We start from the raw sequence: 54839 nt of genomic DNA, 5'->3' as shown, positions 1-54839 counted from the left end.
TTTTGAAGTGCTGTAGTAGAAGTGTACTTATCAGTTGCTTCATCATAGTTTTCAGATGCGATTTCATTACGTACGAAAGCAGCTGCTTGACGACGTGCATGCAAATCACCACGTTTACCTAGAGTAATCATTTTTTCAACAGTTTTACGGATTTCTTTAGCACGAGCTTCAGTTGTCACGATTGATTCGTTGATCAAAAGGTCAGTTGTCAAATCGCGAAGCATTGCTTTACGTTGTGAGCTAGTGCGTCCTAGTTTACGGTAAGCCATGTATTCCTCCTTTATTTATCTTTTAATCCAAGACCCAAGTCAATGAGTTTGAGTTTCACTTCTTCCAAACTCTTGCGTCCAAGATTTCGTACTTTCATCATCTCTGCTTCAGATTTTTCTGTTAAATCATGCACAGTGTTGATACCGGCACGTTTCAAACAGTTGTATGAACGCACAGACAAGTCCAGTTCCTCAATCGTACGATCCAAAATACGATCGTCAGATTCAGTATCAGCTTCTTTCATCACCTCAGTTGACTTAGCAATCTCAGTAAGATTTGTAAACAAATCAAGATGTTCTGTCAAAATACGTGCTGAAAGCCCTAAAGCATCTTCAGGAATAATTGTTCCATTAGTCAAGATTTCAAGGGTTAATTTGTCAAATCCATCATTGCTACCTACACGAGCAGGCTCTACTTGATAGTTGACTTTTGTAACTGGTGTATAAATAGAATCTACAGCAAGTGTTCCAACTGGTGCATTATCTTTTTTGTTTTCATCAGCAGGTACATATCCACGACCACTGTTAACAGTCATTGTCGCTTTTAGAGAAGAACCTTCACCGATTGTAAAGAGATAATGATCTGGATTTACAATTTCAATATCACTATCAGTCAAAATGTCTCCAGCTGTAATTTCAGCAGGACCTTCAACGTCAAGTTCAATGATTTTTTCGTCTTCAACGTATGATTTCACTGCAATCCCTTTAATGTTCAGAATGATTTGCATCACGTCTTCACGAACACCTGGAACTGTGTCGAACTCATGCAAGACACCTTCAATGTTGATAGATGTCACTGCTGCTCCCGGTAGAGAAGCTAGTAGTACACGACGAAGAGAGTTACCAAGAGTTGTACCGTAACCACGTTCAAGTGGTTCGATTACAAACTTGCCATAATCTTTATTTTCATCAATTTTTGTTATATTTGGTTTTTCAAACTCAATCATTTAGTTACTCCCTCTTAAACGAAAAGCAGTGTAATGCGATGATTATACACGGCGACGTTTTGGAGGACGAGCACCATTGTGTGGCACTGGAGTCACATCACGAATTGCTGTTACTTCAAGACCAGCGGCAGCAAGCGCACGAATAGCTGACTCACGACCAGAACCTGGACCTTTTACAGTAACTTCAACTGATTTAAGACCGTGTTCTTGTGCAGATTTAGCAGCAGCTTCAGAAGCCATTTGAGCAGCGAATGGTGTAGATTTACGAGAACCTTTGAAACCAAGAGCACCAGCTGATGACCAAGCAATTGCATTACCATGCACATCAGTAATCATAACAATAGTGTTATTAAATGTAGCGTGAATATGAGCAATACCAGATTCGATATTCTTTTTCACACGACGTTTACGTGTTGGTTTAGCCAAGACTTTTACCTCCTATATTATTTTTTCTTACCAGCGATCGCAACAGCTTTACCTTTACGAGTGCGAGCGTTGTTTTTAGTGTTTTGTCCACGGACAGGAAGTCCACGACGGTGACGAATACCACGGTAAGAACCGATTTCCATCAAACGTTTGATGTTCAAGTTTACTTCACGACGAAGGTCACCTTCAACTTTGATTGCATCCACTTCACGACGGATAGCATCTTCTTGATCTGATGTAAGGTCACGTACACGAACATCTTCTGAGATTCCAGCAGCAGCCAAAATTTTCTTAGATGTTGCAAGTCCGATACCATAAACGTAAGTCAATGAGATTACTACGCGTTTGTCATTTGGAATGTCAACTCCAGCAATACGAGCCATGTTTTCTCCTTTCTATCTTATCCTTGACGTTGTTTGTGTTTTGGATTTGCTGGGCAAATTACCATAACACGACCATTACGACGAATTACTTTACAGTATTCGCAAATTGGTTTGACCGATGGTCTTACTTTCATTTCTTATCCCTCCAAGTTTTTCGATTATTTAAAGCGGTAAGTGATACGTCCACGTGTCAAGTCATATGGACTCATCTCGACAGTAACACGATCTCCCGCTAAAATACGAATATAGTTTTTACGAATTTTACCAGAAACTGTTGCTAAAATCTGATGTCCATTTTCAAGTTCAACCGTAAACATTGCGTTAGGCATTGTATCGACTACTTTGCCTTCAACTTCAATCACATCGTCTTTTGCCACGCAAAAGCACCTCCATAAATTTCGATTTGATGCCTCTAAACATAGAGACAACAATTATAAGTCAGACTATCTCAGTATAACATTTGTAACGATTTTTTGCAAGTGTGAAAAACGCTTTATTTCAAATTTGTCAATACTTTTTCGATGTCTTTGAACACATCATTGATATCTTGATTTCCTTCGATATCGTGGACCAAACCTTTGGCACGGTAGTGAGCAATGATTGGTTCACCTTGTGCGATATTAACATCCAACCGACGCTTAACTGTCTCAGGTTTGTCATCTTCGCGTTGGTAGTAATCTTCTTCTTTGTAGTCAACTGGTGGGTTGAAAACTTTGTGGAAGGTTTCACCTGTTTCGCGATGGATGATACGGCCGCTCAAACGTTCTAAGAGACAGTCTGGGTTCACTTCGATGTTAATCACACCTTCCAGTTCGATACCAAGTTCAGCCAATGTTTTGTCCAAGGCATGCGCTTGTTCAATCGTACGTGGGTAACCATCCAACAAGAAACCTGTTTCTTTGATGTCGTCCTGAGAAAGGCGTTCTTTAACAATTCCATTTGTAACTTCATCTGGAACCAACTCACCTTTGTCGATGTATGACTTGGCAAGTACACCCATTTCAGTTTGATTAGCCATAGCAGCACGGAACATATCTCCAGTTGAAATGTGTGCCACGTGGAATTGCTCCACAATTCTAGCTGCTTGCGTTCCCTTACCTGCTCCAGGTAAGCCCATAATCAAAAGATTCATGATAGGATCTCCTTATTTTGTATTTAAATAGACGCAGAAATTCGTTTCAACCCCTATTTAAAAACAAAATAGAAGAGGGGAGACGAAAGTCTCTTTGATAGGTAGACCTTCATACTCCACTCTCTAAGCAAAAGTAATCTTGCTTTTATTCTGTTTTGTCCATGAAACCAACATACTTACGTTTCAATAGATAACCTTCTAACTGTTTGATTCCTTCGATACCTGTCGAGATAATGATCAAAAGACTAGTTCCCCCAAAAGCAACAGCTTCTGAAAGGCCAAAGACATCTTTTGCCACAATCGGCAAGATTGAGATCACACCAAGGAAGATTGATCCGACTGTTGCAAGGCGACGAAGAAGTTTCGACATGAATTCTTCAGTCCCCTTACCAGGACGGACACCATGGATGTAGGCTCCACTCTTTTGCAAGTTTTCTGCTGCTTTCTCTGGATTGATCTGTACAAATGTATAGAAGAACGTAAAGAGAATGATGAGCAAGGCATACATAGCAACACCTGTCGGAGATGTTGTAGATAACATTTCCTGTGCTGTACGTACCCAAGCCCAATCATGACCTGTAGCACTCAAAAATTGAAGAATGGCTGCAGGTGCTGCTGTAATGGAACTTGCAAAGATAACTGGGATAACCCCCGCTGGGTTCACCTTCAATGGAAGGTATGAGCTTGATGGGGCTCCTTGAGCAACTTTTGTATATTGGATTGGAATTTTATATTCTGCCTGTTGAACATAGGTTGTAAAGTAAACAATCAACAAGACAGCGATAGTCAAAATAACGACAAAGATAATAGATGAAGTCAAACGGCTACTTGGGATATTGACGAAGTAGTCAACATAGATTCCTTTAATCATTTCAGGGATTGAAGCAACAATACCTGCAAAGATGATCATAGAAACACCGTTTCCGTATCCCTTATCTGTAATTTGTTCCCCGAGCCAAGTTACAATCATACTACCTGCTGTGAGGATAATACCAATAGTAACAAAAACTTGTGGAGTTAAAGCTGTCGTTAATAATTTCGCTCCAGATAGAGTATTAAATCCTGCTGTAATCCCGATAGATTGAACAAATGCAAGCACAAGTGCAATGTAACGAGTAGCCTGGTTTAGTTTTCTCCGTCCTACTTCCCCTTGTTTGCCCCATTCTACAAACTTCGGTAAAATATCCATTTGTAGCAATTGAACAACGATTGAAGCAGTGATATACGGACTTACTCCGAGTGCAAAAACGGAGAAGTTCTTCATGGCATTCCCTGAAACAAGACTGAGCATGTTCAAGAAAGATAAACCACTGAGAGCTTCTAAACTTTTTGCATTCACACCTGGAACAGTGATACTTGTCCCAATACGGAAAACAAGGATGATAAAAATCGTAAAGAGAATTTTTGATCGAACTTGTTTAACCTTGAGCGCTTCTTTTAGTAATTTAAAAAACATAGGTCACCTCTCTTAGATGACTTCTACAGAACCACCTTTAGCAGTGATAGCTTCCTCAGCTGATTTAGAGAATTTAGCTGCTTTCACAGTCAATTTCTTAGTCAACTCACCGTTACCAAGAATTTTAACTCCTGATTTTTCAGCTTTCACAATTCCTGCTTCGATAAGCACAACTGGAGTTACTTCTGCACCGTCTTCAAAGACGTTCAATTGGTCAAGGTTTACAATTGCGTATTCTTTAGCGTTGATGTTAGTGAATCCACGTTTTGGAAGACGACGGAACAATGGAGTTTGTCCTCCTTCAAAACCAAGGCGAACTCCGCCACCGCTACGAGCTTTTTGACCTTTTTGACCGCGACCAGATGTTTTACCGTTACCTGATGAAGTACCACGACCAACACGGTTACGTACTTTACGAGAACCTTCTGCAGGTTTCAATTCATGAAGTTTCATTATTATTTTCTCCTCTTTTGTAAAATGCTAGCGCCGATAAGAGAGAAAAGGTTGTCTCCCTTATCAACTCGCCTATACATGGTCATCTTAGATGACTATACCTAGTTTTAGGGGATGAGTATTGCCACATCCCCTAAAAATTCATTAGTTTACTTCTTCAACTGTTACCAAGTGAGATACTGCAGTGATCATACCACGGATAGCAGCGTTGTCTTCTTTGATAACAGAGCTGTTCAATTTGCCAAGTCCAAGTGCTACAACAGTTTTACGTTGTGATGGAATGCGTCCGATTGGAGACTTAGTCAAAGTAATTTTAATTTGAGCCATTTTATCCCCTTTCTTATGCCAAATCAGAAACTGAGATACCACGAAGGGCAGCAACTTCTTCAGCGCGTTTCAATTGTTTCAAACCTTCAACAGTTGCGCGAACAATGTTGATTGGAGTGTTAGAGCCAAGTGATTTAGATGTAATATCTGCCACACCTGCCAATTCCACAACGGCACGAACTGCACCACCAGCGGCAACTCCAGAACCTTCTACAGCAGGTTTCAACAATACTTTAGCTCCACCGAATTCTGAAAGAACTTCGTGAGGAATTGTTGTTCCAACCATAGGTACTTCAATCAAGTTTTTCTTAGCATCGTCTACTGCTTTACGGATTGCTTCTGGAACTTCTTGAGCTTTACCAGTACCAAATCCTACGCGACCATTGTGGTCACCAACAACAACAAGAGCTGCGAAACGGAGACGACGTCCACCTTTAACAACTTTTGTAACACGGTTGACAGCAACTACGCGTTCTTCAAATTCAACTGCATTGTCTTTAAATGCCATTTTCTAGTGTCCTCCTATTAGAATTTCAATCCGTTTTCACGAGCTGCATCAGCCAAAGCTTTCACACGTCCGTGATATAGATATCCACCGCGGTCGAACACCACTTCTGAAATACCTTTAGCACTTGCACGTTCTGCAACGAGTTTACCGACAGCAACGGCTTGTTCAGTTTTAGTTCCTTTTGAAACTTCTTTGTCAAGAGTTGAAGCACTTGCGAGCGTTACACCCGCTACGTCATCAATCACTTGAGCGTAGATGCCTGTATTAGAACGGAATACGTTCAAACGTGGGCGATCAGCAGTTCCAGAGAGTTTTCCGCGAACGCGACGGTGGCGTTTTTGGCGGAGTTTGTTTTTATCTGGTTTAGAAATCACAGTTTTCACCTCTTTAGTTTTAAATCGTGTGCTATGCACAAAGTTGGAAAATAGGTCGGTGGTTGAAGATCAACCACTCAACATTATTTACCTGTTTTACCTTCTTTAAGACGAACGTATTCGCCAACGTAACGGATACCTTTACCTTTATATGGTTCAGGTGAGCGAAGGCTACGTACGTAAGCAGCTGTTTGACCAACTACTTCTTTTGAAATTCCGCTGATAGCAATTGTTGTTGGGTTTGGAAGTTCAAAAGTAATTCCTTCTGGAGCTTCAACTTCGTCTGGATGAGATTTACCTACAGCCAAAACAAGTTTGTTTCCTTGAAGTTGTGCACGGTAACCAACCCCGCGCATTTCAAGTACTTTCTTGAATCCTTCTGATACACCAACAACCATGTTGTTCAAAAGGGCACGAGTAGTTCCATGGATTGTTTTCATTTCTTTTGAATCGTTTGGACGGTGAAGAGTTACTTCAGTACCTTCCACACGGATTTCAATATCTTTTGAGAACTCACGAGTAAGTTCTCCTTTAGGTCCTTTTACAGTTACTACGTTGTCATTGTTAGTGATTTCAACACCAGCAGGCAACACGATAACTTTATTACCAATACGTGACATGTTTATTTTCTCCTGTTAAATTGTCAGGCCACTACAGCCAGTTTTCACGGGGTTAAATCGATTTCTCGATTAAAGGAACATTTAGGTTTCAATTTCAAAGTGAATCTAGACATCGTCTCGCAGGCATAACTTTTGATTAGCCTAGAGGCGATAACGAAGAGTCACAAAGAAATTGAGAGCTAAATATTACCAAACGTAAGCGATAACTTCTCCACCAACATTCTTTTGGCGTGCTTCTTTATCAGTAAGCAAACCTTCAGAAGTTGAAAGGATAGCAATTCCAAGTCCGTTAAGAACTTTTGGAAGATCTTCACGTTTTTTGTAGACACGAAGTCCTGGTTTAGAAACACGTTTCAAGTTAGTGATAACTTTTTCACCGTTTGGTCCGTATTTAAGGAATACACGGATGATGCCTTGTTTGTCATCTTCGATGATTTCAACGTTCTTTACAAAACCTTCGCGTTTAAGGATTTCAGCAATCCCTTTTTTGATGTTTGATGCAGGTACTTCAAGTACTTCGTGTTTCGCTTGGTTAGCGTTACGAATACGAGTTAGGAAGTCTGCGATTGGGTCAGTCATAACCATTTTGTTTTTCTCCTCTTACTAGTAGTTTGCAAGTCGCACTTGCTAGTTAATACATGATACAAAGAGCGTGACAGCAAGAGCAAAAATAGGCAATTTGATGCAGGAGCGATGCTCCAAAACAAATTGGTCTTTTTTGCCAAAGCTGTAGCTCGTGTTCAAATTGGAAAGCCCAACTGAACCCGGGCTAAACTCTGTGTGAAAAAGATAAACTTTCCTAGAAACTTCAGTTTCTTCGTCAAGTTACCTATTTTCACTTGGAGTTTTTACGCCCTTGATATCTTAAATTACCAAGATGCTTTTGTTACACCAGGAATTTGTCCTTTGTAAGCTAATTCACGGAAGCAAACACGGCAAAGTTTAAATTTGCGGTAAACTGAATGTGGACGACCACATTTTTCACAACGAGTATAAGCTTGAGTAGAGAACTTCGCTGGACGTTTGTTCTTAGCAATCATTGATTTTTTAGCCATTAGATTTACCTCCTATATTATTTTGCAAAAGGCATTCCAAGGCCTGTAAGCAATGCACGTGACTCTTCGTCAGTGTTAGCAGTTGTTACGATAACAATGTCAAGACCACGAGTTTTGTCAACGTCATCAAAGTTGATTTCTGGGAAGATCAATTGTTCCTTCACACCAAGTGTGTAGTTCCCGCGTCCATCAAATGATTTTGTTGGAACACCGTGGAAGTCACGTACACGTGGAAGTGAAACTGAAACCAATTTGTCCAAGAATTCGTACATACGTTCACCACGAAGGGTAACTTTTGCACCGATCGCTACACCTTCACGAAGACGGAAGCCGGCGATTGATTTTTTAGCTTTAGTGATAAGTGGTTTTTGACCTGAGATAAGTGCCAATTCTTCAGCAGCTTTTTCAAGGCTTTTAGCGTTTGATACAGCTTCACCAACACCCATGTTCAAAACGATCTTATCTACTTTAGGCACAGCCATCACTGATGAGTAGTTGAATTGTTCTGTCAAAGCAGGAACTACTTCATTAAGATATTTTTCTTTTAAACGATTTGCCATTATACTTCTCCTTTCCTTCGTGATTAATCAAGCACTTCGCCTGATTTTTTGTTGTAGCGAACTTTTTTACCGTCTACAAATTTGTAACCAACACGACCAGCTACACCGTTTTTATCCAAAACTTGAACGTTTGATACGTGGATAGCTGCTTCTTTCTCGATGATACCACCTTGAGGAAGTTCGTTAGTTGGACGTTGGTGTTTCTTAACGATATTCACACCTTCAACGATAACTTTGTTTACTTTTGGAAGGGCAGTAAGGACAACAGCTTCTGTTCCCTTATCTTTACCAGCGATTACGCGAACTTTGTCGCCTTTTTTTACAAACATTAGGTTTCTCCTTGATTTTTCTTACGCCCATAAGGGCACCCTGGAGGTGAATCCAGGGGACTAGTTTGTTTGTTTTTGCTCTGCGAAAATCAAAGCAATCCTTCGTCAGTTTCAACTCACCTAACTTAAGTTATGCTTTCGTCTTACTTCCTAGACTTGTTTTAATTTTCTTTGAGCAACCAATTAAAGTACTTCTGGAGCAAGTGACACGATCTTCATGAAGCCACCTTCACGCAATTCACGTGCAACTGGGCCAAAGATACGTGTTCCGCGAGGAGTTTTGTCTTCACGGATGATAACTGCTGCGTTTTCGTCAAATTTGATGTATGAACCATCAGCACGACGAGCACCTGATTTAGTACGAACGATAACAGCTTTTACAACGTCACCTTTTTTAACCGCACCACCAGGAGTAGCTTGTTTTACAGATGCCACAATAACATCACCGATGTTTGCAAATTTACGTCCTGAACCACCAAGAACTTTGATAGTCAAGATTTCGCGAGCACCGCTGTTGTCTGCGACTTTCAAACGAGTTTCTGTTTGAATCATTTCAGTTTTCTCCTTTCAGGTTTGATTAGATGATGACCGCTTCTTCAACAACTTCTACAAGACGGAAACGTTTTGTAGCTGAAAGCGGACGAGTTTCCATGATACGTACGATATCGCCTTCTTTGGCAACATTGTTTTCATCATGTGCTTTGTATTTTTTAGAGTAGTTAATACGTTTACCATAGACTGGGTGGTTACGTTTTGTTTCAACTACAACTGTGATTGTCTTGTCCATTTTGTCAGATACAACACGTCCAACAAGAACTTTACGATTATTGCGTTCCATTGAAATTTCTCCTTCCCTAGTCTATTATTTCGCTTCAGATTGAACTGTTTTAATACGAGCGATTTGTTTTTTAACTTCTTTCAAGCGAGCTGTTTGTTCCAATTGACCAGTAGCAGCTTGGAAACGAAGTTCAAACAATTCTTTTTTCAATTCGTTTTCGCGCTTCGCGAGTTCTTCTTGAGAAAGACCACGAAGTTCTTTAACAAATTCTTTTACTTCATTAAGTTTCATGCCTTCTCCTTATTCTGCTTCACGTTTTACGAATTTACATTTAACTGGCAATTTGTGGCTTGCAAGACGAAGCGCTTCGCGAGCGATCTCTTCAGATACACCAGCAACTTCAAACATCACTTTACCACGTTTAACTGGTGCTACCCAACCTTCAGGTGCCCCTTTACCAGATCCCATACGCACACCGATAGCTTTAGCAGTGTATGATTTGTGTGGGAAGATTTTAATCCAAACTTTACCACCACGTTTCATGTAACGAGTCATGGCGATACGAGCAGCTTCGATTTGGCGGTTAGTGATCCAGTGGCTAGTTGTAGCTTGAAGACCGTATTCACCGAATGCTACTTCTTTTCCACCTTTTGCTTCACCGCGCATTTTTCCACGGAATTCACGACGGTGTTTAACACGTTTAGGTACTAACATTGGTTATTTACCTCCTTTAGTGTTTTTACGAGCTGGAAGAACTTCACCACGGTAGATCCATACTTTAACACCAAGTTTACCGTATGTAGTATCTGCTTCTTCCCAAGCGTAATCGATATCTGCACGAAGTGTGTGAAGTGGAACAGTTCCTTCAGAGTATCCTTCAGCACGGGCGATATCTGCACCGTTCAAACGACCTGATACTTGAGTTTTGATTCCTTTAGCTCCAGCACGCATTGCACGTTGGATTGCTTGTTTTTGTGCACGACGGAAAGCAACACGTTGCTCCAATTGACGAGCAATTCCTTCACCTACAAGGTGAGCATCCAAATCAGGTTGTTTGATTTCGATGATGTTGATGTGTACTTGTTTTCCAGTCAATTTGTTAAGTTTTGCACGGAGTGCATCAACGTTAGCACCACCTTTACCGATAACCATACCTGGTTTAGCAGTGTGAAGTGAAACGTTAACTTTGTTTACTGCGCGTTCGATTTCGATAGTTGAAACCGCTGCGTCAGCTAGTTCTTTTTGAACGAATTTACGGATTGCAAGATCTTCATGAAGGTAATCCGCGTATTCTTTTTCAGCATACCATTTGGCATCCCAATCACGGATGATGCCGACACGCATACCAATTGGATGTACTTTTTGACCCACGATGTTACCTCCTTATTTTTCTGCAACAGCCACAGTGATGTGAGCTGTACGTTTGTTGATTGGTGAAGCTGAACCTTTCGCACGTGGACGGAAACGTTTCATAGTTGGTCCTTCGTTTGCGAATGCTTCAGATACTACCAAGTTAGCTTTATCCAAACCAAAGTTGTTTTCAGCGTTAGCTACAGCTGAGTTCAAAACTTTCAAGATGATTTCAGCAGCTTTGTTTGGAGTGAATGTCAAGATTGCAATAGCATCGGCTACGCTTTTACCACGGATATTGTCAAGAACAAGACGTGATTTACGAGGTGAAACACGTACTGTACGAGCCATTGCTTTAGCTGAAGTAATTTCTGCCATTTATGTTCTCCTTATTTTCTACGTGTTTTCTTGTCGTCTGCAGCGTGACCTTTGTAAGTACGAGTTGGTGCAAATTCACCAAGTTTGTGACCTACCATGTCTTCTTGGATGTAAACAGGTACGTGTTTACGTCCGTCATAAACTGCGATAGTGTAACCAATGAAACTTGGGAAGATCGTTGAACGACGTGACCAAGTTTTGATAACTTTTTTCTTTTCGTCGTTAGCTTGAGCTTCAACTTTTTTCATCAAATGCTCATCGACGAAAGGTCCTTTTTTAAGACTGCGTCCCATTTTTATATTTTCTCCTTTAAATGTTGTACCACAGCGGCTTGCGCTCACAAGGAGCGCTACCGAGCTGGCGGATTATCTAGCGCTTATGCGACTAGTTTTAAATTATTTCTCGTTGCGACGACGAACGATAAGTTTGTCAGATTTCGCTTTCTTGTTACGAGTTTTAAGACCAAGAGCAGGTTTGCCCCATGGAGTAGACGGCGCTTTACGACCAACTGGTGCTTTACCTTCACCACCACCGTGGGGGTGATCGTTAGGGTTCATTACAGAACCACGAACTGTTGGGCGGATACCTTTCCAACGGCTACGTCCTGCTTTACCAAGGTTAACAAGTCCATGTTGTTCGTTTCCGACAACACCAACTGTAGCACGACAAGTTCCAAGAATCATACGAACTTCACCTGATTGAAGACGAACAAGAACGTATTTACCTTCTTGACCCAATACTTGAGCAGAAGCTCCAGCTGCACGCACCAATTCTCCACCACGACCTGGTTTCAACTCGATGTTGTGGATCAAAGTACCAACTGGGATGTTAGCAAGCGGAAGAGCGTTTCCGACTTTGATATCTGCTTCTGGACCTGAAACGATGCGTTGACCAACTTCAAGACCTTTTGGAGCGATGATGTATGCTTTCACACCGTCAGTGTAGTGTACAAGAGCGATGTTTGCAGAACGGTTTGGATCGTACTCGATTGTTTTAACAACAGCTTCAACGTTGTCTTTGTTACGTTTGAAGTCAACCAAACGGTAGAAACGTTTGTGTCCACCACCTTGGTGACGAACAGTGATACGACCGTTATTGTTACGACCAGCCTGTTTCTTCAAAGCAACAAGCAATGATTTTTCAGGAGTGCTTGTTGTGATTTCAGCGAAATCCAAAGAAGTCATATTACGGCGACCGTTTGTTGTTGGTTTATAAACACGAATTCCCACGATATTTCCTCCTTAGATTATTCAGCTTCAGCAGCAAACAACTCGATTGCTTTTGAATCAGCTGTAAGTGTGATGATAGCTTTTTTAGTTTTGTTAGTAAAACCAGTGTAACGTCCAACACGTTTAGCTTTTGGTTTTACGTTGATTGTGTTAACGTTGGCAACTTTAACACCTTCGAAAGCAGCTTCAACAGCTTGCTTGATCAAAAGTTTGTGTGCACGAGTGTCAACTTCAAATACATATTTTCCTGCTTCAAGTTGAGCCATTGAGCTTTCAGTGATGACAGGTTTTTTGATAACATCATACAAATTCATTATGCAAGAACCTCCTCGATTTTAGAGATAGCTGCTTGTGTGACAAGAAGTTTGTCGCTATTTGCGATGTCAAGAACACTTGCAGTTGTAGCAGTTGCAACTTTCACATTTGGAAGGTTACGGGCTGAAAGAGCTGCGAATTCATTTCCTTCTTCAAGGATAACAAGAACTTTAGAATCGATGCTCAATGCTGCAAGAACTTTTGCAAATTCAGCAGTTTTTGGAGCTGTAAATGAAAGAGCGTCTACAGCTACGAATTTGTTTTCAGCAACTTTTTCAGAATAAACTGATTTAAGAGCTAGGCGACGAACTTTTTGTGGAAGTTTGTAGCCGTATGAACGTGGAGTTGGTCCGAAGACAACGCCACCACCACGCCATTGTGGTGAGCGGATAGAACCTTGACGAGCACGTCCAGTTCCTTTTTGACGCCATGGTTTGCGTCCACCACCTGATACTGCAGAGCGGTTTTTAACAGCGTGTGTTCCTTGACGAAGGCTTGCGCGTTGACTGATGATCACATCAAACACAACTGATTCATTTGGTTCAATACCAAATACTGCATCGTTAAGAACAACTTGGCCAGCTTCTTTACCAGTTTGGTCAAATAATGTTACGTTTGCCATTGTGACTGATTTCCCCTTTCTTTATTATTTACCAGCTTTAACTGCTGATTTGATAGTGATAAGAGATTTCTTAGCACCTGGTACGTTACCTTTGATAAGGATAACGTTCTTTTCTGGAACAACTTGTACAACTTCAAGGTTTTGAATTGTTACGCGATCGCCACCCATACGTCCTGCAAGGTTTTTACCTTTGAATACGCGGTTAGGTGCAACAGGTCCCATAGAACCTGGACGACGGTGGTAACGAGAACCGTGAGCCATTGGTCCACGTGATTGTCCGTGGCGTTTGATAACACCTTGGAAACCTTTACCTTTAGAAGTACCAGTTACGTCAACAACGTCTCCAGCTGCGAATGTTTCAACTGTGATTTCAGCACCAACTTCCAAGCCTTCAACGTTTTTGAATTCACGAATGAAGCGCTTAGGAGCCGTGTTAGCTTTCGCTACATGTCCTTTAGCAGGTTTGTTGCTCAATACTTCGCGTTTGTCATCGAAACCAACTTGGATAGCGTTGTATCCGTCTGTTTCAACAGTTTTAACTTGAAGAACAACGTTTGGAGTTGCTTCAATAACTGTTACAGGGATCAATTCGCCAGCTTCAGTGAAGATTTGAGTCATTCCCACTTTTTTCCCTAAGATTCCTTTTGTCATGAGAAAATAGTTCCTTTTCTATATTTTTTATTCAAAAAGTTTTTAACGAGCGTTTTTCATGCTCAAGCCTAAGATACAAACGGCGTCAAACTCAAAGTGAAAATAGGAAACTGACGCAGTGTCTAACAGACACTAGGAAGTTTATCTTTTTCACACCGAGTTTAGCCCGTGTTCAATTAAATTGAAACACCAGCCTCTGCTCTTTTATATTTTAGATTAAAGTTTGATTTCTACGTTTACACCACTTGGAAGATCCAATTTCATCAACGCATCAACTGTTTTTTGAGTTGGGTTAACGATATCGATCAAACGTTTGTGTGTACGCATTTCGAATTGTTCGCGAGAGTCTTTATATTTGTGAGTCGCACGAATGATTGTGTAGAGGCTACGCTCAGTTGGAAGTGGGATTGGACCCGCAACTTGTGCACCTGTACGAGTAGCTGATTCTACGATTTTTGCAGCCGCTGTGTCAAGCGTACGGTGTTCGTAAGCTTTCAAACGGATACGGATTTTTTTGTTTGCCATCTTTTTCTCCTTTTCGTCTATTTAAGATAATAGGCTAGCTCCACAAGAAAACCGACGCGCGTTGCGTGGCAATGCAACCGAGCGTGTCGCAACCTCTTGCATCAAAGCTAAGGCTGTAATTTACAGCACCATAATAGAATAACACAAAGCCCCTGCGATTGCAAGGGATTTGTTAGGTTTTTTTCGTTTTTTTTACTAACCTAAGTTACTAGAGTATGTTCTGATCCTCTTTCGTAAATAAAACTTAATTTGACAATTTATCCATTTTTTGGGGTGGCGATAAAGATAGATACTGTCTGATCTGGATCATATTTTTCAAAATCAATACTATACTGACGTTGCAGTTCTCTTGCTTCTTCTGCCTGCCAAATTTGTTGCCAGGTATGGAGAAAACCTTTTGAATCACTTGTATCCACCTCAAATACTTGGTAGGTTTGTCCTGAAGTGTCAAAATCCCAGTCTTCTTTATCGGATAGACTACAGAGCGACAAGCTGTAATCCCCCTTGTAGTCGCTGACATAATCATGATAGACTGCATAAATCGGAAGCCCTTGGGCAAATGCCTCCTCTACTTCTTTCTGGTGCTCCTGCCATAGATGGCTAATTTTTTCCATCATGTTTGGATCTTGGAAATTATTTGTAGAGATACTACTGATTATTTTTAAAAACATTCCTTCGCTCCTTTTACTTTCACTTCTAAGGTGACTGATTAGCAATCAACCTCAGCTATAAACTTTCTAACTACCAAGAGAGGCTACTTCACGCAACAAAATGAAATAGCATTCTTTGCGCATAGGATATATCTTGCCATTCACTATCAACTCCCTTTTCTCAGAAAAGACGGTGCCTATAACAAACAAAACGTTCAATTTACCGGTCTCAACCAGAGCCGAAAAACAATGCAGGCTTCGACCAAGACCAGCCTTCCAATTCTTATTGATATAGTTTGGAAAGTTTTTAACGAGCATTTTTATGCTCAAGTCTAGGATATAAAGGGATTCAAACTCAAAGCAAAAATAGGAAACCGACGCGTGTTGTGTGGCAGTGTATCCAATCGTAGTCACAACCTCTTGCATCACAGCTAAAGATGTGATTTACAGCACCACGGTAGAATAACACAAAGCCCCTGCGATTGCAAGGGATTTGTGAGCTTTTTTTCGTTTTTTTGGGATGAAACTGTTTTCTCTTTTCATTTTTCCAAGATTGAGGATTTATATCTATAAAAAACCGTCTTTTCTTCTATATAATACGAGTCATTTTGACCTTGAATGTATCTTCTGATTGATCTACTAAAATGTCCGCTTTAGACTCGGTTTCTCTATAGTATCGCAGATACTGCTCCCGTCTCATCTGATGGCTAGCTAATACAAAAGATGCATCGCGATTTCTCATAGTCGTATCTCGAGCTAAGCGCCTCTTTAATTCGGTCTCCTCATCCGTGTAGAAACAGATGGTTTTGTCAAAGAGTTCCTTGGGTAGAAAACCCACGGACATCCCTTCAACAATAAGAATTGGCTTTGCTCCAGACAAGACCTCGCTAGCCTTCCACGGTTCATCGATTGTCAAGACATCCAAACCTGCCTGCAAGGCGAGAATATCTCTCTGTAAACTTGCCAGTTCATGCGCCACTGGGAGACAAGCTGTCACCTTTTGATCTGGCGCTTGCTTTGGTACTACCAGATGACGTTCTGATGTGATATAGGGATCTGTTTCTAGTAAATTTACTTTTGTAGAATCTAGGGCTTGATATAATTCCTGTGCAAAGGTAGACTTTCCTGATGCACCGTGATCGTAAATCCCCAGTGTTTTGACTTCCCCCGTTTCGATCTCTGAAACCAGTTTGTCTACTAACTCTTTTTTCTTCATTCTCTCTTCACCTGTTCATAGCTTTCTTTTCCGTCATTGAGCTTGTCCCAAATCACTACTTGCCCACTTTTGAGAGATTTTTGCACATCGATAATCCGTTGATTAGAGGAACCTCGGAACTGGAGCATGAGATTGCGCTTGCTTTTGTCATAACGACCATCGACAAGGATGTCAATTAGCGACAAGAGTTCCAGTTTGTCTGGAGTTTCCAGCATCATTTCCTCCCAAGTATAACCTGTCCAGGACCAGATGTCTTTATATGGCAATTCCTTCCGAATGCGTTTAACAAGTGGCAAGAGGATACCAGTATTGAGGAATGGCTCTCCTCCCAGTAAGGTCAAGCCTTGAACATAGGGCTGAGCAAGGTCTTCCATAATCTGTTCTTCTAACTCTGCTGTATAAGGAATGCCTGCATTAAAAGACCAAGTCGCAACATTATAACAACCCTCGCAGTGGAACATACAGCCTGCGACATAGAGGGAGTTGCGCACGCCTTCTCCATCTACAAAGTTAAAGGCCTTGTAGTCAATGATTCGTCCTTTACTAAGCTCCTCGCTTTTCCATTCACCAGGTTTTGGTGTATTCCATGTCATGCTGTCTACTCCAAGTCTATCCAATAGCGCTCCGTTCCGTTTCGAACATCCTCATAGACACCACCATTAGCTAAGATAACTGCTCGGCTTGCTGGATTTTCTGTGCTACAAGTCACTAAAGCTCGTTTAATATTCTTTCCCTTAGCAACTTGTAGACCTTTTCGGAGGGATTCTTTGGCATAACCCTTACCTCTTTCAGATGGACGAATGGAGTAGCCAATATGGCCCCCATTTTCTAGTAAGTAGTCATTTAATCGGAGACGAAGGTTGAGAAAGCCAAGAGCCTGGCCTGCTACGTCAAAACTAACCAGCTGGATAGCAGGAACCCAGTTTTCAGGAATATTGAGTCCCGCTTCCGCTTGAAGATTTTCTTCTAGCCACTCTTCATAAACAAAATTGTTGGCGTTCCAAAACCCACCATCGTGGGGTGATTGAGTCTGTTCAAACTCTGCCATCATCTCTAAAACTGTTTCTTTATCTGCCAATGTTGGTCTGCGTAGTATCATTTTTACCTCCAATTAAGAGAAAAGCGAGAGCGAACTCTCACTTTTATTTTTTCTTGTTCTTGTTTAAAAACTGTTCTCTGAGGTTGAGCAAGCGTTCTTTTTTACCTACTCCACCTTTCGAGTGTTTCTCGTGATAACGGGTCACTTGTGCGCGTCCCTTATCGTCTAATTGATATTTCCCCATTCCGTTTCCTTCTAATTTGTTACTTCATGTCCAGCTGTTTTGATAGTAGAGCCATTCATGTGTTTGACACGCGCAGCGATTTCCTTGTGGCGTCCGTTAACCATCGGACGTGCTTGAGGATTTCCCAGATAACCACACGTACGTTTGACCACATCTACTGTTTTAGGGTCGCTATTGCCACAGTTGGGACAAGCAAATCCTCTCTCAGTCGGTTCAAAATCTCCTTCAAAGTCGCACTTGTAGCAACGATCAATCGGAGTATTGGTCCCTAGATAGCCGACACGGTCATAGGCATAGTCCCAGACAGCTTCCAGGGCTTTAGGATTTTGTTGAAGAACTGGATACTCACAATAGTGGATAAAGCCACCTGACGCACCTGCTTCTGGATAAACTTTTTCAAAATCCAGTTTTTCAAACGGTGTTGGATTTTTACGGACATCATAGTGGAAAGAGTTGGTGTAGTATTCCTTGTCTGTAATATCAGGAATAGAGCCGAACTTCTCTGTATCCAAATGACAGAAGCGGTCTGTCAAGCTTTCAGACGGTGTTGAGTAGATAGAGAAATGGTAATCATATTGATCTGACCACTCTTCTACACGTCGTTTCATATCACGAATGATGTCAAGCGTAAATTCCTTGGCTTCTGGATTGCTTTCCCAGCTATTGCCAAAGAAGACCGTCGCCACTTCATACAAACCGATATAGCCTAGAGAAATGGTCGCACGGCGATTCTTAAAGAGTTGGTCAACACTTTCTTCTTTTCCGAGACGGCGGCCGAAGGCTCCATACTGATAAAGGATAGGGGCATTTGCTGGTGTTGCTTCCTTGGTTCGTTCGACACGATAAACCAGAGCATCCTCCGCAATGTTCATTCGCTCGTTGAAGATTTCCCAGAACTTGTTCAAGTCACCTTCAGACTCTAGGGCGATACGAGGCAGATTGACTGTCACAACACCTAGATTCATCCGACCTGAATTGACTTCTACACCATTTTCATCCTTCCAGCCTTGGAGGAAAGAACGGCAACCCATAGGCACCTTGAAAGAACCTGTCAGCTCGATAATCTTATCATAGGACAAGACATCTGGGTACATCCGCTTGGTTGCACACTCAAGAGCCAACTGTTTGATGTCGTAGTTAGGTGAATCTTCCTCTAAGTTGAGTCCTCTTTTTAGCGTAAAGATGAGTTTAGGGAAGATGGCTGTTCGATGTTCTGAACCAAGACCCTTGATACGAATGGTCAAAATAGCTTTTTGAATTTCACGCTCAAAACGACTAGTTCCTAAACCAAAACCAAGCGAAGTAAAAGGTGTTTGCCCATTTGAAGTGAAGAGGGTGTTGATTTCATACTCAAGAGATTGCATAGCATCGTAGATGTCCTTTTGCGTTTTCTTCCAAGCATAATCTTCCCGTTTGTCAGGTAAGACCCACTCTTCCGCATCCTTGAGGTGCTTTTGATAATTCTTCTCCGTATACGGAGCCAAGACTTCATCGATACGGTCAGCTGAGCAACCCCCGTACTGGCTAGAAGCAACATTGGCGATGATTTGTGAAATTTGAGCTGTCGCAGTCTGGATAGACTTGGGACTTTCTACCTCCGCATTGCCAATCTTAAAACCATTTTCCAACATACCTTTAAAATCAATCAAACAGCAGTTGGTCATAGGAGTATAGGGGCTGTAGTCCAAGTCATGATAGTGGATATCCCCTTTTTGGTGAGCATTGGCTACGTGCTTAGGAAGCATTTGCAGTCCGATTGATTTTCCAACAATCCCTGCTGTCAAATCACGCTGGGTATTAAAGACATCGCTGTCTTTATTGGCATTTTCATTGACAACTGCCTGATCTTTATTAAGAAGCTTATGAATGCTAAAGTTGATATCTGTCGCTTTTGAACGCTCAAAATCCCTTTGTGTCCGATAAGTGATATACTCCTCAGCTAGCGCATATTCTTTGGCTTCAAGGAGTTCATGTTCTACGATATTCTGAATTTCGTAAATCTTGACACCTTGAGGGAAGCGACTGTGAATTTCAGTGACGATTCTTTCAACCAGACCATTTAGGCGTTTTTCTACTAGAGGCGTAAGGTCCATAACCTTTTCCGCCGCCTTGTGGAGAGCCTTGTCAATCTTGTCTACATCAAACACCACACGTCTACCATCTCGTTTTTCAACGAACAAGGTGGGAACGGTTGCAAGCTTTTCTTCTAATACAATCATATCCATGCTCTTTTCTAAAATATTGTTGAATAGTTTATATTCAGTATTATACCACTCTAAAAATAAAAATCAATATCTTGTGTCAAAAATCCTAAAATTTTTAAAATTCCACAAGATATTGATTTTTTGTTATTTTGATTTATAAAGTTTGAACTCGCTAGTATCTGTCTGAACAAGCTCATATTTTTCACTGAGCCAGCTCTCTACATCCGACCACAAGGCAACTTTTTGATTGACCATAATCATCTTTGGTTGATTTTCTTTTAGATCATTCATCAGTTTAGTTTTATTTTCGTCGCTTGCGGTATAGAGTGTTGGTGTCACTAGAGAAGTCGGCGCCAAGCGTTCACTTGCACGATAGAAATCTGGACGATCATCCCAAGCATAGACACGATCCTCAGAACTCGTTTGCTGTTTGACCACACTAGCAAGACGTTCTCTCTCCTGATAAGTCGCCGGATGTGAAAGGTAGCGACTCAGGATAGGAAGTGCAATAAGGTAGGCAAGGGCAAGCAGTGGTAGATAGAAATTCCCTTTAATAAAAGAATCTTTTCTCTCACGTCTTCTACGACGACTCCCTCCCTCCGAAACATCTTCATTGATCCCTGTCAGAAGGAGCAAGACCAAGAAAGGAAGGAGAATAACGAGACGAGTACCGTTGACAGGTTCATTTGAGAGAATCAAGATTCCCAAAGAAACCAACAAGCCCAAGCTAGCAGCAATTGATAAGGCATATTGCTTGGCTGGTTTTGACTGGAACAAACCAGTAAAGAGCAAACCAAGGGAACCTAGCCCCACAGCAAGCAAGCCATAGAAAGCCGCATTTTCAAGTAAATGCGAATTTGAGAAAAGGCTAAGAGTATTTACTGGATATAAGGTCTGGCTAATGGCATCCCCAAAACTACCTGTCCACACTGTATAGTAGCCCAAAGGATAGAATAAGAGTGAGAATCCTAAGGCTGACGCAAAGAACTGATATAACCCGTGAACAAAGTGACCTTTACCTAGATTAAAGCCAATGATGCCTAGAGCCAGTACAGCCGCAAACAAGGTTGTAGGAAGCGGTGCAAGGAAGAAAGCGAGAGCAAGGCTCATCCCTACTCTTACAAATCCTTTGTCGTCATTTGGATAAGCTAAGTAGTTCGTAACAACACTCAATGAATAAAATAGGAAAGGCAAGGCTACTAAGAGAGCATAGCCACCACCAAAAGCGAGTCCTGCCACTAACAAATAGAATACAAATACCAGCTTCTTGGCTTCTTCTGCTTGACCAGTAAGAGCATCTGCAGATTTAAAAAGGAAAACACCTGCTCCAAACAAGGCCAACCACTCAACCAAAGCAAGCAGAATACTTCCTAGGGAAAGATAGGTTAGCAAGTAATAGAGCAATCCATTCGTTCCAAAGTAATCTGTATACATTTGACCATTTTGATGCAAGGCCCAACCGGTATAAAGATCCTGAGTTTGTTGCGGACTGACTAATCCAAAAATAAAAGGCAGGGCAACCGAAATGGCTGTGGCCACCAAACTCCAAAGCATGATACTAAAAAAGGGGATGGGAGTTCCTTCTCTCTTTTCTGGTACTGACCAGTCTTGGTAATGAGATCCTTCTTGTTTCTCATCTATTTTCCCGTATACGTTCATTCAATTTCTCCTCTAAGTTTATCTGTTTTAGTATATCAAAATCTTACAGGAATGTCAGCTTGGGATTGATATTTGCTGAATTTCTTATCCAATGTCGCAAAGCGTTCGATTTCACGAAAACGGTGAAACCTACTAATTCTAAACTCTTTAATAAAATCTTCATCTTCTAGATTAAGCATGGTTTTCTCCTTTACCTATCTATTCGTAAGAAGAAAAAATAAGATCCAGCCTTGGGCTAGATCTTGATGGATAGTTAGAGCATGGGTGCAAACAACTGGACAATTTCCTTAATAAGGCTTTGGTACCAACTTGTTTTGATGGTGTGGGGATAGATTTCTTGAGAAACCTTAAAAATTTCTTCGAAGTCCTTTTCAATATCGATGATGGACTGCGTTCTATAAAGCAAGACGGCATTTTCATAGTGATGAAGCAAGCTACGATAGTCAAAATTGATGGTTCCCACTGTTGCCGCTTCTCCATCGACAAGCATTTGCTTACTATGAAGAAATCCCGGACTGTACTCGTAAATGCGAACTCCAGCAGACAACAAGTCAGGATAAGCTCCGCGAGTAACCAATTGGATGACCTTCTTATCTGGGATACAAGGCGTCACGATTCGCACATCTACCCCTCTCAACGCTGCATTTTTGATACTTTCAGTGAGATCATAGTCCGCAATCAGATAGGGTGTCGTGATATAAACATAGTCTGTAGCTTGATTGATAAGATTTTGATAGACCGTTTTCCCAACCTGAGATCGGTAAATAGGTTTAGGGCCACTACTATAGGGAATACAGAGCCCCATCCCGTCTCTAGGTTGATTTTCAAGATGGTATTGGTCAAAGTCACTAATTTCTCCACGATTGATATACCAAGTGGATAAAAATAGTCTGGTAAAAGCCTTTACTGCTGGACCATCCAACCGAATACCGCTATCCTTCCAGTAACCAAAGCGTTCGATATGATTGATATACTCGTCTGCTAGATTGGCACCACCTGTATAGGCAATCTGCCCATCGATAATCATGATTTTACGGTGGTCACGGTTGTTATAGGCAACGGTCAAGCGCGGAATCACCTTGTTAAATTTATGGGCTTCAATCCCTCGACTACGAAGCTGGATGGTGTAATCCCCAGGTAAGGTTGCCATGCATCCAATATCGTCATAGAGAAGCTTAACTTCTACTCCTTGAGCAGCCTTTTCTTCCAAAATCTCTAAAATGCTGTTCCACATCAAACCTTCTTCGATGATATAGTACTCAAGAAAGATAAACTTCTCCGCTTTCCTGAGATCCTCTAGCATCTGATGCCACATACTTTCACCAGAGGCAAAAAATTGTGTATCCGTTCGATCATAGACATCGGCATTCGTGTCCATGCTGAGGAGAGATTTGATAACTCCGTAAGCCGACTTGTCCTGCTCCTTTAACTCCAAACGGAGAGCTCTGCTATTGTCCTCTCGGTCAACCATTGATTGGAGTTGTTTCAACTGCTTGATTTCTTTTTTAGATAGATGGCGTTCTCCAAACATGATATAGAGCAAGGGACCAAATACTGGAACAAAGGCTACTAAGAGCCATGTTACCTTGCTCTCAGGATTCATAGAACGATTAACAATTGATACAATGGTCGCCATACTCATCAAAATAACTAAGATAATCCAGAGAATCGGAGCCATCCGACCTAGATAGAGAAATAAACCAAAGATGATAAACAACTCCGCCAACATGATGGTAATACTAAAGCCATACTTGGACATGAGTAGCTGCATTTTTCTAGCTGTCATACATCCCCTTCCTTTTCTAACATTCTCCTAACTGCTTGATAAACTAATGTCTCTACTAGTATACCTCAGTTCAGGTGTAGATAGCAACCTTTTACCATTTTCTATGCAAACTATTCCAAGAGCTGCAAGATTCTTAAACTGCTCCTTCACTATATGACGTGCTACCCCTTTTTATATTTTTAACTAGGGGATTAAGAGGCTTAAAAAGAACTACCATAATGATAGTTCTTTCTAATATTATTTATATTTTGAGGAATAAGTCCCTTCCACTCTACTTGATTTTTAGAAGAGTTCTTTGTAGAGAGCAATGGTTTCTTCTAAAGTTGGCATGAATGGATTGCCTGGCGCACATGCATCGATCAAAGCATTCTTAGAAAGGTAGTCAAAGTCAAAGTCTTTTTCTTGGATACCAAGTTCAGTGAGTTTCTTCGGAATTCCTACCGTTTCAGACAACTTTTCAATCTCAGCGATAGCATAGGCTGCACATTCTTGGTCTGTTTTCCCTTCAATATGGAGTCCCAAAGCTTTGGCTACATTGTGGAAAGCTTCTGGCACCCGTTTGGCATTTTCACGTTCTACAACTGGGAGAAGCATGGCACAGCAAACGCCATGTGGTAAGTTATACACTGCACCGAGTTGGTGAGCCATAGAATGAACATAGCTCAAGCCAGCATTGTTAAAGCTCATACCGCCGAGGAAGATTGCATTAACCATCGTCTCACGCGCTTCAATATCTTGGCCATTTGCCACAGTACGAGGAAGATACTCCTTGATGAGTTCAATCGCTCCGATAGAGAGTTTCTTGGTCACATCATAAGCACCAGGTGTTACCAAGGCTTCAACAGCGTGGGTAAGAGCATCCATACCTGTTGCTGCTGTGAGCGCTTGCGGTTTTGATACCATAAGTTCTGGATCATTGACAGAAATCAGGGCAAGGCTGTTCTTGTCAACCATTACCATCTTGACCTTGCGTTCTTCGTCAGTAATCACATAGTTGATGGTGATTTCTGCTGAAGTTCCTGCAGTTGTATTGATCGCAACCACTGGCAACCCTTTTTTAGCAGACTTGTGGAGACCTTCGTAGTCCTGTGGTTTTCCACCATTTGTAGCGATGATAGAGATACAACTAGCTGCATCCTGAGGAGATCCTCCTCCAAGACTGATGATAAAGTCACATCCATGCTCTTTCAAAGCAGCAACTCCGTCTGTGACGTTCTTGCAAGTCGGATTTGGCTCCACATCGCTAAAAATCACATATTCAATCCCTTCAGCATCTAAGGGTTTTAGGATCTTAGGTAAAATATCACTTCCCTCGATGAACTTGTCTGTCACCAAAAGAGCCTTTTTATACCCCAGTTCCTTGATATACGGACCTACTTCATTTACAACGCCTTTACCAATAGGGTTAACTGCCGGAACGTAAAATGTAGCCATATGCTTTTCCTCCTGCGCCTTTGCGCTATTTGACTATTTACCTTAAGTATACGACCTTATCCTTCATTTTATAAATATTTATAAGCGTTTTATGCAAAAAACGGTAAAGAACTACTGGTCACGTTTTTAAACAAAAAAGCTCCAAAAAGATGGATTTCATCTCATTGGAACTTTTACTGAATAATTATTGCTTAGTTAATACCACTCGGTCAGATGGCTCTCGGTCCATATCATCGATAATCAATTGATTACCATTAACCATGTAAATTTTGACATCATCACCGATAATGAGTCGTTGATTTTCTGGTTCAAAGCTGACTTGCTTGATTTCCTTATCTCCATCTGGTTCAACCTCAGTCCATGTACCACTTTTACCTGTTACAACTAGAGTGATCTGGTCATTCTCATCTTTTCCAGTATAGGTACCATCGATGTTCGTAAGTTGAGCTACAGTAGTGTCCTGACTTGAGGACGCCTGTGGTTGGCTGGCACTTGTAGCAGCACTAGAAGATGACTCTTGTTGAGTAGAGGTTTGTTGAGTAGAGGTTTGTTGAGCAGATTGCTGGGTAGGTGCTTGTGTCTTAGATCCACAAGCTGCTAAAAGACTAAGAATTGCTAGGGAAGCAATAGAAAGTGTGAATGTTTTTGTTTTCATAGCGATTTCCTTTCTTTTGTGCCAACGTTTTGCTGGATCAGTTTCCAGATGTACCTCCTACCTCAAGTATAACAACTTAAGCCTAGAAGGTCAACTAATCCCATCGCTTCCTAGCAAACTCGCTCGGACTTCTGAGATAAAGTAGAGTGAGCCCGTCACGAAAAGCAGGTCCTGATCTTTGGCCTTTTCTTCAAATTCTCTGATAAAATCGCCATAGGAAAAAATCAAATCGTAACCCGCCACATCTTTCTCATCCAAGGAACCTTGGTAGTCAAAGCCCGTCACCTTAAGTTCCACCTGAGGCAACTGCTCAGATAGATAGCCCAACATTCCTTGATAATCTTTGCGTTTAAGAGCACCAAAAAGGATACGGACTTGATAGTCTTGTTGGATTTTCTCTTGGATAAACTCGACCAAACGGGTTAAGGCTGGAAGATTGTGAGCCCCGTCTAGGTAGATTTGCGGGCGAATCCGTTCCAATCGACCTGCCCAATGGGTCTCTTGCAAGGCCTGTCTGACAAGCTCTTCTTCAACCCCTTCACCTCTTGACACCATAAACAGAAGAAAGCTTTGTAAAGCCAAGGAGGCATTTTCTTGCTGGTAGGCGCCTTCCAAACCGATTTTAAGCTGGGAAAATCTTGCTAGGTTACTTGAAAAATCCCCAGCCTTAAAGGAGAAGTCTTGCCCACTTTGATAGAGGTCCACAGCTAACTCTCTTGCTCTTTTTTGACAGACAAACTCAGCTTTTGGAGCAAACTTGGCAATGACCGCCTTCTTTCCAACCTTGAAGATACCAGCTTTCTGCTCTGCTATTTCCTCCAGACTGTCACCCAAGGTCTCCTGATGATCTAGGCCAATGGAAGTAATAACTGCAATCTCTCCTGTTACGACATTAGTGGTATCAAGTAGACCACCTATCCCCACTTCTAGCAAAACCAAATCCACTTCTTGTTCCCTAAAATAGAGGAAAGCAATCAAGGTCAACAACTCAAAAAAGGACAACTGGTCATGAGTTTCCAAAAGAGTTTTTTCCATCTCCTTAACTTGCTCCGCCAAACGGATAAAATCTGAATCAGCTATGGCTTGCCCATTAATACAGATTCGATCATGGATACTGATGATATGAGGAGAGGTAAAAGTACCAACTTTTTTACCATGAGCAACAAACAACTCCCTCATAAAGGCAATAGTTGACCCTTTACCGTTAGTCCCTGTTACGTGGATAATAGGATAAGTCCTCTCTGGATTCCCCAGCAAATCCACAGCTCGCTGCATTCGTCCAAGACCAGATCTAAAGTTTAAACCAATCCGACTATGCAGCCATTCTTCTACTTCAAACATACATGTCTCCTTAACAAAAGTCCAATCAACTACCACATCAAAGTATGATTACAAATAAAAAGCGAGGTCGGGACTAAAATCCCGACCTCTTACCTGGTTAGCTAATCACTAGCTACTATGAATTTCAACGTGGGCTAAAAACGGCCCCCGGACTTACTGACGGTCTTTATTTTTAGCGTAAGGGTAAAAATGTTCCCCAAACGTTCCTGCGTTCCTAATTTCTGGCGCAGGGCTAAAAACATCCACTGGATGTTTTTACTCCTCCATAAAGCTGTTGAAGACTTCTTCAATCATGTTCCATTCGTCTTCTGAGTCTTCTGGAATTGGTTGCAATTCGCCTTCTGTTCCGTCTTCATTTTCGATGAATGAGTAAGCTTGGATTTCAACTTCACCATTTTCATCTTCTTCTGCGTTAACTGGCACTAGCAGAACATAGTTTTTACCAAATTCTTCTTTCCCATCAATGGTCAAAAGAATTTCAAACAAGGTTTCATTTCCTTGCTCATCTACTAGTGTAATCAATTCACGTTCTTCGTGGTCATGGTTGTGATCGTGTGACATAGTTTCTCCTCTGTCTTAAAATTTTCTATCTAAATAATTTTGCAAAATCAGCTGAGCAGCCAACTTATCAATAACTTTCTTGCGTTTGTTACGACTGATATCTGCTTGTTCAATCAACATACGCTCCGCAGCGACGGTCGTCAAACGCTCATCTTGATAGTCTACTGGTAAACCAAAAAGTTCCTCTAATTTTGCTCCGTAGGCTTGACTGGCTTCTACTCGCGGACCGCTGGTATTGTTCATATTTTTTGGCAAACCTACTACAAAGCGTTCTACCTTATAGCTGTCAACCAATTCCTTAATACGGTCAAAACCAAACTGGCCCTGATCCTCATTAATCTGGATGATTTCAAGTCCCTGAGCAGTGAAGCCCAAGGGATCGCTAATAGCCACCCCTACTGTTTTTGAACCAACGTCCAATCCCATAATTCTCATAGATTATAGATCGACTCCTTGTCCTTTAAGGTAGTAGCGTACCAATTCTTCAACAATTTCATCACGCTCATACTTACGGATTTGATTTCGTGCATTGTTGTAACGAGGAACGTAGGCAGGGTCTCCACTCAATACATAACCGACGATCTGGTTAATCGGATTATAGCCCTTGTCATTCAAAGAAGCATAGACATCTGTCAACGTTTCGCTAATTTCTTTCTTATTGGAATCATCCAATTTAAACCGTACAGTTTCTTCAGTAAATCCCATTCTAACACCCTCTTTCCTTAGAATATTACTATTATAGCATATTTCCTTACGTTCTACAAATAAATCAGTTTGTTTATTTGGATTTTCTTACTGTTCTGTCGCCCCATTTGCCACTCTATCTGCAATATATTGGCTAGGTTCGTTTTTTAAGAGATTTTCAAGACCGATATTTTTTAAATATTCTAGCTGAGATGCTTTTTTGACATCCAATACTTGAAAATCATAAGTCGTTGTAGTCTGGATTTCTGTCTCGCTGAGTAGCTTGGTTTCCAGTGTAAATCCTGCTAGTTTACGTGCCTCTTGGATGGTCTCATCCTTTTCTTCCGCTTCTAGAAGCGCTTTTTGCGTCTCCTCTAGGCCATTTTCAGAGATAAAGGTCTTGAGTTCATCCCCGACAGGTCGTTTTTGCTGGATGGTCAAGGTCAAAAACTGATTACCTTTATAGGTAATGGTCTGAATCTGTTGCGTTCCATTTTCTGACTTCGGCATCAACAGGGTCTTGGTGACAACTGTATTCTTTTCGGCATTGTCCAAAACGGGAAGGTTGGATTGGAGAGGTTCAGATGCTGTTGTGGAAGCAGCAGGAGTTTCCTTTTTTTGCCCACATCCCGCAAGCAAAAAGAGGAGAGCAAAACTAGCAATTAGTAACTTTTTCATAATTCCTCACTTGATTTTAAAACAAAAGAGCAAACAAGGCCAGGAGTCACTCCCAGCCTTGATGTTTTATAGAGCTGCACGTAGACGTGCTTCTGCATTTTCTACATTACGGACAGAGCGTGGCAAGAAGGCACGGATATCATCTTCTTTATAGCCGACTTGCAGGCGCTTCTCATCAACGAGAATCGGACTCTTTAAGATCCGTGGTGTTTCCATGATTAAGTTGAGCACTTCATTGACACTCAAATCCTCGATGTCAACTCCAAGTGCCTTAGCGTAGCGGTTTTTTGACGAAACGATACTGGCAATTCCATTATCTGTTTTCGTGAGAATATCTAATAACTCTTCTCTTGTAATTCCTTCTTTACCGAGATTTTGTTCTTTATAACTTAACTGGTGGGCATTGAGCCAGGTTTTCGCTTTTTTACAGCTAGTACAACTTGAGACTGTATAAATTTTGATCATGTACCTACCCCTTTCGCTACATGTTACTATCAGTTTAGTCTATTATACCATAAAAAACATCCGACTTGCGACCTATTTTTAAAAAAAATTAACTTTTTTCGCGATTTTCGTACTTTTTTCTTGACAAAATCAAGTTATAACCAACTTTTAAATTTTTTGATATACAATCGTTTTACAACTGTAACACTTATCATATAGAGAACGATAATCAAAAGCAAAAAGAGGAAATAAATTGGTTCCAAAGGGGTTAAATGAAGCAGGCTAGCAATTGAAGAGTAGGGAAGGAAGGTCACAAAACTAGCTGCTAGCAAGGTTGTTCCAAGAACAAACCATGATGGACGACTTTGTAAGAAAGGAAGTTTTGCTGAACGAAGCATATGGATAACCATGGTTTGGGACCACATGGATTCAATGAACCAACCTGTCTGGAACAAAATGATAAAGCCCGTTGCCGACTCTGCTCCGTGAGCATAAGCTTGACCTGTCGCCATTGGGACAATAACAAAATAGAGCAAGATAAAGGTCAAAATATCAAAGGCAGAAGAAATCGGACCCATCCAAATCATAAAACGAGTAATAGACTTGGCTTCCCACTTATGAGGATGCTTCAAAAAGTCTTCATCCACATTATCAAATGGCAAGGCAATACAAGAAAGGTCGTAGACAAGGTTTAACACAATCAAGTGAATCGGAGCCATAGGGAGGAAAGGTAAAAAGATACCAGACACTAAGAGTGAAAGAATATTCCCGAAATTAGAGCTGACCGTCATCTTGATGTATTTGGTCATGTTGGCATAGACCTTACGCCCTTCAACCAGCCCTTTTTCAAGCACCATCAAATCCTTATCTAGCAAAATGACATCAGCTGTCTCTTTGGCAATATCTACTGCTGTATCAACAGAAATCCCCACATCGGCTACTTTCATAGAAGGGGCATCATTGATCCCATCTCCCATATAGCCAACACAATGTCCATTCGATTTGATTTGTAAAATGATTCGTGCTTTTTGATCCGGAGAGAGTTTGGCAAAGACAGTCACATGTTCGACTGCTTGGGCCAACTCTTCGTCCGTCATGGCGTCAATATCAGAACCCAACAAGATTTGATCAACGTCTAGACCAACTTTTTCGCAAACTGCTTGAGTTACCTTCTCATTGTCTCCCGTCAAGATCTTTGTTTGAACACCGTGTTCTAACAAAGCTTGGATAGCAGGTGCTGCAGATGGTTTTGGTGGATCTAGAAAGGCAAGATAGCCTGTTAGAATCATCTCTTTTTCATCTTCAACGGAGTAAGCAAAACCTTCTTTTAGGCCTGTTTTATAGGCAACTCCCAAGACTCGCAATCCCTGTTGATTAAGTTGATCTACTTCTTTTAAGATTTCCACTCGGATATCATCCGTCAAAGGACTAATCTGACCTTGATATTCCACATGGGTTGAAATCGCAAGCATTTCCTCTAGAGCACCCTTGGTTACCAAACTAACAACTTCGTTCTCATCCTTGACGATGACACTCATCCGTCTGCGTTCAAAATCAAAGGGCAATTCATCTATTTTTTGGAAGCTAGTATCCAAATTTTGTAGAATAGCGTGTTCTTTAGCTTCTTTTTCAGTTCTACTGATAATGGCACGGTCCATCAAGTTTTTCAATCCCGTTTGAAAATAGGAATTGAGGTAGGCCCGTCTCAACACAGACAAGTCCAAATCTCCATGTATATCCAAAGGATATTCAAGGACAATTTCGTCTTGGGTAAGGGTTCCGGTTTTATCCGTGCATAGGATATCAATAGCACCTAGGTCCTGTATGGCATTGAGTTTTTTGATGACGACTTTTTCCTTGGCCATGATAATGGAGCCTTTTGCTAAACTGGCCGTGATGATCATAGGAAGCATCTCAGGTGTCAATCCAACACCAACACTCAAAGCAAATACGCCTGCTTCCAGCCAGTCGCCATCTGTCAAGCCATTGGAGAGAAACACGATGGGAACCATGACTAACATCAAACGGATCAAGAGCCAAGAGATGCTGTTCATCTCCCGTTCAAAAGAGGTCGGTTCGTCATAGGTATTGAGAGTCTGCTCGATTTCTCCCATCATGGTGTCATCACCGACCGCTAGAATCAAAGCCTTAGCACTTCCTGATATCACATTGGTTCCCATAAAAGCGAGCGCTTCTGCTTCTAGCAGACTATCAAAATTTGACTGACTCATTTTTGACAAGGCTAGTTTTTCAACCGAGTCACTTTCACCTGTCAAACCAGACTGTTGAACAAAGAAATCACGTGATTCAATTAAAATGAGGTCTGCTGGAATCATATCCCCAGCACTTAATTTGACTATATCTCCAACGACCAAATCTTCAATTGCGACCTCTAAACTCTGGCCTTCGCGGATAACTGTGGCTGTATTCACAATCATTTTTGATAGATTGGTCGCAGCCTTGTCACTCCGCAGTTCCTGGACAAAGCGTATGCCACCAGAGATTAGAACGAGAACGACGATGATGATAGAAGTCGTCGGATCTTCTTGTCCAGGCTTCGCCAACCAGACATTGGTCACCATGGAAATCATAGCGATGACCAGCAGGATGATTGTAAATGGATTGATAATAGATTCGTAAATCTTTTTGAGGATACTGTCTTCTTGACCCTTGGTGATGGTGTTTTCGCCATATAGGTCACGATTTTTCTCCACCTGCTCCTCAGTCAAGCCTGTTAGACTTGTCTTATAAAAAGATAAAGTTTCTTTTAAAGGTGTATGAATAGCTGTTGCTAATCTTTCTTTTGTAGTTTTCATTGGTTTCTCCTATCTGTATGAATGATATGTTTCATACACAGAGACCAATCACTTTATAAGGGCAGAACGACACAAATCAGCGATTGGCTGTGTATGTGCGGTTCTGGATGATCGTCAATTTGCATCGTTTGTCTCCTTTCCTTGTTCTAAAACAGTAGAAAATCCCACCATAAAATGGCAGGATTAAAAAACTAACTATCTGTTTTTTCGTTCAAGCTTTAACTCCATAGGGCGATGTAATGAGCTTAGTCTTGGCCTTCGCGACCAGGACTGTTGACCAACGAGTAGTGTCTCCACTGCTTTGCGGTAGTCATCCGTATCCCTATGGTAGCCTCACCTACCGTTTTCGTCTATCAGTATAAACCTTTAAAATATAAAAGTCAATGATTTATCTTAATTTTCTTAAATAACAATTAATTCCTTCGGCGCTAGAGTCAACAATTCACAACCGTTATCTGTAATCAGGATATCATCTTCGATACGAACCCCGTATTTACCTTCAATATAGATACCCGGTTCATCAGTCAAGACCATACCAGCCTTGATTGGCTCTTCTGACTTGCCAAAGTAAGGAATTTCATGGATATCCAGACCAATCCCATGTCCAATCCCGTGGCTGAAGTAAGGACCGTAGCCTGCATCGTTGATAATTTGACGAGGAATCCTGTCAAAATCGATCCGACTGAGACCAGCCTTAGCCGCTTCTATCAGAGCTTGATTGCTACGCAGGACAATATCATAAATCTCCCGCTCCTCATCTGTCACCTGTCCCACATGAACAGTCCGCGTCATATCGCTGACATAGTGATTGTAGTAGCAACCAAAGTCCATGGTCAGGGTTTCACCATTTTGAATGACCTTGTCACTAGCCACTCCATGTGGCATAGCAGAGCGGTAGCCCGAAGCGATGATGAAGTCAAAAGAGGCACCTGAAGCACCTAGCTGGCGCATACGGGCATCTAAAAAGTTCATAACGGCTAGCTCAGTCGTCTCACCGGGCTTGATAAAATCCAGTACATCTAGGAAGGCTTGATCCGAAATCTGGCAGGCCCTACGAATGGTTGCGATTTCTTGCTCATCCTTGATCATCCGCAGATTTTCAATAAAACCAGTCATTGGAACCAGCTCATGACCAGCAAACACACTTTCCAGCATCTTGAAGTAAGCATAGGAAATTTCGTCATCAAAGCCAATTTTTTCCAGCTTGTCGTCCGCTATAATTTTAGCAATTTCACCAACCGCATCTCGCGTTTCCACAATATCAAAGCCCTCAACCACGCCCTTGGCAATCAGGGTATAGCGCGCATCCGTCAGGAAAATCCGACGCGACTTGCTAATGAAAACTGTCGCCTCTGTCCCGCTGAAACCAGTCAGATAGTAGATATTCTTCAGATTGGTTACTAGGACAGCATCACACTCTGTCTGAGCCAATGCTGCTTCAAATTTTTCAACTCTTGATAACATGAGAAAACCTCCGTAAAATGATTCAATTTATTATAGCAAAAAAATACCGAAAATAATACAATCTATATAGCTAGGATTAGATAAAATTGACATTTGAAAGCGCTTAATGTATAATTTCTGTTAAACAAGAAAGAACGAGGTATCGATATGAATAAAACAGAATTGCTGTTACAAAGACTAGATGAGATTGGTCAGTCTCTAAAAGATTCGAACCAAGCACTAGCTTTGCTGGCACTTGGTTCTTGCGGAACAGAAAGAGAACGATTGGATCAGTACTCAGATTTAGACTTCTTTGTTATTGTAAAAGATGGCTACAAGCAGACCTATATCCAAGACCTAACCTGGTTAAGTAAGCTAGAACCAATTGCATTTCACTACCAAAATACAGTGGACGGACATAAAGTTCTATTTGAAGATGATGTTTTTTGTGAATTTGCTGTCTTTGAAGCTCACGAACTAGTAAACATTCCCTTCTCTGAAGGCAAGATTATCTGGAAGGAGGTCGGTTTTGATGAAACAATCTGTCAGCCACAAAGACTGCCATCAAAAGATAACAGAGACCGTGAATGGCTGTTGGGAGAAATTTTATGTAATCTATATTTAGGGCTAGGTCGCTATCAGCGAGGCGAAAAATTAGCTGCTTATGATTTAATACAAAACAGAGCCGTCAAGCTTTGGACTGAACTAATCAGTTTGGAAACAACTTCTAAATCTAATTTTATAGATATCTTTAATACCAACAGACGATTTGAAGAAGGTTATCCAAAGGAAGCCAAGCAATTGCCTCACTTTTTGCAAGGTTACGAACGCATTTCTGAGTCTGCTCAAGCACTCCTAGAATATCTGGATAAACACTATTCTCTTAACCCATTTATAAAAGAAAAAATTCGTGATTTATTATAAAAAAGACTCTGCCTAAAAAAGCAGAGCCTTTTAAATCTTATTTTAACTTTCCTTTCAAATACTGGCCTGTGTAGCTGGCTTCATTGGCCGCTACTTCTTCTGGGGTTCCTGTTGCGATGATAGTTCCACCACCAACACCGCCTTCAGGTCCCAAGTCGATGATATGGTCTGCTGTTTTAATAACATCTAGATTGTGCTCGATAACGAGGACTGTATTGCCATCGTCTACAAAGCGAGCCAAGACTTTAAGCAAGCGAGCGATATCCTCAGTATGAAGTCCTGTCGTTGGCTCATCCAGAATGTAGAAGGACTTACCTGTCGAGCGTTTGTGGAGTTCACTAGCCAGCTTCATACGCTGGGCTTCTCCTCCAGAAAGCGTGGTAGCTGGTTGACCTAGCGTTACATAGCCCAGTCCTACATCCTTGATGGTCTGGAGTTTGCGTTGAATCTTAGGAATGTGTTGGAAGAATTCCACCGCATCGTTGACGGTCATATCTAAAACTTGCGAGATATTCTTTTCCTTGTAGTGAACTTCTAGGGTTTCACTGTTGTAGCGGGTTCCGTGGCAAACTTCACAAGCAACGTAAACATCTGGCAAGAAGTGCATCTCAATCTTGATAATCCCGTCACCTGAGCAGGCTTCGCAACGACCACCCTTGACGTTGAAACTGAAACGGCCCTTCTTATAGCCTCGAATCTTAGCTTCATTTGTCTGGGCAAAGAGGTCACGTATATCGTCAAAAACTCCCGTATAGGTGGCAGGATTGGACCTTGGTGTCCGTCCGATTGGACTCTGGTCAATATCAATCAGACGATCGACATGCTCAATCCCCGTAATCGTTTTAAACTTACCAGGTTTGTCTGAATTGCGGTTGAGCTTCTGGGCAATGGCTTTTTTGAGGATGCTGTTGATCAAGGTCGACTTTCCTGAGCCTGACACCCCTGTCACTGCGATGAATTTTCCTAATGGGAAGCGGGCCGTGACATTTTGTAAGTTGTTCTCACGCGCTCCTGTCACTTCGATAAAGCGACCATTTCCGGCACGGCGCTCTTCTGGTACTGGAATGGCACGTTTACCTGACAAGTACTGGCCTGTAATAGACTTACTGTTACGGGCCACCTGCTTGGGTGTTCCTGCAGCAACAATCTCGCCACCAAAAACACCGGCACCTGGACCAACGTCAATCAGATAATCCGCCTCACGCATAGTATCTTCGTCATGTTCCACTACGATAAGAGTATTGCCCAAATCACGCATTTTTTTCAAGCTAGCAATCAGGCGGTCATTATCCCTCTGGTGGAGTCCAATCGACGGCTCATCCAGGATATAAAGAACACCTGATAAGTTGGAACCAATCTGAGTCGCCAAGCGAATTCGCTGACTCTCCCCACCTGACAGGGTTCCTGCCGAACGTGACAGCGTCAAATAGTTAAGTCCCACGTTATTGAGGAAGGTCAAGCGATCCTTGATTTCCTTGAGAATGGGACGAGCAATAATGGCTTCATTTTCAGACAAGGTCAACTGGCTCACCAACTCCAAATGGTCTGCGATAGACAAATCTGAGATTTCACCGATATGTGGCCCTTGCTCACCACCCACACGAACAGACAAGGCCTGATCGTTGAGACGATAGCCGTGACAAGTTCCGCAGGTCAGCTCATTCATGTAGAGACGCATCTGGGTACGGGTGTAGTCACTATTAGTTTCATGGTAACGGCGCTTGATATTATTGACAACTCCCTCAAAAGGAACGTCGATATCGCGCACACCGCCAAATTCATTTTCATAGTGGAAATGGAATTCCTTGCCATCTGAGCCATAGAGAATCAAGTTTTTATCTTCTTCTGACAAGTCCTCAAAAGGCTTATCCATATCCACTCCAAAGGCTGTCATGGCCTGCTCTAGCATATTTGGATAGTAGTTGGATGAGATAGGATTCCAAGGTGCTAATGCTCCCTCACGCAAAGTTTTGCTGGTATCAGGAACCACCAAGTCAACATCCACCTCCAGCTTGATGCCCAAACCATCACACTCACTACACGAGCCAAACGGGGCATTGAAGGAGAAGAGACGAGGCTCTAACTCTGGTACTGTAAAACCACAAACTGGACAGGCATAATGCTCAGAAAAGAGCAACTCAGAATCGTCCATAGTGTCGATAATGACATAACCTTCTGCGATACGAAGGGCAGCCTCAATGGAATCAAAGAGACGGCTACGAATGCCCTCCTTGATGACAATACGGTCGACCACGACATCGATATTGTGTTGCTTGCTCTTCGACAACTCTGGCACTTCGGTCACATCATAAACTTCCCCATCCACACGGACGCGGACATAACCGTCTTTCTGAATCTTTTCAATGACGCTCTTGTGTTGCCCTTTTTTCTTACGAATGACAGGAGCTAAGATTTGCAGACGTTGGCGTTCTGGCAATTCCAAAACCTTATCCACAATTTGCTCCACAGAAGAAGCCTTGATAGCCCCATGCCCGTTGATACAGTAAGGCGTCCCCACACGTGCGTAGAGGAGACGCAAATAATCATTGATTTCAGTCGTCGTTCCAACGGTCGAGCGCGGGTTTTTGCTAGTCGTTTTTTGGTCGATGGAAATAGCTGGGCTGAGACCATCAATAGCATCCACATCTGGTTTTTCCATATTGCCCAAAAACTGGCGAGCGTAGGCTGACAAACTTTCCACATAACGACGTTGGCCCTCAGCATAGAGGGTATCAAAGGCCAGACTGGATTTCCCAGAACCTGACAAACCAGTCACAACAACCAGCTTGTCTCTTGGAATCTCCACATCAATATTTTTTAAGTTATGGGCACGCGCCCCATGAATCACAATTTTATCTTGCATCTTTGTTCTTTCTAGTCCATTATTGCTTTCCATTATACCAAAAAATGTGAAATTCTATTACCCAAAAAGCTGTTTTTATAGTATAATAGTACGGTGCAAAAAATGAATCACTGAATAGTAGGAAAGGATAGGGGATATGAAACAAGTTTTTCTCTCAACAACAACTGAATTTAAAGAGATCGACACGCTTGAACCGGGTACTTGGATCAACCTCGTCAATCCTACACAAAATGAATCACTGGAAATCGCTAACGCCTTCGACATTGACATTGCCGACCTTCGAGCACCGCTCGATGCGGAAGAAATGTCCCGTATTACCATCGAAGACGAGTATACTTTGATCATCGTGGACGTTCCCATCACAGAGGAAAGAAACAATCGTACCTACTACGTTACGATTCCGCTGGGGATTATCATCACCGAGGAAACCATTATCACCACCTGCTTGGAATCCCTCCCCGTTCTCGATGTCTTTATCAACCGTAGACTGCGCAACTTTTACACCTTCATGCGTTCACGCTTTATCTTCCAGATTCTCTACCGCAACGCCGAACTTTACCTTACGGCCCTTCGTTCGATCGACCGTAAGAGTGAACAAATCGAAAGTCAACTTCACAAGTCTACTCGAAACGAAGAGCTGATCGAGCTCATGGAATTGGAAAAGACCATCGTCTATTTCAAGGCCTCACTGAAGACGAACGAGCGCGTGATTAAGAAATTGACCAGCGCAACTAGCAATATCAAGAAATACCTAGAAGACGAAGACCTACTCGAAGACACTCTGATTGAAACCCAACAGGCCATCGAGATGGCAGATATCTATGGAAACGTCCTTCACTCTATGACAGAGACCTTTGCCTCTATCATTTCCAATAACCAGAACAACATCATGAAGACCCTGGCTCTCGTGACCATCGTTATGTCTGTCCCAACCATGATCTTCTCAGCCTACGGGATGAACTTCAAGGATAATGAAATCCCTCTGAACGGCGAGCCTCACGCCTTCTGGTTAATCGTCTTTATCGCCTTTGCTATGAGTGTTTCGCTCACTCTCTATCTCATCCATAAAAAATGGTTCTAAGAGGAATCCCTATGTCTCAGATTGATTTACAAAAATTAACTAAGAAAAACCAAGAGTTTATTCATATCGCTACCCAACAATTTATCAAAGATGGTAAAACAGACGCTGAAATCAAGGCTGTTTTTGAAGAAGTCATTCCTAAAATCCTTGAAGAGCAAGCCAAAGGAACGACCGCTCGTTCCCTCTACGGTGCTCCAACCCACTGGGCTCATAGCTTCACTGTCAAGGAGCAATACGAAAAAGAGCATCCAAAAGAAAATGACGATCCAAAACTCATGATTATGGACTCAGCCCTTTTTATCACCAGTCTCTTTGCATTGGTTAGCGCTCTGACTACCTTCTTCTCTACAGATCAAGCTATTGGTTATGGGTTGATTACCCTCTTGTTGGTTGGGCTTGTAGGAGGACTTGCCTTCTACTTGATGTACTACTTTGTCTACCAGTACTATGGACCAGACACAGACCGTAGCCAACGTCCTCCATTCTGGAAGTCAATCCTCGTTATCCTGGCTTCTATGGTCCTTTGGTTGGTTGTCTTCTTTGCAACAAGCTTCCTACCAGCAAACCTCAATCCAGTCCTTGCTCCATTGCCTTTGGCTATCCTGGGAGCTGCCCTTCTCGCCCTTCGCTTCTATCTCAAGAAACGTTTCAACATCCGAAGTGCAAGCGCGGGCCCATCACGTTATTAAGAAAAGTGAAAAGCTATGGCATATAGTCAATCCTTAGCTCAGCAGATTCGAAAAATTCTAGCACTTAAACTTCCTCCCCAAATTTTCGAAGAAGAGTTAGAAGAAAAGAAACTATTTGGTGGTCTTGCCTTTATGATTCGTGGGAAAATGGTCCTTACAGTCAGTTCCAGAAAGGACGAGCTGGTTATGGTGAGAATTGGCAAAGAAATGGAAAAGCAAGTTCTACCCCGAACAGGAGCTCATACTACATTGATGAGAGGGCGACCTTATCATGGCTATATAGACCTAGATATTGAAGGTCAAAAAGAACTGCCTTACTGGATTGATTTAGCCCTCTCCTATAATCAGGAGTTGACCAAGTAACTCATATCTAGTGAGATTAGAGATTAGAAAAACGAAAAGCAACTGCACAAGCGGTTGCTTTTTTCACTTGCTTTCTTGAGATTCAATAGCACTTCTGACTCTAATTCCTATAGTTTTCTCTCATCTTTTGTGATAGAATAGGCTCATACTCAATGAAAATCAAAGAGCAAACTAGGAAGCTAGCCGCAGGCTGTACTTGAGTACGGCAAGGCAAAGCTGACGTGGTTTGAATTTGATTTTCGAAGAGTATCAATCTATTTCTAGGAGGACGAGATATAGTTTCTACTATTGGTATTGTTAGTTTGTCTAGCGGTGTTATCGGAGAGGATTTTGTCAAACACGAAGTCGATTTGGGTATTCAACGTCTCAAGGATTTGGGACTCAATCCTGTCTTCTTGCCCCATTCGCTAAAGGGTTTAGACTTTATCAAGGACCATCCTGAAGCACGTGCAGAAGATTTGATGCAGGCCTTTTCGGACGATAGCATCAATATGATCCTATGTGCCATCGGTGGGGATGATACCTATCGCTTGCTACCTTATCTTTTTGAAAACGACCAGCTTCAAAAGGTTATCAAACCAAAGATTTTTCTTGGCTTCTCGGATACTACTATGAACCACCTTATGTTGCACAAACTAGGGGTCAAGACTTTTTATGGGCAATCCTTTCTAGCAGATATTTGTGAGTTGGACAAGGAGATGTTATCCTATAGCCTTCACTACTTTAAAGAATTGATCAAGACTGGGAGAATCTCAGAAATCCGCCCTAGCGATGTTTGGTATGAGGAACGGATTGACTTTAGTCCCAATGCTCTGGGAACAGCTCGTATCAGTCATGTAAATACAGGCTTTGATTTGTTGCAAGGAAATGCTCAGTTTGAGGGAGAAATTCTCGGTGGTTGCCTTGAGTCCCTCTATGATATCTTTGACAATTCTCGATACGCAGACAGCACGGACCTCTGCCAAGAGTACCGACTCTTCCCTGACTTATCCGACTGGGAAGGAAAGATTCTCTTGTTAGAAACAAGCGAAGAGAAGCCTGAGCCGGAAAACTTCAAAAAGATGGTGCAGGCTTTGAAAGAAACTGGGGTATTTGAGGTCATCAGTGGACTCTTGGTCGGAAAGCCAATGGATGAAACCTTCTATGACGACTATAAAGAGGCACTAATGAGCATCGTTGACAGCAATATCCCAATTGTCTATAATCTGAATGTCGGCCACGCCACACCAAGAGCCATTGTTCCCTTTGGCTTTCACGCCTATGTAGATGCACAGGAGCAAGTCATTCGCTTTGACGATAACAAAAAATAAACAATTTCTCCATTTTTGTGCTTTGGTATTGATTTTCGTTACAATTTGTGTCTGAATTTATTGCATTTTGCTTATTTCTATGATATCTTTTTAAAGGAGGTGTATATGACTAAACAAAAAATAAATCAAATTGTCGGTTCAATCGGGGCCTTTATCGGGATTATTGTATTTATCGCCTACATCCCACAAATTTTTGCCAATTTACAAGGCAACAAAGCTCAACCATTCCAGCCTTTATCCGCAGCAGTATCTTGTTTAATTTGGGTTATTTACGGGTGGACAAAAGAACCTAAGAAGGATTGGATACTAATTATTCCAAACTCAGCTGGCGTTGTCTTAGGTGGACTGACATTTCTTACTGCACTATAAAAGTTACTAGCATATAATCAAAAAGCTGAGAAACTCTTCTCAGCTTTTTTCTATATTCTCAGATAATTAGACGCCTGCACTCACTTATTTCCGCTTTTCCACTCACAATCATTCTCGTGGTCGTCAATCAAACCTGCTGCTTGTAGAAAAGCCAAAACCGCAACTGGACCTGTGAATTTGAAACCACGTTTTTTGAGATCCTTGGATATTTTCTCAGATAAAGACGTTTTAGCTGGGGCTAGGCGATAGTCGGGGACATCATTGATGATGGTTTGTCCATTGACAAAAGACCAGAGATAGGCATCAAAGGAGCCATATGCTTCCTGAACTTGTAAAAATGCTTGGACATTGGAGCGTGTCGCAAAGAGCTTGGCACGATTTCGGATGATGGCTGGATTCTCTAACAAGGCTTCCAACTCCCCATCTGTCATTTCCGCGACCGCTTGAATTTGATAGCCATGAAATGCTTCTCGGAAAGCCTGGCGTTTGTTGAGTACCGTTTCCCAAGACAGACCAGCCTGATAAGTCTCCATACAGAGCAGTTCAAAAAGAGCGCGGTCATCATGAAGGGGTTGCCCCCACTCCTCATCATGATAGGCTACATATAAGGGATTATTCATTTTTACCCAACCACAGCGTTTTGGCATATTATACTCCTATTTGACCAACATCTTAAGGGCCGACTTGATATAGTTCTCTGCTGTATCCGTCGTTCCTTCAAAGAATTTCTTGATTTTCTTAAGTTCAGTCGCCTTGTAGCCCAGTGCCAGCATGGCTTCCATAGCTTCTTCCAGTTCTTGGTTTTCAGCGCTGGTTTGCACTGCGACCTTGGAAGGAAGGTCATCACTAGCCACGACTACCTTGCCTTCCAAGTCCAGCACCATCTGCTGGGCTGTTTTCTTGCCAATTTTAGGGAACTTGGTCAAGTAGGTGATGTTCTTAGTCTCGATCGCTTGAACCAAGCCAGCATTGTCATCAGCTGCGATGATAGCAAGAGCTGACACAGGACCAATCCCTGAGACCGAGATCAGACTGAGAAAGAGCTTTTTCTCATCTTCTGATCGAAAACCATAGAGCAGATGGGCATCCTCGCGGACAACTTGGTGCACATAAATTTGGGTCTCTTGATTGACCTGACCTGAGTAAGCATAGGGATTGGCTACATGCAAGATATAACCGATACCATTCGCCTCTAGGACAATGTATTTAGCAGTGATTTTGGTAATGATTCCTTTTAAATATTCGTACATAATTTTTCTCCATTATTTTGCCTATCTAGTATACCATATTTCCCCAAGACAGATGGCAACAAAAGGTGCAACCTCTGGTTGACAAATAGTACAGGAGATTGTATTCTCATTATAAGTAAAAATTGTTAGGATAGAGGTAGAAAAAGGAGGATAGAATCATGAAACTCGCAGAAAAACTATTTGAGCTCCGAAAGGAAAAAGGTTGGTCCCAGGAAAAGCTAGCAGAACAAATCAATGTTTCTCGGCAAAGCATCTCCAAATGGGAGTCTGGTCAAGTTCTTCCAGAAATCGAAAAAATCATTGAATTAAGCAAGATTTTCCAAGTGACAACTGACTATCTACTACTGGATGAAAACTCTGAAAAATCTTCCACGGCAGTGATTTTGGAAGAAGATAAGGACAAATACTATAGAGAAGTTAAATCCTTTGGCCTCTGGCAAGTGATTTATATTTTTGTCTTGGCTCTGGCCATCTATCTCTTTTTAGCCGGTTCTAGTTTCCCAGCCGAATTCACCGCCTGGATTTGGCTGACCTTCGTTCTATTGATTGCTTCAGCTATTGCTATCAACAAGGCTCTCAAAACCAAACAACGTTATCTTGATAAGTTAATTGGTCTTGAGAATCCTTCTGACAAAGACGACTCTACAAAACCTTGAATCACCTAATTGAGTTTTCGCAATATTTTTTTAGAACTGGTCTTGTCAAGCAAGTGTAAACCTCGTGTCAAGTTGCCCATGTCCAATCAAAGTTCCCACTTTAGAAAAACTAAAAAGCCTTGTTCAAAAGGAACAAAGGCTTTTTGTGTTCTTAATATTTCCCCAACTCACGAAGACTGGTGTGATTTTCCTGAATACGTCGAAACATTTTTTCCATATCTGACTTGGTAAAATGCACCAAAACCGGACGTCCGTGGGGACAGTTATATGGATTGTCACATTGAGAAAGCTGATAGAGGAGTTGTCTGGCTGAGTGGTCATCGATACGATGGTTGGCCTTGATAGACTGCTTGCAGGACATCATGATAGCCAACTCTGCTCGGTATTTCTTGATAGAAACTTCCTTAGTTAAGAGGAGCATGTCGCACATTTCATAGATGCCTGACTCAATCTCTTCTTCTGCCATCCAAATAGGATGTTCACGCAGGATGAATTGATTTTCTCCGTACTCTGCTAGAAAGACGCCCACTTCCTCTAAGAGAGGCATTCTTTCCCTGAGACGAAGGGCATCATCTGCTGGGAATTCAAAGATGTAGGGCACTAGGAGTTGCTGCTGGCTCTGGTCAACATTGCCGATACTTTCACGGTATTCCTCGTACTTGACTCGTTCCTGAGCCGCGTGCTGGTCTATGATGTAGAGTCCATCTCGCCCTTGGGCAAAAAGATAAGTCCCGTGCATCTGTCCGAAAAACTCCAACTCTGGGAAACTGGATGATTCTTCTCGCTCCAGCTTATCATAAGCCTTATCGAGGCTAGCAAGATCTAACTCTGGATGGTCTAGTTGGTCGTAGTTAGCAGGCTTTCTCTCTGCAAAATGCAGTTTTGCTGGCTTGGTCAACTGGTCCAAGGTTTCCTGGGCAAATAAGGTCAAATCTTTCCCTTCCTCAGTTAATTCAACCTGGTGATCAGCCACCTCAGCTTGACTAGGTTTTGAGAGTTCTGTTTTTTCATAGTAAAGCGTATTTTCTTTGAGTGGGAGAATGGTCTGCTCCACCTTTTGACGATTACGCACGGTCGACTTGGCAAGATTTTCTAAAGCATCAGGAATCAAGGCTTGTTCCTTGAGACTATTTGAAATAGCTTCTGAAACCAGCGCCATCAGTTCTCTTTCCTTAGAAATCCGCACTTCTTGTTTGGTTGGATGGACATTGACATCGGCTAGATAGGGGTCAATATGGATGTGAATGACAGCCAGCGGAAAGCGCCCTACCATGAGTTTGCTTCCGTAACCGTCAAGAATAGCGCGATTGAGCAAGAAGTTCTTGATATAACGGCCATTGATGAAGAGGCTGATATAGTTGCGATTAGCTCGAGTTAACTCAGGCAGAGACACAAAACCTGAAATTTCGAAATCTAAGTCAGAATTCTCAATTTCAATCATCTTCTTGGCACTCGCCAAACCATAAATCCCTGCGATGGCTTGACGCAGTTGACCAGTCCCTGCTGTCCGCGTCATTTCCTTGCCATCACTAATCAAGCTAAAAGAAATCTCTGGATGGGCCAAGCCCAGACGGTTGACAATATCAATGATATGAGACAGCTCCGCTTGCTGGCTCTTCATATACTTGAGACGAGCTGGTGTGTTGAAAAAGAGGTCCTCCACACAAACTTTGGTCCCCACAGGACTAGTCGCTGGTATGACTTTCTCAACCTCACCTCCACGCGCAACGAGCTTGGTTCCATGACTCGCACCATCCACCGCCGTCAACAGAGTCAAGACGCTGACAGAAGCGATAGAGGGCAGGGCTTCACCACGAAAACCAAGCGTCCGAATCCGAAAGAGGTCTGCTTGATTTTTTATCTTACTGGTCGCATGACGACGCAGGGCCAATTCCACCTCATCGTGGGCAATTCCATGACCATTATCAGTGATTTGAATCTTCTTAAGACCAGCTTCCTCAATCTCAATGGTAATCTGACTAGAACCCGCGTCAATGGCATTTTCTACCAACTCTTTGACCACACTAGCAGGACGTTCGATAACCTCCCCTGCCGCAATCTGGTTTGCCAGCACCTCTGGCAATTCAATAATATGAGACATCTTTCAGCCCCTTTCTGTATCTATTTTCCTAGAAATTGATTAGTGCTATTATACCATATTTCAAATGCTATCAGAAAAAGCAAATACCACATAGACTCCAAATCTCTCCACATAGACAAAAGCTCTTGCCAGAGGTCGTAAAATAGTGGTATACTCAATAAAAATCAAAGAGCAAACTAGAAAGCTAGGCGCAGACAGTACTTTAGTACGGCAAGACGACGCTGACGTGGTTTGAATTTGATTTTTGAAGAGTATTAATAAAGGTGTACAAGAAGTGAGATTAACCTTGTATAACTGAAAAGGAGGGAAATTTATGAAAGTAGAATTACAGATTAAGGAGACTTATGAGGAGGAAAAGCTGATTGTCCAAGCACCTCAGCCGACCGAAAAAGTCCAGAAAGTCATCGAGTTCGCTGAAAATCTTGACCAAAAAGAAACAATCAAAGGAAAGATTGAAGATCAGGTCTATCTAATTAAAATTAGTAAGATTCAACGCTTCTATATAGAGAATCGAAAGGTTCTAGCAGAAACTGCTAGTCAGACCTATACCATTGATTTGCGACTCTATCAAGTTCTTGACATTCTGCCGACCACTTTTATCCAAATTTCCCAATCAGAAATCGTTAATATTGACGCTATCTCTCATCTCAAACTAACCCCCAACGGTCTGGTCGAAATCTTTCTCAAAAACGAAAGCTTCACCTACTCTTCACGCCGTTACCTAAAAACCATCAAGGAGAAATTAGAACTATGAAAAAACAAATCTTTCACGATGCAGCCGCTGGTGTACTCATCGGCCTCATCCTCTCTATCCTCTTTTCACTCATTTATGCACCAAATACCTATGCCCCACTGAGCCCCGAGTCTCTGATCGGCCAAGTGATGGTGCAACATCAGGTTCACGGTGCCTTGGTCTTGCTCTACTGTATGATCATCTGGTCAGCTATCGGAGTTCTCTTTAGCTTTGGCGGTCGCTTATTCAGCCGTGACTGGAGCCTGCTCCGTGCCACACTTTCCCATTTCTTCCTCATGCTGGCTGGCTTTGTCCCACTGGCAACTCTGGCTGGTTGGTTCCCCTTCCACTGGACCTTCTATCTCCAGCTCATTCCAGAGTTTGCGACTGTCTACCTCATCATCTGGGCTATTCTCTATAAAAGAGAAGCAAAAAAAGTGGACCACATCAATCAACTTTTGGCCCATAAAAAGTAATAGAGAAAAATCCCACTCACAAAAATGTGAGTGGGCTCTTTTTATAACTTTTGTTTGAGCTCGACCAAGACATTCATAGCCTGCATAGGTGTCATATTGTACACATCCAGTTTAGCTAATTCTGCTAGGATAGGATGCTCTGCAGGCGCGTCAAAGAGTGACATCTGTTCAGTAACAGCACTTGTTTCTCTCATTGGAGCAGGACTTTCCGTCCCTTGATTCTCCAGTTGAGTCAATATCTTATCCGCCCTTGCTAAAAGTTCTGCTGGTAAGCCAGCAATCTTAGCAACGTGGATACCGTAGGATTTGTCAGCTGGTCCTGGTTCGATCTTGTGAAGGAAGGTAACCTGCCCATCCTGCTCCAAGGTCGCCACATGGACATTGACCAAGTTTTTCAAGATGGACTCCAGACTGGTCAACTCATGGTAGTGGGTCGCAAAGAGGGTTTTGGCTCCGATATGTTCATGAATATATTCGATGATGGACTGGGCAAGAGCCATTCCGTCATAAGTTGCAGTTCCGCGTCCCAATTCATCAAAGAGAATCAAGGAATCCTTGGTCGCATGCGAAATGGCATTGTTAGCCTCCATCATCTCTACCATGAAGGTTGATTGACCTGAAACCAAGTCATCTGCTGCTCCGATACGGGTGAAGATGGCATCGAAGATAGGCAAATGGGCGCTCTCTGCCGGCACATAAGAACCCAGCTGGGCCATAACCGCAGTCATGGCTAGTTGGCGCATGTAGGTAGACTTCCCGCTCATGTTGGGCCCTGTGATTAGCTGAATACTGGTATCTTCTGCCATCTGGATACTGTTTGGAATGTAGGTCTGAGCTCCCATGACCTTTTCGACGACAGCATGGCGCCCTTTTTGGATATCTATTTGTGAATCCTCTCCAAACTCAGGTCGGATCAAATGCTGGGTTTCAGCCACAACTGCGAGACTTTGCAAGACATCAACTGTCGCAATTCCTTGGGCTAGAGCCTGCAAACGCTGGATGTACTTGCTGACTTCCTCACGGATACGCATAAAGATTTCATATTCTAGATTGGCTGACTTCTCACGCGCCTCCAGCATATCTCCCTCGATACGGGCTAACTCCTCTGTCCCAAAGCGTTCCGAGTTTTTCAGCGTTGCCTTGCGGAAAAAGTGGGCTGGCACATTTCCCAGTTGCGAATTAGTCACATGGAAATAGTAGCCGTCCTTTTTATTGTAGTCAATCTTAAGCGTGCTGATGCCAGAGTTTTCCCGCTCCTTAGCCTCAATCTCAGCAATCCAGCTAGTCCCTTCTCTGAGCACACGACGGTACTTGTCTAAGGTCTCATCAAATCCCGTACGGATAATGCCACCTTCCGTAATCACATGAGGAGCTTCAGGAGCAATCGCTGCGCTAATCAAACTCTCTAACTCTGGAATGGCATCCAACTGTGCGATGAGATAAGCTAAAGCAGGCTGCTCCATGCCTTCTAAAATCGCACGAATCCGTGGCACACTAGATAAGGTGGTCGCTAGTTGCAAGAGATCCTTGGGATTGGTCTTGCCAAAAGAAACACGACTAGCCAAGCGTTCAATATCATAAACACCCTTGAGACTGTCCGTTAAATCACTACGCTCAAAGAAATGGTCAAGAAAGACCTGCACCACCTCTTGACGTTGGACGATTCGTTCCTTATCAATCAAGGGACGATGGATCCAAGAGCGCAAGAGCCGCATGCCCATAGCTGTTTTGGTTTCATCCAAAAGCCAGAAAAGACTCCCCTGCTTCTTGCCTGAACGGGCATTCTCAACCAAATCCAGACTAGCCTTGGTCGCATAATCCATCTGCAAGAAATCCTTGATTTCATAGTGGATAACTGGTTTGAGATGGTTCAATTCCCGCATCTGGGTCCGATGAACATACTGGAGTAGCTTACTAGCTGCTGCTTGCTCCACAGCTGCTAAACGTGAATCCAGTAAATGAATATCCTCAAAGACTTCCTTCTCATGGGAAAGCACAAGATTCATCTGACGGCTGAGGATTTGTTCTTCTTCCTCAGACAAGTCATAGCCCAGCACCACTTCTCGCGCCTTGAGGTTACGGATTTCCCCACAAACCAGCGTAAAATCCAATAAACCTGTTACATAAAAATCACCTGTCACTAGATCCATATAAGCCAGGCCAAATTGATTGCCATCACGATCTAAGGCAACCAAGAAATTATTCTGACTATCCGGCTTACTGCTATCGACGACCGTTCCAGGCGTGATGACCTGGACCACCTCTCGCTTGACAACCCCCACTGCTTGTTTGGGATCTTCCATCTGCTCGGCTATGGCAACTTTATAACCCTGTTCAATCAGAACATCAATATACTGCTGGGCAGAATGATAGGGGACGCCCGCCATGGGTATCGGATTTTCTGCATTTTTATTCCGACTCGTTAAGGAAATTTCTAAAATTTGTGCTGCATTAATTGCATCTTCATAGAACAACTCGTAAAAATCACCCATCCGAAAAAGCAAAAAAGCATCTGGGTATTGTTTTTTAATATCCACATACTGTTGCATGCCGGGTGATAGCTTTTCTGTTGCCATTTTCCGTCTCTCCTTGCTAAAAATAAGTCTTGAGAGCAACTCCCAAGACCTTATTTATCTTTCATCAAATCTAGCAAACGATCTTCCATCAGCTTGGCAACGTGCTGGTCTCGACAAATAACCAATAAGGTATTAGCACCAGCAACCGTTCCTAAAATCCATTCATCCTTGTTTGCATCTACAATGTTTGCTAAGACTGCAGCTTCCCCAAGTTTAGTATGAAGTACCAAGGTAAACTCTGCTCTTGCAACTCCTTCTAAATGATGAGACAAAAACTCAACTAAATCAATCTTATCTGTCTCATTTGCTAGTACATAATACACCATATCATTTTTCTTGATCTTGGTCAAGCCGATTTCACGCAAATCACGTGACAAAGTCGTTTGCGTCACATAGACATTCTGAGCTTCAAGACGATCTTGAATCTCTTTTTGTGTTCCAAGTTTTTCTTCAGCGATCATCTTTTTAATCAACTGATGCCGTTCTCTTTTTCTCATATCATCCTCTCAAGCGAATATTTATAACAAATTTTACATTTATTTTATAACTATATTATACCAAAAAAAATAGAGAATTCAAAAAAATTCTTTTCTTTCTCAAAAAATGTAGTAAATTGTGTTAAAATAGAAGAAAAGCCCAAAAGGAGCCTACTTATGAATACAAAAAAACTGATTGCTGGCGAATTGGCTAGCGTCATTGATAGCCTGGACCAAGAGGCTATTTTCAATTTACTAGAACAACCTAAAAATTCAGATATGGGAGACATCGCTTTCCCTGCTTTCTCATTAGCAAAAGTCGAACGCAAGGCACCGCAAGTGATTGCTGCCGATATTGCTGCAAAGATCAACAGCCAAGCCTTTGAAAAAGTGGTGGCAACGGGTCCTTACGTAAACTTTTTCCTTGATAAATCTGCTATTTCTGGTGCAGTTATCAAAGAAATCATCAAAAAAGGTGCTGACTACGCCCAACAAACGGAAGGCCAAGAGCAAAATATTACGATCGACCTTTCTAGTCCCAATATCGCAAAACCCTTCTCAGTCGGCCACTTGCGTTCAACCGTTATCGGAGATGCCCTCTCTAATATCTTTAAGAAGATGGGCTACAAAACCATTAAAATCAACCACCTTGGAGACTGGGGGAAACAGTTTGGTCTTCTCATGGTTGCTTATAAAAAGTGGGGATCTAAAGAAGCCATCGAAGCCAACCCAATCGATGAATTGTTGAAACTTTACGTTCGCATCAATGCCGAAATCGAAACTGACAAGGCTCTCGATGATGAAGGTCGCCTCTGGTTCAAAAAACTAGAAGATGGTGATCCTGAAGCAACTCAACTTTGGCAATGGTTCCGTGATGAAAGTTTGGTCGAATTCAACCGTATCTACAAACTACTCGGTGTTGAATTTGATAGCTTAAACGGTGAAGCCTTCTACAATGACAAGATGGATGAAGCCGTACAAATCTTGGAAGAAAAAGGCTTGCTAGAAGAGTCTCAAGGGGCTTGCATTGTCAACTTGGATGATTTCGATTTGCCACCTGCTATGATTAAAAAATCAGATGGCGCTACTCTCTACATCACTCGTGATATCGCAACAGCCATCTACCGTGCTCGTACTTACAACTTTGTTAAAAATATCTATGCTGTCGGCCAAGAGCAATCTAACCACTTTAAACAGTTGAAAGCCGTCTTGAAGAAAATGGGATTTGCTTGGAGTGACGATATGGTTCACGTTGACTTTGGTCTTGTAACCAAAAATCGCCAAAAACTCTCTACTCGTAAAGGAAACATCATCCTGCTCGAGCCAACTCTCCAAGAAGCCATCACTCGTGCTAAAGCTCAAATCGAAGCAAAAAATCCTGACCTTGAAAACAAGGATCAAATCGCCCAAGCTGTTGGGGTTGGAGCTGTCAAATTCTACGACCTGAAAACTGATCGTCGAAATGGTTATGACTTTGATTTGGAAGCAATGGTTTCATTTGAAGGTGAGACTGGGCCATACATCCAATACGCTTACGCTCGTATTCAGTCTCTACTTAGAAAAGCTGACTTCCAACCAAATGCTCAAGAAAGTTACAGTCTAAATGATTCTGAAAGCTGGGAAATCATCAAACTTCTCCAAGACTTTGCCCGTGTCATCAAACGTGCTTCTGACAACTATGACCCATCGCTCATTGCTAAGTATGCAATCAGCTTGGCGCAAGCTTTCAATAAATACTATGCTCACACTCGTATCTTGGATGAAAGCCCAGAGCGCGACAGCCGCCTAGCCCTCAGCTACGCAACCGCAGTCGTCCTCAAAGAAGCCCTTCGCTTGCTTGGAGTAGAAGCGCCAGAGAAGATGTGATTCAGTACTAACAATTGGAACTAAAGTTCCTAATTGTTAGACGCTAGCCGCTATATGCAGACTAGCTAACTGCTTCACTAATTCACCTAACCAAATAATATCGATTTGGTTAGGCTCATGTCGTAATCTTTTAATCACTTTATTGTAAAGCAGTCTAAGTAACTATCACCAAATCCTATACAGACTTTGGCTTGGCGCTTTACTAGTCTTCATTTCAACTGGGCGGACTTTTCAGTTAAAGGTCCACATTGTCTGGTCTTAGCTATTGGATACCTGTTCTGCTCGCCTAGTGACTTAGTTGAAAAGCGAAAATTTCTTTCGCTTTTCTTATGCCTTCAATTTTTTATCAAATCAGGGGAGATTTTATGAGCCAGTACGCTTATATCTTAGTTCTTATCAGTCTTGTCGTTCTTTTTCTCATCAATAAATACGAAAAAGAAAAACTTCAGAAACTTCTTCAGGAGCAGCTTTTAAAAGACGAAACTTTCAAAGCAGATATCCACGAAAGAATCCAAACAACAGAGAATATCAATGACGTCATCGCCTACATCAACAAGGGTTATCGTTTGGGACTCATGCTTTCAAAGGAAATCACTGATCAACTCAAATAATCAAAATCCGAGAAGTCTTCTTCTCGGATTTTTCTCTTCTTCATGAAACTGCTAAAGATTCTCCCTAGATTTTAAACAAATAAAGTAGAAGAAAAAGCTAGGCCGAAGCTTAACTTTCCAGTCCATATAAGTCCGCGATAATCGCTGCAACCTTTTTAATATCTCCCAGCATGCCTCTCATTTCAAAATCTGCTAGAACAGGGAAACCAAAACGCTGACTGTACTGCTTGGCAGTCAAACAGTATTGGTTATTAAAATTGCGATTACCAGATCCCACTACACCAAAACACTTACTAGCATTGTCTCCATAGGCGATAAAATCACCCACTGGAGTCGTTAGAATCTCAACATCGCCGTTGTCGACACCATTTCCACCTTCTAGATAGGTGGGTAAAAAGGCGATATAGGGATGGTCCATCTCAAAGAAATCTTTCCCTTCCTTGACCAAATCCTTGATATGGATCTTTTGAACCTCAATTCCTTCGTGCTGGGACAAGAGATAGTCCTTGAGTCGGGTTACAAAACTCTCTGTATTCCCACTCAAACTGATATAAACTAAGGATATTTTTTTCATATTGACCTCGATTTTTATTTTTGGATATTAAAAGAACTACCAAGATTGTAACTTGATAGTTCTCTTTTGTCAATACTTAGGCAACTTCCTCTGCTTCGGCTTCCTCAGCCAAATCTTTTTGTTGGCGCCACATCTTGTAAAGGACTAAAGCTAAAAAGAGGACATTGATAATCATGAACAAAATAACGGTTCCTTTTGCTAATGTGCCTATTCCTAAGCCTAGGGTATCATCTTTGATCAATTGAATTGCATCTTGAATGTTCATAAAAGAATAGACCAAACCAACAATCGCTAGCAAAAGATAGCCAAGATAAGCATAGTTTGCAAATTGGACGTTTTTACGAACTAAGAACACAAAGGCTACCACAACTAAAATAGCAGATAAAACAATCAAAACTACATTAAAAATTGAGTGCGATGATGCTGTTACTTGGTAGGTATAGTTAACCGTGTCTTCTATTTGCTGAGCAGTAAGAGACCCACTATTAGATAGGCTCGCACGAAGAGCTTCCTTACTAGGGACTGGGCCCAAGATGCCAAATAATGACGAAGCAGAAATGAGTGCTGATAGGACTAACAAAATCCAGAGATAAATTGGTTTCTTTTTCATATTATCCTCCTATAAAACCTTTTGGACATTATAGCATTTTTCGTACAGAAATACAATTCTTACAGGCCTGTCTCGACTTGTTTTCGGTAAGCTTTTGGTGATTTTCCGCACAATTTACGGAAAACTTTGTAAAAATAGCCGACATTACTGTAACCAACGGCATAGCAAACATCTTCAATACTATCATTGGTTGAAAGCAAGAGCTGTTGCGCTGCCTTAATTCGCTGTTTGTTGAGCAGTTCTGCAAAGGTCGAGTTGGTTTCTCGCTTAATCAGCTGACCGAGGTAGACTGGGTTAATAAAGAGATCCTTGCTAATATCCTTAAGTGAGAGCTCTTTTTGATAATCGCGGCCGATCACCTCTAGAACACTGACCACATTTTCATTCATACGATACTGGCCAAAGAACTTAGTCAAGGTTGCTTTGATGTAGGCAACCAATTCTTCAAAGGAGTTAATAGCATGGATGGCTTTGACAATCTCTGTCATATCATCTGCTTTTAGATGCTCAAACAAGTGGAAGACATCCATGACAAATTGGGTGAAGAGTTGTTTAGTGATCGCCACGCGCGGTGTGTTCTCTAAGACAACCTTCTCCAGCAGGGTCAATTCTTCGATGATTTGATTGATATTTCCTTGGATAATCACACGATAAATCGGTTCGTAATAAGCAAATAGACTCTCGGATTTTTCTAGATTGACAGAACCGTAAAAGAGGGCTTTTTCTGCGTTGATCTTCCATTTTTCAAAGGCTTGTTGGTAGGGTGCTACAAAGGGCGTTACTACGATTCCATCTAGTGGTTGATCAGAGATAAAAATCTGCCAGTCTTGACCTAAAACATAGTAAGGAATAGTGAAAGAACCTTGTTTTTCCTTGGAAAGACCTATCCACCAGTTGTCTTTACCTGCTAAGAAGTTGACAAAGCCTTCTTCATCCAATTCTTGGCTGAGAGTCTGACTCTGCTCCACCTTTTCCTGAAGTTGACTCGCAATTTTTTCTAATAAATGACTCAACTCCACCTTATCCACTGGCTTCACTAGATAATCTACGACACTCAGGTTCATTGCTTTCTTGACATAGTCAAACTCCTGATAGCCAGACAGCAAGATATAATAGGCATCTGGGAGAATCTCCTTCATCTCCTTGATCATCTCCAGTCCTGTTTTATCGGGCATATTGACATCCGAAATAATCACATCAACCGGATGATGCTTGACATAGCCCAGAGCATCGTCAGCATGATTGGCTGTTGCGACAACTTTCATATCCCATTTTTCAAAGGGAATCAAGCGCTTGAGCCCCTCTGTCACCATGTACTCGTCGTCTACTAATAAAACTTTATACATTTCTACCCTTTCTATTCATCCTGGATAGTGATTCGATAGCGAACACCTTCTTGCTCAGCTGACTCTACACGGATTTGGTAGCGATCCCCAAAATAGAGGACAAAGCGTTCGTGCACATTCACTATTCCGATTGACTGCCGCTCACCGCTATAGCTTGCTTCGTGCTCAAAACTTCTCTGAGCTAATTTCTCTTGCAAGGCAGCTAATTTTTCAGCAGGCATGCCACGACCATTATCGACTACCAGGATTTCAACAAATCCCTCACCCTTCAAGACCTTGATGCTGATGACATTGTCTGTTCGGCGGTGGTCAATACCGTGGGCAAAGTAGTTTTCGACCAATGGTTGGAGCGTGAACTTGGGAATCTTCATATTTTCTAATTCTGGCGCGATCTTAAAGCCATAAGCTACTGACTTTGGATAGC

69 protein-coding genes and 1 riboswitch (2 of these 70 running past the window's edge) are annotated in these 54839 nt (G+C 42.0%); of the genes, 11 read left to right on the top strand and 58 right to left on the bottom strand.

Annotated features, from left to right (window positions below):
• The 48 genes from rplQ to HMPREF8571_RS03510 form a co-directional block, all read right to left on the bottom strand.
• A protein-coding gene (gene rplQ / locus HMPREF8571_RS03745; RefSeq protein ID WP_000331493.1) for a 50S ribosomal protein L17 crosses the window boundary here: on the bottom strand, positions 1-269 show its 5' portion. The gene continues 118 nt to the left of window position 1, outside the view; only the first 269 of its 387 coding nucleotides appear in the window; it begins with the start codon at positions 267-269; its stop codon lies off the left edge, out of view.
• Between the two features lie 11 nt (positions 270-280).
• Positions 281-1216: a DNA-directed RNA polymerase subunit alpha gene (locus HMPREF8571_RS03740; protein ID WP_000568993.1), complete on the bottom strand. Its 936-nt coding sequence runs from the start codon at positions 1214-1216 to the stop codon at positions 281-283.
• 42 nt (positions 1217-1258) lie between these two features.
• Positions 1259-1642 (bottom strand): 30S ribosomal protein S11, encoded by a 384-nt coding sequence (rpsK, locus tag HMPREF8571_RS03735; protein ID WP_001118385.1) that lies wholly within the window; start codon positions 1640-1642, stop codon positions 1259-1261.
• A 17-nt stretch (positions 1643-1659) separates the two neighbouring features.
• Positions 1660-2025: a 30S ribosomal protein S13 gene (gene rpsM / locus HMPREF8571_RS03730; RefSeq protein WP_000090781.1), complete on the bottom strand. Its 366-nt coding sequence runs from the start codon at positions 2023-2025 to the stop codon at positions 1660-1662.
• A 17-nt stretch (positions 2026-2042) separates the two neighbouring features.
• Entirely contained in the window at positions 2043-2159 is a 117-nt protein-coding gene (rpmJ, locus tag HMPREF8571_RS03725; protein WP_001808836.1) for a 50S ribosomal protein L36, read from the bottom strand.
• A gap of 24 nt (positions 2160-2183) precedes the next feature.
• Entirely contained in the window at positions 2184-2402 is a 219-nt protein-coding gene (gene infA / locus HMPREF8571_RS03720; RefSeq protein ID WP_001029883.1) for a translation initiation factor IF-1, read from the bottom strand.
• 116 nt (positions 2403-2518) lie between these two features.
• Positions 2519-3157, bottom strand: coding sequence for an adenylate kinase (locus HMPREF8571_RS03715; RefSeq protein WP_001050452.1), 639 nt, complete (start codon positions 3155-3157; stop codon positions 2519-2521).
• A gap of 145 nt (positions 3158-3302) precedes the next feature.
• Positions 3303-4613 carry a preprotein translocase subunit SecY gene (secY, locus tag HMPREF8571_RS03710; protein ID WP_000465389.1) on the bottom strand — a complete coding sequence of 437 codons (1311 nt, stop codon included), beginning with the start codon at positions 4611-4613 and terminating at the stop codon, positions 3303-3305.
• A 12-nt stretch (positions 4614-4625) separates the two neighbouring features.
• On the bottom strand, positions 4626-5066 hold the full coding sequence (rplO, locus tag HMPREF8571_RS03705) for a 50S ribosomal protein L15 (RefSeq protein WP_000766089.1): 441 nt from the start codon (positions 5064-5066) through the stop codon (positions 4626-4628).
• A gap of 144 nt (positions 5067-5210) precedes the next feature.
• Positions 5211-5393, bottom strand: a complete 183-nt coding sequence (rpmD, locus tag HMPREF8571_RS03700) for a 50S ribosomal protein L30 (protein WP_000057241.1) — start codon at positions 5391-5393, stop codon at positions 5211-5213.
• A 13-nt stretch (positions 5394-5406) separates the two neighbouring features.
• Positions 5407-5901, bottom strand: coding sequence for a 30S ribosomal protein S5 (gene rpsE / locus HMPREF8571_RS03695; protein ID WP_000874196.1), 495 nt, complete (start codon positions 5899-5901; stop codon positions 5407-5409).
• A gap of 17 nt (positions 5902-5918) precedes the next feature.
• Positions 5919-6275 carry a 50S ribosomal protein L18 gene (rplR, locus tag HMPREF8571_RS03690; RefSeq protein ID WP_004251098.1) on the bottom strand — a complete coding sequence of 119 codons (357 nt, stop codon included), beginning with the start codon at positions 6273-6275 and terminating at the stop codon, positions 5919-5921.
• An 83-nt stretch (positions 6276-6358) separates the two neighbouring features.
• A complete protein-coding gene (rplF, locus tag HMPREF8571_RS03685; RefSeq protein WP_000086628.1) occupies positions 6359-6895 on the bottom strand; it encodes a 50S ribosomal protein L6 in 537 nt (178 codons plus the stop codon).
• A 186-nt stretch (positions 6896-7081) separates the two neighbouring features.
• Positions 7082-7480 (bottom strand): 30S ribosomal protein S8, encoded by a 399-nt coding sequence (rpsH, locus tag HMPREF8571_RS03680; protein WP_000245504.1) that lies wholly within the window; start codon positions 7478-7480, stop codon positions 7082-7084.
• Between the two features lie 284 nt (positions 7481-7764).
• Positions 7765-7950 (bottom strand): type Z 30S ribosomal protein S14, encoded by a 186-nt coding sequence (locus HMPREF8571_RS03675; protein ID WP_001085697.1) that lies wholly within the window; start codon positions 7948-7950, stop codon positions 7765-7767.
• Positions 7951-7967: 17 nt separating this feature from the next.
• Positions 7968-8510, bottom strand: a complete 543-nt coding sequence (gene rplE, locus HMPREF8571_RS03670; RefSeq protein WP_000013542.1) for a 50S ribosomal protein L5 — start codon at positions 8508-8510, stop codon at positions 7968-7970.
• A gap of 23 nt (positions 8511-8533) precedes the next feature.
• Positions 8534-8839, bottom strand: coding sequence for a 50S ribosomal protein L24 (rplX, locus tag HMPREF8571_RS03665; protein WP_000497691.1), 306 nt, complete (start codon positions 8837-8839; stop codon positions 8534-8536).
• Between the two features lie 183 nt (positions 8840-9022).
• Positions 9023-9391, bottom strand: coding sequence for a 50S ribosomal protein L14 (gene rplN, locus HMPREF8571_RS03660; RefSeq protein ID WP_000616545.1), 369 nt, complete (start codon positions 9389-9391; stop codon positions 9023-9025).
• Between the two features lie 25 nt (positions 9392-9416).
• Positions 9417-9677 carry a 30S ribosomal protein S17 gene (gene rpsQ / locus HMPREF8571_RS03655; protein WP_000440801.1) on the bottom strand — a complete coding sequence of 87 codons (261 nt, stop codon included), beginning with the start codon at positions 9675-9677 and terminating at the stop codon, positions 9417-9419.
• A gap of 24 nt (positions 9678-9701) precedes the next feature.
• Complete coding sequence (gene rpmC / locus HMPREF8571_RS03650) at positions 9702-9908, bottom strand: 50S ribosomal protein L29 (RefSeq protein ID WP_000772918.1); 207 nt, start codon at positions 9906-9908, stop codon at positions 9702-9704.
• A gap of 9 nt (positions 9909-9917) precedes the next feature.
• Positions 9918-10331: a 50S ribosomal protein L16 gene (rplP, locus tag HMPREF8571_RS03645; protein WP_000960948.1), complete on the bottom strand. Its 414-nt coding sequence runs from the start codon at positions 10329-10331 to the stop codon at positions 9918-9920.
• Between the two features lie 3 nt (positions 10332-10334).
• Complete coding sequence (rpsC, locus tag HMPREF8571_RS03640; RefSeq protein WP_000529936.1) at positions 10335-10988, bottom strand: 30S ribosomal protein S3; 654 nt, start codon at positions 10986-10988, stop codon at positions 10335-10337.
• 12 nt (positions 10989-11000) lie between these two features.
• Positions 11001-11345, bottom strand: coding sequence for a 50S ribosomal protein L22 (gene rplV, locus HMPREF8571_RS03635; protein ID WP_000818137.1), 345 nt, complete (start codon positions 11343-11345; stop codon positions 11001-11003).
• An 11-nt stretch (positions 11346-11356) separates the two neighbouring features.
• Positions 11357-11638, bottom strand: coding sequence for a 30S ribosomal protein S19 (gene rpsS, locus HMPREF8571_RS03630; RefSeq protein ID WP_000533766.1), 282 nt, complete (start codon positions 11636-11638; stop codon positions 11357-11359).
• Positions 11639-11740: 102 nt separating this feature from the next.
• Positions 11741-12574 carry a 50S ribosomal protein L2 gene (rplB, locus tag HMPREF8571_RS03625; protein ID WP_000512904.1) on the bottom strand — a complete coding sequence of 278 codons (834 nt, stop codon included), beginning with the start codon at positions 12572-12574 and terminating at the stop codon, positions 11741-11743.
• A gap of 17 nt (positions 12575-12591) precedes the next feature.
• Positions 12592-12888: a 50S ribosomal protein L23 gene (locus HMPREF8571_RS03620; protein WP_001055347.1), complete on the bottom strand. Its 297-nt coding sequence runs from the start codon at positions 12886-12888 to the stop codon at positions 12592-12594.
• On the bottom strand, positions 12888-13511 hold the full coding sequence (gene rplD / locus HMPREF8571_RS03615; RefSeq protein ID WP_000024537.1) for a 50S ribosomal protein L4: 624 nt from the start codon (positions 13509-13511) through the stop codon (positions 12888-12890). The genes HMPREF8571_RS03620 and rplD overlap by 1 nt, the downstream gene beginning before the upstream one ends.
• Before the next feature lie 24 nt (positions 13512-13535).
• Positions 13536-14162 carry a 50S ribosomal protein L3 gene (rplC, locus tag HMPREF8571_RS03610; RefSeq protein WP_000160197.1) on the bottom strand — a complete coding sequence of 209 codons (627 nt, stop codon included), beginning with the start codon at positions 14160-14162 and terminating at the stop codon, positions 13536-13538.
• A gap of 216 nt (positions 14163-14378) precedes the next feature.
• Positions 14379-14687, bottom strand: a complete 309-nt coding sequence (gene rpsJ, locus HMPREF8571_RS03605) for a 30S ribosomal protein S10 (protein WP_001284513.1) — start codon at positions 14685-14687, stop codon at positions 14379-14381.
• 257 nt (positions 14688-14944) lie between these two features.
• Positions 14945-15358: an effector binding domain-containing protein gene (locus tag HMPREF8571_RS03600; protein WP_000478846.1), complete on the bottom strand. Its 414-nt coding sequence runs from the start codon at positions 15356-15358 to the stop codon at positions 14945-14947.
• Positions 15359-15926: 568 nt separating this feature from the next.
• The gene (locus HMPREF8571_RS03590; RefSeq protein WP_000726039.1) at positions 15927-16553 is read right to left on the bottom strand and encodes a uridine kinase family protein; all 627 of its coding nucleotides are present in this window, start codon (positions 16551-16553) and stop codon (positions 15927-15929) included.
• Positions 16550-17146, bottom strand: a complete 597-nt coding sequence (gene nrdG, locus HMPREF8571_RS03585) for an anaerobic ribonucleoside-triphosphate reductase activating protein (RefSeq protein WP_000220156.1) — start codon at positions 17144-17146, stop codon at positions 16550-16552. The genes HMPREF8571_RS03590 and nrdG overlap by 4 nt, the downstream gene beginning before the upstream one ends.
• 5 nt (positions 17147-17151) lie before the next feature.
• A complete protein-coding gene (locus HMPREF8571_RS03580; RefSeq protein WP_000603393.1) occupies positions 17152-17652 on the bottom strand; it encodes a GNAT family N-acetyltransferase in 501 nt (166 codons plus the stop codon).
• Positions 17653-17695: 43 nt separating this feature from the next.
• Positions 17696-17836: a hypothetical protein gene (locus HMPREF8571_RS11250; protein WP_000521629.1), complete on the bottom strand. Its 141-nt coding sequence runs from the start codon at positions 17834-17836 to the stop codon at positions 17696-17698.
• Between the two features lie 11 nt (positions 17837-17847).
• Positions 17848-20055, bottom strand: a complete 2208-nt coding sequence (gene nrdD, locus HMPREF8571_RS03570) for an anaerobic ribonucleoside-triphosphate reductase (RefSeq protein WP_025168426.1) — start codon at positions 20053-20055, stop codon at positions 17848-17850.
• A gap of 129 nt (positions 20056-20184) precedes the next feature.
• A complete protein-coding gene (locus tag HMPREF8571_RS03565) occupies positions 20185-21699 on the bottom strand; it encodes a hypothetical protein (RefSeq protein ID WP_001103722.1) in 1515 nt (504 codons plus the stop codon).
• Between the two features lie 35 nt (positions 21700-21734).
• Complete coding sequence (locus tag HMPREF8571_RS11400) at positions 21735-21878, bottom strand: hypothetical protein (RefSeq protein ID WP_000933186.1); 144 nt, start codon at positions 21876-21878, stop codon at positions 21735-21737.
• Between the two features lie 74 nt (positions 21879-21952).
• Positions 21953-23485 carry a cardiolipin synthase gene (gene cls, locus HMPREF8571_RS03560; RefSeq protein WP_000126967.1) on the bottom strand — a complete coding sequence of 511 codons (1533 nt, stop codon included), beginning with the start codon at positions 23483-23485 and terminating at the stop codon, positions 21953-21955.
• Positions 23486-23767: 282 nt separating this feature from the next.
• Positions 23768-24919, bottom strand: a complete 1152-nt coding sequence (locus HMPREF8571_RS03555) for an iron-containing alcohol dehydrogenase (protein WP_000190425.1) — start codon at positions 24917-24919, stop codon at positions 23768-23770.
• 184 nt (positions 24920-25103) lie between these two features.
• Positions 25104-25574 (bottom strand): SP_0198 family lipoprotein, encoded by a 471-nt coding sequence (locus HMPREF8571_RS03550; protein ID WP_000853138.1) that lies wholly within the window; start codon positions 25572-25574, stop codon positions 25104-25106.
• Between the two features lie 90 nt (positions 25575-25664).
• Positions 25665-26915, bottom strand: coding sequence for a bifunctional folylpolyglutamate synthase/dihydrofolate synthase (locus HMPREF8571_RS03545; RefSeq protein ID WP_000464351.1), 1251 nt, complete (start codon positions 26913-26915; stop codon positions 25665-25667).
• A gap of 255 nt (positions 26916-27170) precedes the next feature.
• Entirely contained in the window at positions 27171-27476 is a 306-nt protein-coding gene (locus HMPREF8571_RS03540; protein ID WP_000017624.1) for a DUF1292 domain-containing protein, read from the bottom strand.
• A gap of 15 nt (positions 27477-27491) precedes the next feature.
• Positions 27492-27911 (bottom strand): Holliday junction resolvase RuvX, encoded by a 420-nt coding sequence (gene ruvX / locus HMPREF8571_RS03535; protein WP_002876031.1) that lies wholly within the window; start codon positions 27909-27911, stop codon positions 27492-27494.
• Between the two features lie 3 nt (positions 27912-27914).
• On the bottom strand, positions 27915-28181 hold the full coding sequence (locus HMPREF8571_RS03530) for an IreB family regulatory phosphoprotein (RefSeq protein ID WP_000507059.1): 267 nt from the start codon (positions 28179-28181) through the stop codon (positions 27915-27917).
• An 87-nt stretch (positions 28182-28268) separates the two neighbouring features.
• Entirely contained in the window at positions 28269-28838 is a 570-nt protein-coding gene (locus HMPREF8571_RS03525; protein WP_000734688.1) for an SP0191 family lipoprotein, read from the bottom strand.
• Positions 28839-28904: 66 nt separating this feature from the next.
• Entirely contained in the window at positions 28905-29303 is a 399-nt protein-coding gene (spx, locus tag HMPREF8571_RS03520) for a transcriptional regulator Spx (protein ID WP_000591165.1), read from the bottom strand.
• Positions 29304-29437: 134 nt separating this feature from the next.
• Positions 29438-32098 (bottom strand): magnesium-translocating P-type ATPase, encoded by a 2661-nt coding sequence (mgtA, locus tag HMPREF8571_RS03515; protein ID WP_000858850.1) that lies wholly within the window; start codon positions 32096-32098, stop codon positions 29438-29440.
• 195 nt (positions 32099-32293) lie between these two features.
• A riboswitch (M-box (ykoK) riboswitch) is annotated at positions 32294-32445 on the bottom strand.
• A gap of 55 nt (positions 32446-32500) precedes the next feature.
• Positions 32501-33562, bottom strand: a complete 1062-nt coding sequence (locus HMPREF8571_RS03510; RefSeq protein WP_000952764.1) for a M24 family metallopeptidase — start codon at positions 33560-33562, stop codon at positions 32501-32503.
• Between the two features lie 147 nt (positions 33563-33709).
• Between HMPREF8571_RS03510 and HMPREF8571_RS03505 the strand changes: the two genes are divergently transcribed.
• The gene (locus HMPREF8571_RS03505) at positions 33710-34465 is read left to right on the top strand and encodes a hypothetical protein (protein ID WP_001043929.1); all 756 of its coding nucleotides are present in this window, start codon (positions 33710-33712) and stop codon (positions 34463-34465) included.
• A gap of 37 nt (positions 34466-34502) precedes the next feature.
• On the opposite strand, the gene uvrA is transcribed toward HMPREF8571_RS03505, so the two are convergent.
• On the bottom strand, positions 34503-37328 hold the full coding sequence (uvrA, locus tag HMPREF8571_RS03500) for an excinuclease ABC subunit UvrA (RefSeq protein WP_001152859.1): 2826 nt from the start codon (positions 37326-37328) through the stop codon (positions 34503-34505).
• Positions 37329-37464: 136 nt separating this feature from the next.
• On the opposite strand from uvrA, the gene HMPREF8571_RS03495 reads away from it, so the two are divergent.
• From HMPREF8571_RS03495 to HMPREF8571_RS03475, 5 genes are all read left to right on the top strand, one after another.
• Entirely contained in the window at positions 37465-38409 is a 945-nt protein-coding gene (locus HMPREF8571_RS03495) for a magnesium transporter CorA family protein (RefSeq protein WP_000815620.1), read from the top strand.
• Between the two features lie 11 nt (positions 38410-38420).
• The gene (locus tag HMPREF8571_RS03490) at positions 38421-39098 is read left to right on the top strand and encodes a DUF1129 domain-containing protein (protein WP_000077994.1); all 678 of its coding nucleotides are present in this window, start codon (positions 38421-38423) and stop codon (positions 39096-39098) included.
• A 15-nt stretch (positions 39099-39113) separates the two neighbouring features.
• Positions 39114-39461, top strand: a complete 348-nt coding sequence (locus HMPREF8571_RS03485; protein WP_000331825.1) for a TfoX/Sxy family protein — start codon at positions 39114-39116, stop codon at positions 39459-39461.
• A gap of 275 nt (positions 39462-39736) precedes the next feature.
• A complete protein-coding gene (locus HMPREF8571_RS03480) occupies positions 39737-40771 on the top strand; it encodes a S66 family peptidase (RefSeq protein WP_025168425.1) in 1035 nt (344 codons plus the stop codon).
• A 105-nt stretch (positions 40772-40876) separates the two neighbouring features.
• Positions 40877-41140, top strand: a complete 264-nt coding sequence (locus HMPREF8571_RS03475; protein WP_000166112.1) for a SemiSWEET family transporter — start codon at positions 40877-40879, stop codon at positions 41138-41140.
• Between the two features lie 80 nt (positions 41141-41220).
• On the opposite strand, the gene HMPREF8571_RS03470 is transcribed toward HMPREF8571_RS03475, so the two are convergent.
• Positions 41221-41787 (bottom strand): DNA-3-methyladenine glycosylase I, encoded by a 567-nt coding sequence (locus HMPREF8571_RS03470; protein ID WP_001126061.1) that lies wholly within the window; start codon positions 41785-41787, stop codon positions 41221-41223.
• A gap of 9 nt (positions 41788-41796) precedes the next feature.
• On the bottom strand, positions 41797-42390 hold the full coding sequence (gene ruvA, locus HMPREF8571_RS03465) for a Holliday junction branch migration protein RuvA (RefSeq protein WP_000273411.1): 594 nt from the start codon (positions 42388-42390) through the stop codon (positions 41797-41799).
• Between the two features lie 158 nt (positions 42391-42548).
• On the opposite strand from ruvA, the gene HMPREF8571_RS03460 reads away from it, so the two are divergent.
• On the top strand, positions 42549-43046 hold the full coding sequence (locus HMPREF8571_RS03460) for a helix-turn-helix domain-containing protein (protein WP_000761363.1): 498 nt from the start codon (positions 42549-42551) through the stop codon (positions 43044-43046).
• 151 nt (positions 43047-43197) lie between these two features.
• Here HMPREF8571_RS03460 and mutL read toward each other — a convergent pair whose 3' ends face one another.
• Complete coding sequence (gene mutL / locus HMPREF8571_RS03455; protein WP_000018216.1) at positions 43198-45147, bottom strand: DNA mismatch repair endonuclease MutL; 1950 nt, start codon at positions 45145-45147, stop codon at positions 43198-43200.
• Between the two features lie 313 nt (positions 45148-45460).
• Between mutL and HMPREF8571_RS03450 the strand changes: the two genes are divergently transcribed.
• Both HMPREF8571_RS03450 and HMPREF8571_RS03445 read left to right on the top strand, forming a co-directional pair.
• A complete protein-coding gene (locus HMPREF8571_RS03450; protein ID WP_000861941.1) occupies positions 45461-45901 on the top strand; it encodes a LytTR family DNA-binding domain-containing protein in 441 nt (146 codons plus the stop codon).
• Complete coding sequence (locus HMPREF8571_RS03445) at positions 45898-46356, top strand: DUF3021 domain-containing protein (RefSeq protein ID WP_000743974.1); 459 nt, start codon at positions 45898-45900, stop codon at positions 46354-46356. Before HMPREF8571_RS03450 ends, HMPREF8571_RS03445 begins: the two co-directional genes overlap by 4 nt.
• Before the next feature lie 41 nt (positions 46357-46397).
• Here HMPREF8571_RS03445 and mutS read toward each other — a convergent pair whose 3' ends face one another.
• Both mutS and argR read right to left on the bottom strand, forming a co-directional pair.
• Complete coding sequence (gene mutS, locus HMPREF8571_RS03440) at positions 46398-48932, bottom strand: DNA mismatch repair protein MutS (protein ID WP_000179922.1); 2535 nt, start codon at positions 48930-48932, stop codon at positions 46398-46400.
• A gap of 50 nt (positions 48933-48982) precedes the next feature.
• Entirely contained in the window at positions 48983-49429 is a 447-nt protein-coding gene (gene argR / locus HMPREF8571_RS03435; protein ID WP_004239711.1) for an arginine repressor, read from the bottom strand.
• A 156-nt stretch (positions 49430-49585) separates the two neighbouring features.
• On the opposite strand from argR, the gene argS reads away from it, so the two are divergent.
• Both argS and HMPREF8571_RS03425 read left to right on the top strand, forming a co-directional pair.
• Positions 49586-51274, top strand: coding sequence for an arginine--tRNA ligase (gene argS, locus HMPREF8571_RS03430; protein ID WP_001093042.1), 1689 nt, complete (start codon positions 49586-49588; stop codon positions 51272-51274).
• A 365-nt stretch (positions 51275-51639) separates the two neighbouring features.
• The gene (locus HMPREF8571_RS03425) at positions 51640-51885 is read left to right on the top strand and encodes a hypothetical protein (RefSeq protein ID WP_000084851.1); all 246 of its coding nucleotides are present in this window, start codon (positions 51640-51642) and stop codon (positions 51883-51885) included.
• A gap of 109 nt (positions 51886-51994) precedes the next feature.
• Here HMPREF8571_RS03425 and nrdI read toward each other — a convergent pair whose 3' ends face one another.
• The 4 genes from nrdI to HMPREF8571_RS03405 all read right to left on the bottom strand — a co-directional run.
• On the bottom strand, positions 51995-52459 hold the full coding sequence (nrdI, locus tag HMPREF8571_RS03420; protein WP_000724233.1) for a class Ib ribonucleoside-diphosphate reductase assembly flavoprotein NrdI: 465 nt from the start codon (positions 52457-52459) through the stop codon (positions 51995-51997).
• 76 nt (positions 52460-52535) lie between these two features.
• Positions 52536-53069, bottom strand: coding sequence for a hypothetical protein (locus HMPREF8571_RS03415; RefSeq protein ID WP_000729008.1), 534 nt, complete (start codon positions 53067-53069; stop codon positions 52536-52538).
• 59 nt (positions 53070-53128) lie between these two features.
• Positions 53129-54415 (bottom strand): response regulator transcription factor, encoded by a 1287-nt coding sequence (locus tag HMPREF8571_RS03410; protein WP_000278903.1) that lies wholly within the window; start codon positions 54413-54415, stop codon positions 53129-53131.
• 11 nt (positions 54416-54426) lie between these two features.
• Positions 54427-54839, bottom strand: the 3' end of a protein-coding gene (locus HMPREF8571_RS03405; RefSeq protein ID WP_000800566.1) for a sensor histidine kinase. 1258 nt of this gene lie beyond the right edge of the window; 413 of the gene's 1671 nt are visible here — the last part of the coding sequence; the start codon falls outside the window, past its right edge; the stop codon is at positions 54427-54429.

This window comes from Streptococcus mitis ATCC 6249, from assembly GCF_000146585.1.
GTDB classification, from domain to species: domain Bacteria; phylum Bacillota; class Bacilli; order Lactobacillales; family Streptococcaceae; genus Streptococcus; species Streptococcus mitis_AZ.
This window is presented reverse-complemented; position numbering and strand designations above follow the sequence as displayed.

Coding starts and splice junctions, on each gene's coding strand:
- HMPREF8571_RS03740 (WP_000568993.1), bottom strand. CDS start 1,216: ATGATTGAGTTTGAAAAACCAAATATAACAAAAATTGATGAAAATAAA.
- rpsM (WP_000090781.1), bottom strand. CDS start 2,025: ATGGCTCGTATTGCTGGAGTTGACATTCCAAATGACAAACGCGTAGTA.
- rpmJ (WP_001808836.1), bottom strand. CDS start 2,159: ATGAAAGTAAGACCATCGGTCAAACCAATTTGCGAATACTGTAAAGTA.
- HMPREF8571_RS03715 (WP_001050452.1), bottom strand. CDS start 3,157: ATGAATCTTTTGATTATGGGCTTACCTGGAGCAGGTAAGGGAACGCAA.
- secY (WP_000465389.1), bottom strand. CDS start 4,613: ATGTTTTTTAAATTACTAAAAGAAGCGCTCAAGGTTAAACAAGTTCGA.
- rplO (WP_000766089.1), bottom strand. CDS start 5,066: ATGAAACTTCATGAATTGAAACCTGCAGAAGGTTCTCGTAAAGTACGT.
- rpmD (WP_000057241.1), bottom strand. CDS start 5,393: ATGGCTCAAATTAAAATTACTTTGACTAAGTCTCCAATCGGACGCATT.
- rpsE (WP_000874196.1), bottom strand. CDS start 5,901: ATGGCATTTAAAGACAATGCAGTTGAATTTGAAGAACGCGTAGTTGCT.
- rplF (WP_000086628.1), bottom strand. CDS start 6,895: ATGTCACGTATTGGTAATAAAGTTATCGTGTTGCCTGCTGGTGTTGAA.
- rpsH (WP_000245504.1), bottom strand. CDS start 7,480: ATGGTTATGACTGACCCAATCGCAGACTTCCTAACTCGTATTCGTAAC.
- HMPREF8571_RS03675 (WP_001085697.1), bottom strand. CDS start 7,950: ATGGCTAAAAAATCAATGATTGCTAAGAACAAACGTCCAGCGAAGTTC.
- rplE (WP_000013542.1), bottom strand. CDS start 8,510: ATGGCAAATCGTTTAAAAGAAAAATATCTTAATGAAGTAGTTCCTGCT.
- rplX (WP_000497691.1), bottom strand. CDS start 8,839: ATGTTTGTAAAAAAAGGCGACAAAGTTCGCGTAATCGCTGGTAAAGAT.
- rplN (WP_000616545.1), bottom strand. CDS start 9,391: ATGATTCAAACAGAAACTCGTTTGAAAGTCGCAGACAACAGCGGTGCT.
- rpsQ (WP_000440801.1), bottom strand. CDS start 9,677: ATGGAACGCAATAATCGTAAAGTTCTTGTTGGACGTGTTGTATCTGAC.
- rpmC (WP_000772918.1), bottom strand. CDS start 9,908: ATGAAACTTAATGAAGTAAAAGAATTTGTTAAAGAACTTCGTGGTCTT.
- rplP (WP_000960948.1), bottom strand. CDS start 10,331: ATGTTAGTACCTAAACGTGTTAAACACCGTCGTGAATTCCGTGGAAAA.
- rplV (WP_000818137.1), bottom strand. CDS start 11,345: ATGGCAGAAATTACTTCAGCTAAAGCAATGGCTCGTACAGTACGTGTT.
- rpsS (WP_000533766.1), bottom strand. CDS start 11,638: ATGGGACGCAGTCTTAAAAAAGGACCTTTCGTCGATGAGCATTTGATG.
- HMPREF8571_RS03620 (WP_001055347.1), bottom strand. CDS start 12,888: ATGAATTTGTATGATGTTATCAAAAAACCTGTCATCACTGAAAGCTCA.
- rplD (WP_000024537.1), bottom strand. CDS start 13,511: ATGGCAAACGTAACATTATTTGACCAAACTGGTAAAGAAGCTGGCCAA.
- rplC (WP_000160197.1), bottom strand. CDS start 14,162: ATGACAAAAGGAATCTTAGGGAAAAAAGTGGGAATGACTCAAATCTTC.
- rpsJ (WP_001284513.1), bottom strand. CDS start 14,687: ATGGCAAACAAAAAAATCCGTATCCGTTTGAAAGCTTACGAACACCGT.
- HMPREF8571_RS03600 (WP_000478846.1), bottom strand. CDS start 15,358: ATGTTTTTAAAAATAATCAGTAGTATCTCTACAAATAATTTCCAAGAT.
- HMPREF8571_RS03590 (WP_000726039.1), bottom strand. CDS start 16,553: ATGAAGAAAAAAGAGTTAGTAGACAAACTGGTTTCAGAGATCGAAACG.
- nrdG (WP_000220156.1), bottom strand. CDS start 17,146: ATGACATGGAATACACCAAAACCTGGTGAATGGAAAAGCGAGGAGCTT.
- HMPREF8571_RS03580 (WP_000603393.1), bottom strand. CDS start 17,652: ATGATACTACGCAGACCAACATTGGCAGATAAAGAAACAGTTTTAGAG.
- HMPREF8571_RS11250 (WP_000521629.1), bottom strand. CDS start 17,836: ATGGGGAAATATCAATTAGACGATAAGGGACGCGCACAAGTGACCCGT.
- nrdD (WP_025168426.1), bottom strand. CDS start 20,055: ATGATTGTATTAGAAGAAAAGCTTGCAACCGTTCCCACCTTGTTCGTT.
- HMPREF8571_RS03565 (WP_001103722.1), bottom strand. CDS start 21,699: ATGAACGTATACGGGAAAATAGATGAGAAACAAGAAGGATCTCATTAC.
- HMPREF8571_RS11400 (WP_000933186.1), bottom strand. CDS start 21,878: ATGCTTAATCTAGAAGATGAAGATTTTATTAAAGAGTTTAGAATTAGT.
- cls (WP_000126967.1), bottom strand. CDS start 23,485: ATGACAGCTAGAAAAATGCAGCTACTCATGTCCAAGTATGGCTTTAGT.
- HMPREF8571_RS03555 (WP_000190425.1), bottom strand. CDS start 24,919: ATGGCTACATTTTACGTTCCGGCAGTTAACCCTATTGGTAAAGGCGTT.
- HMPREF8571_RS03550 (WP_000853138.1), bottom strand. CDS start 25,574: ATGAAAACAAAAACATTCACACTTTCTATTGCTTCCCTAGCAATTCTT.
- HMPREF8571_RS03545 (WP_000464351.1), bottom strand. CDS start 26,915: ATGTTTGAAGTAGAAGAATGGCTGCATAGTCGGATTGGTTTAAACTTT.
- HMPREF8571_RS03540 (WP_000017624.1), bottom strand. CDS start 27,476: ATGTCACACGATCACAACCATGACCACGAAGAACGTGAATTGATTACA.
- ruvX (WP_002876031.1), bottom strand. CDS start 27,911: ATGAGAATTATGGGATTGGACGTTGGTTCAAAAACAGTAGGGGTGGCT.
- HMPREF8571_RS03530 (WP_000507059.1), bottom strand. CDS start 28,181: ATGGGATTTACTGAAGAAACTGTACGGTTTAAATTGGATGATTCCAAT.
- HMPREF8571_RS03525 (WP_000734688.1), bottom strand. CDS start 28,838: ATGAAAAAGTTACTAATTGCTAGTTTTGCTCTCCTCTTTTTGCTTGCG.
- spx (WP_000591165.1), bottom strand. CDS start 29,303: ATGATCAAAATTTATACAGTCTCAAGTTGTACTAGCTGTAAAAAAGCG.
- mgtA (WP_000858850.1), bottom strand. CDS start 32,098: ATGAAAACTACAAAAGAAAGATTAGCAACAGCTATTCATACACCTTTA.
- HMPREF8571_RS03510 (WP_000952764.1), bottom strand. CDS start 33,562: ATGTTATCAAGAGTTGAAAAATTTGAAGCAGCATTGGCTCAGACAGAG.
- HMPREF8571_RS03505 (WP_001043929.1), top strand. CDS start 33,710: ATGAATAAAACAGAATTGCTGTTACAAAGACTAGATGAGATTGGTCAG.
- uvrA (WP_001152859.1), bottom strand. CDS start 37,328: ATGCAAGATAAAATTGTGATTCATGGGGCGCGTGCCCATAACTTAAAA.
- HMPREF8571_RS03495 (WP_000815620.1), top strand. CDS start 37,465: ATGAAACAAGTTTTTCTCTCAACAACAACTGAATTTAAAGAGATCGAC.
- HMPREF8571_RS03490 (WP_000077994.1), top strand. CDS start 38,421: ATGTCTCAGATTGATTTACAAAAATTAACTAAGAAAAACCAAGAGTTT.
- HMPREF8571_RS03485 (WP_000331825.1), top strand. CDS start 39,114: ATGGCATATAGTCAATCCTTAGCTCAGCAGATTCGAAAAATTCTAGCA.
- HMPREF8571_RS03475 (WP_000166112.1), top strand. CDS start 40,877: ATGACTAAACAAAAAATAAATCAAATTGTCGGTTCAATCGGGGCCTTT.
- HMPREF8571_RS03470 (WP_001126061.1), bottom strand. CDS start 41,787: ATGCCAAAACGCTGTGGTTGGGTAAAAATGAATAATCCCTTATATGTA.
- ruvA (WP_000273411.1), bottom strand. CDS start 42,390: ATGTACGAATATTTAAAAGGAATCATTACCAAAATCACTGCTAAATAC.
- HMPREF8571_RS03460 (WP_000761363.1), top strand. CDS start 42,549: ATGAAACTCGCAGAAAAACTATTTGAGCTCCGAAAGGAAAAAGGTTGG.
- mutL (WP_000018216.1), bottom strand. CDS start 45,147: ATGTCTCATATTATTGAATTGCCAGAGGTGCTGGCAAACCAGATTGCG.
- HMPREF8571_RS03450 (WP_000861941.1), top strand. CDS start 45,461: ATGAAAGTAGAATTACAGATTAAGGAGACTTATGAGGAGGAAAAGCTG.
- HMPREF8571_RS03445 (WP_000743974.1), top strand. CDS start 45,898: ATGAAAAAACAAATCTTTCACGATGCAGCCGCTGGTGTACTCATCGGC.
- mutS (WP_000179922.1), bottom strand. CDS start 48,932: ATGGCAACAGAAAAGCTATCACCCGGCATGCAACAGTATGTGGATATT.
- argR (WP_004239711.1), bottom strand. CDS start 49,429: ATGAGAAAAAGAGAACGGCATCAGTTGATTAAAAAGATGATCGCTGAA.
- argS (WP_001093042.1), top strand. CDS start 49,586: ATGAATACAAAAAAACTGATTGCTGGCGAATTGGCTAGCGTCATTGAT.
- HMPREF8571_RS03425 (WP_000084851.1), top strand. CDS start 51,640: ATGAGCCAGTACGCTTATATCTTAGTTCTTATCAGTCTTGTCGTTCTT.
- nrdI (WP_000724233.1), bottom strand. CDS start 52,459: ATGAAAAAAATATCCTTAGTTTATATCAGTTTGAGTGGGAATACAGAG.
- HMPREF8571_RS03415 (WP_000729008.1), bottom strand. CDS start 53,069: ATGAAAAAGAAACCAATTTATCTCTGGATTTTGTTAGTCCTATCAGCA.
- HMPREF8571_RS03410 (WP_000278903.1), bottom strand. CDS start 54,415: ATGTATAAAGTTTTATTAGTAGACGACGAGTACATGGTGACAGAGGGG.